Origin of the sequence: Bacillus sp. B25(2016b) (genome assembly GCF_001679765.1) — a bacterium.
Taxonomy (GTDB): domain Bacteria; phylum Bacillota; class Bacilli; order Bacillales; family Bacillaceae_G; genus Bacillus_A; species Bacillus_A thuringiensis_K.
Genome location: NZ_CP016285.1, coordinates 2822459 through 2873869 on the forward strand (window position 1 = coordinate 2822459; position 51411 = coordinate 2873869).

Sequence of the window (51411 nt, forward strand, 5' to 3'; positions counted from 1 at the left end):
TTTCGCTATAGCCTCAATTGAATTTTCCGTTTCATATCCCCCAACATTTACAGAATGATTTGCATTTTTGACAACTTCAATCTGTAAATTCGTTTTATATAACTGATCAATTTGATCTGCATTGTATTGGTGATCTTTATCCCCAATAACTAAAAAACCTTCGTGTCGACTATGTAAGATAGAATCAAAAATTGTATCAAACGTCAGTAAAGGTGTAAGTAGTATCATTTTTGACTGCGCGAATTCTTCTCTCTTCATTAAATCATTTGCAATCGGAATTGTTCCGAGTGACTTCCCTAAAAACATAGTCTCGTTGTATTGCTCATCTTTTAATACTTCATTTATTACAGGATTAATATCATCCATCATTACTTTCGTTACTTCTTCCATTGTTTTATTCATTACTTGTTCGTCATAAGAATAATGAATATGTACTACATCTATTTTATTTTCGAGCATAAGCATCGTCGCATAATAAAATAACGGTTTATCGTAATTGTATCCTGAACCGGAGAACATAAAGCAAATCCTACTAGAACCTTTTTCGATATGTGTGTAACGAATTACTTTATCATCTATATTTATTTCTTTTTTAGTCCCCTTCACCCTTTTCTCCTCCGAATACATTTAATTTTGTAAAACGATATGTTCTGTATGAACTGCTATATCCTTTACTTTCTCTTTTATAAATGCAGGCTGTAAATTATATGCATGTAACTCTTCTACCGGCACCCACTTAAAGAAATACGTTCTACCTTCTTCTTCCAAAATATATTGATCCGCTCCATTTGCAGGTAACTCATGTAGCTCTACTTCATAATAAAAACTAATTTCATGAAACTTTCGCTCAGAAAGTGTAAAGAAATTTTCTACTGACCATATTAATCTTTTCCCTTTCATAGGAACACCTAATTCTTCTGCAAGTTCTCGTTTTAACGTATCTTCACTATTTTCTAGCATTTTCACTCTTCCGCCTGGTACATACCAATAATCTTCCCCTTTGTTTTGAAGAATAAGTATTTTATTATCCTGTTTACAAATTGCTCCAACGCGGTAATTAAAACATGTTTCCTCTACTTTAAACGTAAGATCCATCCGTAATGCCCCTCATATAAATATCGAATTATTACAAAACAATTATGTAATTACTGTACAAATAAGGTTACTAAATTTATTCACTTCATTCAATCATTTTCGAATTTTCTAAACTCTTATTTTTCATCATTACAAGTGTATATACATATGTTACAATCACATTGCACACTAGAAAACATTATGGGGGTACGGATGGAAACGTTATTAATCCAGCAAACTGAGAAATCAAATAAGTTTTGGAAAATCGTTGTGAAAGAAAAGGACTATGTTGTGTTTTACGGAAAAATTGGCACAGTTGGCAGTGTGAAAGCGAAAGAGTTTGAAACAGAAGAAGAATGTATGAAAGAAGCTAATAAACTAGTTGCTTCCAAACGTAAAAAAGGATATACAGCCCCGTTGCCTGGGGAAGATTACATAAAAGAAAAAACGATAACCGAAGAAGAATTTTGGGAACTACTTCATCGTGCAAAAACGAAAGGTGAGGACCAAGAAGAACAAATAGAATGGCTTACTTCTCACCTTGCTAAACGTACAGTACATGAAATTGTAGCATTTGATACGCATATGCATCGTCTTTTGAAAGACTCCTATACCTCCCGTTTATGGGCAGCAGCCTATATTATTATGGGTGGCTGTTCAGATGATACTTTCGATTACTTCCGCGGATGGTTATTATATCAAGGAAAAGAGACATACGAAGCTTGTATTGAAGATCCAGAACGATTAATTCCTGTATTAGAAAACTTGAGTGAGTATGACGTCCCAGAGATTGAAGAACTTTCTTTATATTTCGGTTTCACTGTATATGCAGAAAAAACTGGGGATGAAGATGATACTTACTTTACACTATACCATGTCTTAACAAATGAAGAGTTTGAGGAAGTTGATATCGAGTTAGATTGGGATGAAGACGATGAGGAAGGTTTAAAAAAGATGTTTCCTAAGCTATGGGAGATGTATGGGGAAGAACCGATTGAGTAGTAGATTAATTATTCGTGAAAAAGCGCCTTGTTTCTTTAGTAACAAGGCACATTTTTTGATACTATATTTAAATTATTATCTTCCCACTCTCCCACCACTCCATAAAAGTCTTTAAAGAAGGAGCAACCCACGTTCTACTATCATTTTCATGATTCCATACATATATATCATCTCTTTGCACTTTTCCATTCAAAATGGAATAGCCAAACAAATCACCATTTCCGCCATCAGCAAAAAATAATAAACAGCCAAAAGGCATATATAGACCCTTAAAATCAGCTATATTTCTCATATTCATATTTTCAGTTTTAATTTTTGAAGCAGACCATATAAAGTCCCCGTACTCACCTTCTATACCGTTTGTTTCTTGTAATAATTGATATAAATCATTCGGTAACTCCACATATAAACATTGTTGTATATCAGTAAGTTCCTCCTTCGTAGCCGAATTTTTTAAGCTTAAGTTTGATGAGATACTGTGAATGGTGTCTTTCCACATCACCTTTTCTCCTCCTTATGTGCAATCAAGTATATTCAAAGGACTCCGCTAAATTTATTGATACCATCTTTCTAACAATTCCTTCTCCCTCTCCCCTGAAATACCTGCTTTTAATTCCCATTCTTCCGTACTCTCCATCCACTCATACACATCTGTAACTGTCTCTTCTATTCTTCTAAAAGTAAGCCCTTCATTAACCGCACTTTCGATACAAATAGAAAACCCGCCTCTCCACGGCTTCGTCTCACCATCTAATGGGAAAGTTTCTGGAATCCACAAAGGCATTTCCGTCCAAGGCTGTACTTTGTGCTCCTTCATAAATGCTTCATCTACCCAAACAAATTCAGCATCGCTATTTGTAACCTTTTTACACGTATTTAATAGCTCTTCCATCGTCAAATCATAATTTGGACCTGTTACATTGAATGTACCTACATTTTTATTTTCTGCCATGTTTAGTCCCCAGTTTGCGACGTCTTTTATATCAACTATTTGCACTGGACGGTCTTTTCTTCCTGGAACTAACACTTTACCTCCTTTTGTTACACGTTGAATCCAATATGGAAGTCGATCTGTATAATCAAACATTCCTGAAAGAAGTCCTGCTCTTACGTGTAAAACACACCTCGGCCAATACTTCTCTGCTTCTTTTTCACATAATACTTTCAGCGCACCATAATGCTCATAAGGAGAAACTTCACCATTCTCTACAGCCTTTATTTGCTCTTCCGTTGGTTCAGGTTGTAATATATAGTCTTCTTTTATGTCATGCGGGATCCAATCTTTATATACGGAAAGGCTTGAGATGAATATATAATGTTTTATATTATCTTTTAAGACATCTCCAGTATTCCGAATGTGATGCGGAGAAAACCCACATGTATCCACGACAACATCCCATTTTCGATTTTCTAAACTTGATACATCACCATTTCTGTCACCGATAAGCTGCTCCACTTCAGGAAAAATTTCTTTGTTTGTTCCGCGGTTAAATAATGTAACTTCATGCCCTCTGTTCAAAGCCTCTTCTACAACAGCTCTTCCCAAAAATCGTGTACCACCTAGTATTAAAATTTTCATGGTTCTCCCCCATTCATCATTAAAAATCCTTTCTTTTGTTAAACGATTTTTTGCTCTTAAAAGTTACGGGTGGAATGCAGATTTTCACTATAATCTTAGTTCTATAAAATAAAAAGTAATTATTAGCGCCCATTCTTTACCTTTACACAATCTCCCCATCAATTAACTCAATAATTCTATTACACTTATTCGCTACCTCAATATCATGCGTTACAATAATAATCGTTCGTCCTTCTTCATTCAGTTGTAATAGTAGATCCATAATTTCTTCTCCTGTTTTTCTATCTAAATTCCCTGTCGGTTCATCAGCCAAAATTATTTCTGGTTCGCCTACTAACGCTCTAGCAATTGCGACTCGCTGCTGTTGTCCACCTGAAAGCTCGTCCGGTGTTTTATGCGTATGTTCTTTTAAACCTACTTTTCTAAATAGAACTTCGCCTTATTTTCTCTTTCTCGTTGCTTTAGCTTTCTATATGTGAGTGGTAGTGCTACATTATCTAGTACAGTATGTTCTTTTAACAATGCAAAATATTGAAAGATAAATCCAATCATTTCATTTCTTGTTTTATGAACTTTATTTGCTCTTATTTCAGTTAATGTTTTTTCATTTAACGTATATTCACCCTCATTTGGCAAATCAATTAACCCTATAACATTTAATAGCGTACTTTTCCCCGATCCTGATCGACCCATTATCGCTATAATTTCGCCCTTATTTATCGTTAAGTTTATACCGTTTAATGCGAACGTATTATGGTTCTTGTTACTATACACCTTCTTAATGTCTTTCAATTCAATTAAACTCATTATTCCATCCCACCTATTAATGTTTTCGGTTCGAGTTTTCTAATAGATAAGAAGACAATTACATTCGAGACAATGATGATCAATAATAAGAAAAGAAATACTAAAAATAATATAGGCATGTCCAATTTAAAGTCTAATGCCGATACTGCTTTAAAATCCTTTGACATTTGCAGCAGCTTCCCATACCTCCATGAAAAGTAAGCTATTGACATTCCTAAGCCAGCTATTGCTACAATAATGTTTTCTAAAACAATTTGAATAAACATTCCAAATTTACTTTCGCCAAAAACTATTTTTATACCAAATTCCCTCTTTCTCATTAAAATAGAAACGATGGTTGTTACTGCCATTCCGACTATCGAGAATAGAATGAATAAGATTCCTACTATAAGTTGAGGTATTTCAGAATAGCTGTTAAGAGTAACATCTATATTTATTTCATCACCTAAATTTTTCAAATGAAACGTACCGCCGTTTCCTTTAAGTTGAATTAATTCTTCTAGTTTCTTTACATCTGCATCTTTTCGTAAATGTAAAACTGTACTTTGATGCAGTCTTAAAAACATTCCTTCATAATTTTCATATCTATTAGATGACATAGGCATTATCATTGCGTAATCCAACTTCAAATAAACGTTCGTTGTATTATTATCTACGATAAATTTATTCTCTGGTAAAAAGCCTATAATTGTATATTGATTATTAATTGTATCCCCAACTTGAAAATATTTCTTAAAGTAAGAACCCATTAATACTTTTGTTTTTTCTTCACTATTTTTGGGAAAATCTTCATGCAAGAAACCCTCTTTAGGTTTTAAATGTAAACCTAATAATTTATAGTAATTTTCATCTACAACAATTGTTTGAACAGTAGGTCTTTCATCGTGAAACGTTTTATGTTTCAAATCAGCAATCATACTGTTTTGAAGTGGTCTATTACTTGATTCTATTTCAATTAAACTCTCCTCGTATGTACCATACGAAATCACGTCTTTATTTTGATGAATTGTATTATAAACCGCTTGAATTTGCTCTTTATTAAATTGATTGCTTTGTAACCTATCTGTCATCCTTTCAAAAGTAACTAAATATGTTTTATCCACATTTAATGCTGAGCTGGATTTATCGTTTAAATGGTGTAAATTATAAAATACATTAATTGAACTCGTTATAGTTGCTAATCCAAATGTAATTTGTATTAGCAGAAGTACCGAAAATAGAAATCTCTTTTTTAATGCTATGAACGCACTTTTTATTCTCATCATTTTTACTCCTTTAATGCTTTAGCAGGTTCACTTTTAAGCACATATACAAATGGTATAACAGAGAGGATAAAAGCTATACTAAGTGAAAGAAATACACACATTACAATATGAGTAGGCTGTAAACTAATGCTATAGCTTGTAGACTCTATAATACTTTCACTCAAAGTGCTAAAAATCCATTGTATGCATATCGCACAGGCTGATGCGGTAATTGCACATAAAAATAATTGACTAAATATAAAAATAAAAAGATTTACATTACTTGCTCCCAAAGATTTCCTTAGCGAAAGACTTTTTTTCTTCGTATAAATCCAATAATAACTTACTACTATACTGGTAATTAAAGCTATACAAAAAAGCCTAAATGGAAAACTTAATAACTCTTTCACAGCTTTACTTGAGTTTTTTTCTTTCTCAAAATTCTCTTTTTCACTTATCACTTTGGCATTTATATCTTTATTGTTCTGGTTTATATGCTGTATGAAAGTGTTTATTTCCTTTATAGGGTTTTCGTTAGAACGAACGATCATTTGGAATGTATTTTCATTTTGGATCATTTTTTTCACTTCATCTGGCATATCATTTAAAGCGACGTAAATTTTAATATTATACTCATATCCAGTATTTGCTCCAGCTACACCTTTAACTGTATATTCCTTATTAAATAGTTTTATTGTTTCCGTATCCTTATAAATTTTCTTCCCGACTATTACACTATTTTCTTCATTTTGTTCCATCTGAGAACCTTTTAGCAAAGGTGGAGACCAATTTTTATTAAGGAGACCATTCATTGTTGCTCGGCCGATACCCGGAATAGTAATACGAATATCATTTGTAATAACACTAGCATTTTTAAAATCAGTCTCTACTAACATCTGGAATTGTTTAAAATTTAATTCGCCTATATTAGTAAGTTGAACGGAATAGTAATAATTAAAATAACCATTCTTTCTATCATAAAATTTCTCATCATAATAATCTTTCGTCGACATTGCTATAAGTATCGGCCATATTGTCAATACAAACGCAATAAATAACATAATGAATATTGCTTTGTTTACCACTATTTCTTTTAATACTAGATTCATATATCCTCCTCATTTTAAAAACCGCGAAAAAGGTATTTATCCTTTTTCACGGTTTTTGTTGATTGTTATCTAATTACCATTTCCTTAGAGGTGTAGGCACTATCCCCTTTCATTCCATTCATGACCCGAATAACCAGTAGTAATTGGCCCTCTGGATGAAACTTTAACGTTCACACGATCTGTAATTTTAGCATTATTCTTTTCTGCCTCTTTAGAAGACCCATCATCAAAGCTAGCCCTTACAGTCATCTTGTAAAAATGAGGTTCATTTGTTTGCGCAGTGTAGGCGTGTCCTGTAGCCTTTCCTCCGCTCCCTTCCCATTTCCCATAAGAATCCCAACTAATCGAAGCAAATGAAACGGAAGAAACCATACCTAATAAACAAGCAGTTAGCCCTGTAGTAGCTAAAGTTTTTTGAAGTAAGTTTTTCATATAAACTCAATCTCCCTTGTTTAAAATATTCACTTAAATATTTAAGTATTTTCAGGCCTTGTCCTCATTATACATAAAAAAAATAATCTCATATTAAAAAATCCTAATTTTTACATTTTCCACACAACCCTTACATTGCTCTGAACTTTCCGTCATAAAAGAAAAAGATGGTATGAAACTCCCATTCACACCATCTTTTTGCTTCCGTTATTTATTTGATCCTGTATAAGGAAGAATGTATTTCACAATCAATTCCCATCTATCCCGTGCATTCGGCATAACTTCAGAAGCAATTACTACAACCAAATCCTTCTCTGGAATACAACAAATTATATTCCCACCATCACCCATTGCACAATACGAATAGACACCCTCTTCTTCTCGTAACCACCATAAGTAACCATATTGATTTGAATTCATCGCTATTGATTCTTTTATCCATGATTTTGATAGTATTTGTTTTCCATTATGAATACCTTCATTCAAATACATCTGTCCAAACTTAGCCATATCCCTAACCGTTAACGTTAGTCCCCAGCCGCCCGCCGAAATACCATTTGGATCGTGAACCCATCCTTTCACATCTTTTCCGAATAAGTCATCAAATCCAAATGCTTTCATATTATAATTTGGAATTTCTCTCATGCCGAGTGGCTGAAATAAGTATTCATTCGCAAATTCACGCGCATTTTTTCCTATTGCGTTCGTTATGATCGCTGATAGTATATGAGCTCCTGCAGATGAATATTTAAAAGATCCAATTTCTCCGCCGTTTCCTATCCTATTTAACGTATATTGTATCCAATCTTGTTGTGTACATAGTTCTTCTAACGGTTCCTGCCAGTCTACGAATGGATGTGGAGCTGTCATCGTTAGAAGATGGCTTACTGTTACTTCAGATGAATTAACGTTATATTCCGGGAAAAATTCTATTACTCTTTGATCAACGCTTTTTATATAGCCCTTATCTATACATATCCCAATTAGCGCAGAGATTATCGTTTTTGTGACTGACGCTATGTGAAATGCATCATCTGGACCGTAACCGTTATAATATTTTTCAAAAATAACATTACCTTTCTGCATTACTAACATACCATTCATATTTTCATATTCTTCTTTTATAATCTGATCTAACTTTTCAGCAGTTTTCATTATTCTTTCCCCTTTAACCTGTAATTAAAAAGGTTCGATAGGTACATATATATCAACTATATGTTTATGCTTTGGATGCTGCTTTGGGTCATTTCTATATACTTCAAAAGGATACGAGTCTCTCGGTTTATATCCGCTATTTGGCAGCCACTCACCATATATAAAGTCCCACGCTCCCTTATATTCATCTTGGAATATTTCAAAATGTCCTACTGCATACTTGCCTGAAGGTATTATCATTATTCCAATATCACTCGTTTCTACTGCGGACGCATCCGGAATTGTTATACATAAACTTGTTCTTAAATGATAGTTCTCAGTAAATTCATGATGATCGTGGTAAATGGTTAATACTTTCGTATCCTCAAATACATGATATTTTTTCTTCGCCGCGTAACGAAATAATTTTTCTATCATTTCTGGAAAAGCTATAGCTAACTCTTCATATGTACCTGTATGTCTTATGTATGCGACGTTTATATTATCCGCTGTTACAATTTCAACATTTCCTCGAACCTTCTTACATTCATTGTATTGAGGAATTCCCCTTACGTCTTTGCAATTCTTGCTATTATCGTTTCGATATTGAGATGGACTTATTCCGTAATGACTTTTAAATGTGCGGGAGAAAACTGCTGAATCTGTAAACCCGAAGTGATACGCAATATGTGTAATCGTCATATCTGTGCGATATGTAAGTAGATTTGTTGCCCTTTCTAACTTCAATCGGTTTACATACCGTGATAATGGCTCGTCTACTATCCCCTTGAAAATCCGATGAAAATGAAACTTTGAAAATCCTGCTACATCCGCTAGCTCTTCAATGGATAGTGAACTGTCTATGTTTGATTCTATATAATCTTGAACCTTATGTATGCGTCTTACATACTCATTTCTACTCTGTTTATTCTCCATACTCTTTATCTCCTCACAACAAAAAGAACCATCCCAGAATACTTTTAGGACGGCTTTCTATTCGTAATAGATTCTTCCATATTCTATTGTTAAATCGATATAATTTCACTATATTTTTTAAATTGATGGTAATGTGGCGGTCTCCCGATTTAATTGAAAGAAACAACTATTTTTTTATAGCCCTACGCAAATTAGTAATATTATTGGGATTTAGCTCCCATTGTCTCATAAGTTCTCTTTGTCTTGTTTTTAAGTCTTCAAATGGTTCTTCCACTATGTCGATTTTATTAAATTTCCCTTCGAAAACTAAAGCATTTTTTATCTTTTTATATCCACCAAAACCTAAGTCATCATTTAGTAACCAGACTACTCTCTGTATTTTTGCGAATAAAATACCACCTGTACACATTGGACACGGTTCCAACGTGCTATAAATAGTAAACTTCTCATTTTTTATTTTTGCATCAAACATTGCTTCCCCTGCATTGCGAATAGCGTCTATCTCTGCGTGAGCTGTTATGTCTTTTTGTGGATGCACTCTATTTCTTCCTCTTGCAATGACATTATTATTTCCATCAACAATAACTGCTCCTACTGGATATGTGTTTTCTTTTAATGCCATCTCCAAAAAATATCTATCTCTTTCAAAATGCATATAAATCCCCTTCTTTTGATGAAATTATTTTACAGAAATTGCTTTTGACATCCCACTCACTTCTATCAAATTAACAAAACAAAAAAGGATATCATTATGTCTGCAACAACGGGGCAAGAATGGTGTTTTAATATAAACTTAATTGAATAGAATTTGTGATAAAATCCCATCTTCATTAAGCTAAGAAAAACAAATACTCTAAAACGAGAAATTTTGAGGTATCATAAAAATTTTCAAATTTTTAATTCTTGTTTTGACGTTTCTTTTGTATGCTCCCTATAACTCCAAATACAATCGCTACTGCTAAACATACGATTGAGAAAGTTTGTAATACGTTTGTCGAAAAATAGCCTACCCCTAACACTACTGCTAAAACGATTCCTGCTACTAACATTCTCCGTTGCTGCATATCCATGTAATCATTCCCCTTTTATTTACACATTTTTCAAAAACAAAACTCTACTACCGCCGTTCCCATCATAATTTGTATGTACCGATACACCCTCTACCTCATCATCCCCAGCCTCAATACGAAAACCGATTTCTTGATGAAACTGTATCGACTTTTTATTAGTTGGTGACGTAATTGCTTTTACAACTTTACGATTATTTGCACGAGCGACATCAAAGAAATAAGAATACAATGTCGATGCGATTCCTCTTCTTCTATACTTCGGATTTACACCGATAAAATGAACGTATGCTTCATCTTTATATGTTTGTGAAAAAAATCCACATAAGAAACCTAACGTTTCTCCTTCTTCTTCAATGATAAAACTCGTTTCTTGAAAGTGAACGAAAAACAATTTTGGCAACATGGCAGCCATGTCTCTCCCGCCCCACCAATCATTTAAAACAGAATGAATCTTTACATAATCTTCCCCTTGGATGTTTCTTACTCGCATATGTTTCTCCCTCTCACTCACTTCATTTTTTCATAAATTTTAATGACTGTTTCTACTAATAGGATGAATACCCATATCCCGCAAAATACAAGAACTGACTGAAATATAGAACCTAGCATAACAATACTTATTAAACCTAATTCTGATCCTGAAATGGACATTTCATCAAACCCCAGGTTATGTATAAATGGACCAGTTGAAAAAGCCATTAAAATAGATCCTATTAAATAAATCACACTCATTATTTTTAATATTTTTATAGAAAGATACGAAGTTTGTTCTTGCTCCACTTGTGATAATTCGATTTCTCCGTTCTCAATTCCTTTTTGTAAACAGTCTTCACATAGAAATTATTCCTTAATTTTTTTACCACCGTGCATCGTACCTGTTATTTCTTTACATCTTGAACATTTTCGATTTATCATGTTGTTACCACTCCAATCTATTAAGATTATACTTATATAATTCTATTTTTACCTTAATATCCCTTTTATGTATTTTATAGAGAAAGGTCGTGTTTTATGATTTCAAAACTCACGTTTGGCTCGAAAAAACGTACCGTTCATTATGTATTAAGACCTAGTTGTTATGCGAGTATTTTCCATTCATCTTCTTCAAAGATTGCTGTTATCCAAAAAGGAGACCGTTACTTTCTACCTGGTGGCGGTATGGAAGGTAATGAAACAAAAGAAGAATGTTTGCACCGTGAACTACTAGAGGAATTAGGATGGGCAATTAAAATTGATCAGTATGTCGGTAATGCGGCTCGATATTTTTATGCAGAAAAGGAAGATATATATTATTTAAACGATGGATTTTTTTATATTGCGAATATGGTGCAGAAACAAACTGAAAACTGTGAGGAGGATCATGTTCTAAGGTGGATGTCTCCATTGCATGCTATAAAGCTTCTCATACACGATCATCAAAAATGGGCCGTTGAACAAGCGCTTTTATTACAAATACAAAAATGATCTCCTTCTATATGAAAGAGATCATTTTTACTGTTAACTTACTTTTTTCAAATTGAGAGCAGGCTTTTTCATTCCGCCTTTTTTTACAACATATAAACCGATAAAGATAATAAGCCCGCCAACGAGTTGCATCATATTAACTTGCTCCCCAATTGTCACTGCCGCAAAGATAACTGCGAATAAAGGTACAAGATACATATAAACCATTACTTTTGTTGAGCCTATTTGACTAATACCGACATACCATATTGCTAGTCCGAAGATGGTCGCGAAGATGATTGAATATGCTAGTGATCCCCAGCTTGGCGTATCTACTGGCCATGTTAATGAATTTACGTTGAATAAACAGTATATAACTAGCGGTACAATTCCAATTAAAGTAGACCATGATGTGACTCTCATTGCGGAGTATTTTGTGATAAGAGGTTGCGCTAATATTGGATACCATCCCCACGCAATTGCTGCGACTAATCCAATTACATTTCCGAGCCACGCATACTCATATGTAGCTCCTCCTGTATGTCCTGTTAATAAAACGAATGCTGCACCAATAAACGCTACTATTGAACCAATTTGTACTTTCATCGAAAAACGTTCTTGTTTGTGTAATACTGCTAATATCCCTGTAAAAATAGGTGACATCGCAATTAATAATGAGGCGTTCGTTGCTGAAGTATATTTCACAGATAGCATAAACATCGTTTGATACATTGCCGTACCAACGATGCCGACTGCTACTAATCGTAACCAATCTTTTCTTTCAATACGTAATGAACGTTCCATCATAAACGTAATAAGTAATAATACCGGAGATGCTACTAAAAATCGTAAACTATTAAATTGAATGGATGACATAAATGCCACGCCATACTTTCCAATTGTATAATTTGCTCCCCATACTAATGCAACTGATACTAGGAGCCATTCCATTTGCCATCGTTTCATCCGAATCTCCCCTTCCATATTTAGCATAGTAAAATTGGCTGAATATAACACCGTCCAATTGGCTGTTTTTTTACCCAGCCAATTTGTTATACTGAATATATATAAGAGATTCGGAGGCGTTTGTATGGAATGGAAGCTAGATAACGACAGTAAAATCCCCATTTATCAGCAAGTTGTTGACTTTATTGAAAAACGTATTACATATGGAGAACTTCCTCCAGGTAGCTTCCTCCCTTCCGAACGGAAATTAGCTACACAGTTAAATGTAAACCGTAGTACGGTAACGACTGCTTATAATGAATTACGTGCTATGGGAATTGTAGAAAGTACGACTGGTAAAGGAACACGCGTGAGTACACATATGTGGGGTGTTTCTCCGACATTAACGCCGAACTGGAGGAATTTCGTGGAAGGCGGTACGTTCTTACCAAACTTGCCGTTACTTCGCCATATTCGGGCAGAAGTACAACAAAATGAAAACATCATTGATTTCGCAAATGGAGAGCTCGGTTGTAATCTCTATCCTCACGATCAACTACAAACGATTTTACGAGAACAACCGTTAACGCACTCATTAAGTTACGATCATCCGCAAGGCTATCTCCCGCTAAGACAAGCGGTCGTAAAATATATGAAAGAATATTTAAAAGTTGAGGCGACTGAACAATCCATTATGATTACATCCGGCGCCCAGCAAGCACTTCACCTTATCGTACAATGCTTATTAAATCCCGGTGATGCAGTCGCTTTTGAAAGTCCTTCACACTGTTATTCCTTACCGTTATTCCAATCAGCAGGTATTCGTATTTTCCCGTTACCTGTCGATGAACATGGTATTAATCCGGATGATGTACAGGAATTATATAGAAAGCACCGCATTAAAATGATTTTTTTAAATCCAAATTTCCAAAACCCTACGGGCGCAATGCTTCATCCAAACCGTAGAAAAAAACTGTTATCACTTTGCGCAGATTTACGAATTGCGATCGTTGAAGATGATCCATCTAGTTTGCTGACACTAGAAAAGAAACAACCTTGTCCTACTTTAAAATCAATAGATGAAAATGGGACAGTCATTTATGTACATTCCTTATCTAAAATGATTGCACCAGGTTTACGAGTCGGCTGGCTTGTCGCCCCGCAGTCTGTAGTAGAAAGGTTATCCGACGCAAGACACCAAATGGAATTAGGTATGAGTATTTTCCCGCAGTGGCTTATGCAGCAATTTTTCGAAACTGTGCCATTTCACTCTCATATCGTACCGTTACGAAAACAATTAGCGGAAAAAAGAGACGTTATCGTTCGCGCCTTAAATGAGCAACTTCACGACAAAATCTCTTTTTCAAACCCGACCGGCGGTATATACATATGGGGAAAATTAAACGAACCGATAAACGAAAAACAACTCATTATGCAAAGTTTAAAACAAGAAATCGCCTTTATGCCGGGTAGTATTTTCGGCGCGAAAGATGGTTATATTCGTTTATCTTATGGAAAAGTGAATATTAATCAAATTGAGGAAGGGATTTCTCGTTTACGTGAGGCTATTTTGCTTTGTGAAAAATAATGTGAGATAAAGCCTTCTCGTTTGACAAAAGAAAAATCTACCATTATTATCAACACGAACCTAGTTACCCCGCATTAACGGGCAATAAAACTCCCAGCTCAAAATTTAGCTGTAACAAAGAAGTTAGGTGGGAGATTAACTGCCCGTAAATGCCCGATTGGTTCAACTAATAATCAGTGAAGGGTGAATCCCCCCACTGATTAAAGTTTCACTTTATAGGAGTGGTAAAAATGAAAATTTACGTTGATGCAGATGCTTGCCCTGTAAAAGATGTAATTATTTATGAGGCTACGAATGCAGAAATCCCTGTAACCCTCGTTACTAGCTTTTCTCATTATTCTAATGCTCAGCAGCCTAAAGGTGTGGAAACAATTTATGTTGATTCTGGAGCAGATGCTGCAGATTACCGAATTATGCAGTTAGCAAAAAAAGAAGATTTAATCGTAACGCAAGATTACGGTCTTGCTTCGCTCGCTTTAGCAAAAGGCTGTATCGTACTACACCATAAAGGCTATAAGTATACGAATGATAACATTGAACAATTGTTACAAACACGATATTTAAGTGCAATGGTTCGAAAAAGTGGTAAGCGTACAAAGGGACCGAAACCATTTACAGCAGAAGATAAAGAGAAATTTAGAGCGCTCTTTAAAAGTATGATCGCCCATTAAAGATGAACCTTCTTTTCGAAAGGAAAACTTCGCAAAACAAAGAAGAGAATATCCAAATGAACATTCTCTTCTTGAGGTTTACCCGTTTAAAATGAAGGTAAATTATCTAAGTTATTTTCCTTTATTCCATCAGGTTCACTACGTATAATATCTCTGCCATACTTATGAAATACATCCACATGAGCTAACTTCCCTGATTTTGCTTCACTAAGAGCAGTCATATAATCTAACTCTCTCCCGCTACTTGTTTTAAACGCTATTAAATCACCATCATCATTTTTACGAACAGCAACAATTTGTTCTGCTCCTGAATTGACTTCATTGTCTACTTCAAATTGAGCTTGCTCTTCTCCTTGATGTAAGTAATCATTATAAACTTTTTCAAAGTCTTTATTGTCCATAACATTCACCTCCAGCACATTTTTTAGTATGGCTGGGAGGTAGTGGTTTTATGTACTTTTCTCTTAGAAAAACGTATTTTAATACCTACGCAAACCCTTCAAAGTCTCCAATATATCATCTGTAAAAGCTGTACTACCCTCTGTCTCTAAAGCTCTGAAATATAAACTTCTTAAGAAAGCTCTAATATTTTGTACTAAAATATCATACTGAGGATGCGGGATGTCTTCAACGATTGCTATACTATGTAACCAGTTGCTCCACTCTTCTTCTGTTAAAAGATTTTGATTACGTAACGACATAATTGGCGTTACTAATCTCTCATCCTCAAAGTGTATGTAAACATAGTCATTTAGGCGAACTTTCTGACGAACAGCAGCCAATATTGCATATGAAAATTCACGATTTTGTATTGTACGAGCTAACGCATCGAGTGCATCAGCAGCATGTGCAGTAGAGTGTGCCCATCCTTTTCCTTCTACGTAACCCCTTACATCCTCTTCTAAATAGACATATTCCAGCACTTGTTCTGCTACACTGTACAGTTGTTCTTCGGATAACAACGGTTCTCTTTCATGAACAGATAAAATAAGTGGTGGAATTAATACGGAGAATGCACGTTTAAATACAGAGTCTGTTCCCTTTTCACCAATTTTATAAAATAAATAATCAGGACTAATTGCTTGTAACATTAATCCTCTTAACTCTTTTTGTCTAAATACATCATTTGTAATCCATGTGTGAAGCGTACTATAAATTAAATCATCACGTAATTCAGCATCAGTTGATCCGATATAATCTAGCATCCATTGCGCATATGGATATGCATCTACGTCTTCTGGTACAGCATAATTGTTATTTTTAATTTGTAGTAGTTCTTCTTTTAGTTCTAGTACTTCATTCATTATATTTCTTGTCCCCTTTTTGCGTTTTTTATTGTCTTATCCCCTTTTATTTGCTTCATAAAATTAATTTAATTATAACAATAAACAAAAGGCTATACATATATTTCTGATTATGTATTACGCTCTTTCATGAAATATAACTTCTGGATTTCCTAAATCATTATTCTTAAATATAACATTCGTACACTCTTTTGGATTATGCTCATCTATATACATCTTACAGGCAGCATGATATCTGTTTAAAAACATCTTCTCTGCTTCTTCATAACTTCCAAAAGCTTCAGTTTCCCGCTTAGCACCACGTTTTCTCGCAATCTCAAAATTTGTATCTACAAAGATTTTGTAATCAAATAAATGCGCAACGTCTTTTTTCAATAGAAACGTTCCATCTACTATTAATATCATATTTTGCGTGGCCAATAGCGGCTCATTATGTACAGGCATATCCGTTATTAAGTTATGAGAAATCGTTTCATATTGTAAATTCCCGTTAGGTCCTAAAGGCATTAATAATCTTTCTTTGAAAGCTGTATAATCGTGTGCATCTTCATAATACCCCCTTGCAGATTCTTTTCCTTTTGCATAGCGAATCACTCTTGGATTATGAAAATCATCAATGCTGGCGCGTGTTACTGGTAATCCTCGTTTTTTTATTTCTTCCGCTAGTTCGTTTGCAAATGTTGTTTTTCCTGATGCTGTAATACCACTTACTCCAACTCTTGTTGGATAGGTTAAGTTTAGCTTTAAAATATAATCTGCAATTTTTTTGATTTGTTGTTTTCGGTTCATGATATCTCCCTTTACATTTAGTTTACATAATATTATTACAAGTAATAATACATGTCGCTATTTGTCGGTAAGTCGATATCCTTTCTCGAATCGCTGATATCTCGAAAAAATCATTGATATATTTTAAGTTATGATAGATATATTTGAAAAATCGTTGATATATTATTAGCTTACTTTCCCTTAAACCCTCGATATAAAGCAGTCCGTAATTCTTGTTTGTATTCTTCAATTTCTGGCATTTCGAGTTCTTCTGCTAGTCTGATAGCTAATTCAATATCATACGGTACTCGTACAAGTTGAATAGAAAAGCTCGCTGCTTCTTTTTCATTGTAAGTTCCTTCAAATATTAAATAGGAAGCTTGTGTTATTTCAAGTGGGTTTCCTACGCTACCGGCATTACATAACGTTTTCCCTCTGAAATTTTGAACGAATGCTTGGTGAACGTCACCGTAACAAACGACATCTGGTTTTCTTTCCCCTTCTATATTTTCCGTCAGATCACTATTTTCGAACATACTAATACGTTCTTCTCTTGAAGCGTGTGGTTGAATTCTTTCATATAAACTTCTCGGTGAAGCGTGGAACATACGAATCAATTTGCCACTCATAAAAAATTCGATTGAAAATGGTAAGCTTCTTAAATAATCATTTTGTTCTTCCGATAATTGTTTTTGATGCCATTTTAACGCTTCAAATTCAGTCGTTTTTGTAATAAAATCATCCCAGTTACCCATTACAACTACTTCACATTCTTTACGAATGATTTCAATTACTTCGCTAGAATGAGGGCCTTTTCCGACTAAATCTCCAAGACAAATAATGCGTTCAATTCCTCTTAATTTAATATCTTTCAGTACAGAATCTAATGCCGGAATATTGCCGTGAATATCTGAAATTACTGCTATTTTATCCATATGAATCCCTCCATTACTTATAGTTTATTATATCCTCATGTTGTGATTGATACCATTTTGGAATATAGGATGAAAAATGATTATGATCTTCTAAAATTCTGTTCAATCTTTCTTTCATATCATCTACTAAATGGGGCATGCTTCTGTTTGTCCATACGATATCCGCTGGGAATGTCATTGCTGCATATAAGGAGTACAGTTTCCAAAAATGAAGTGACGGTTCTCCCCCGCAATAACCATGAACTTGTCCAACTGCAAATGGTTTACTTATTCTTGTAGTAAAAATCGCTACGTTATAGAAATCGTGTATTGGATCGCCAAAATCATATCCACCAAAATCGATAACGATAAACTCCTTATTATGAATCATACTATTTGCTGGATGGAAATCATCGTGTAAAAAGGTGATTGGACGATTTTTCAATAAATACTTATGATTTTCTACAAAGGTTAATATGGGCTTCAAATCGAGAAATTTCACCTCGTAACCTTCTAATGCTTCTATATATCTTTCATACTTATTCCATCGAACCGTTTCCCATTTATTACTTACGCTTTCTTTTTCAATTGAATGAATCCTCTTTAATACTTCCCCTGCTTTTCTTCCTGCATAATACTGTTCTTCCACCGATAGCTTCCCTAAACCTTCTTCACCATTTACACCTTGGACCCATTCAAATACTTGAACACATTTATTTAATTCCTCAAGTTTTATGAAATGAATTAACTTCGGCGTTGGAATATGTAATAACTCTAATTGTTTCATATACGTATATTCTTCTTGTTTACGTTCAAAATGAACAGCATCACATACTTTTACAAAATAGGTTTCTTGATTCTTTAATTCAATTTTATACTTCTCTTCATGTGAAAAACCTTTTGAAATAGCTGTACACGTTGCAATACGAGGCCATTCTAGTATTCTCTCTATCTCTCTAAGCATTTCTTCCACAACGTTCACCTCTATTAATATATGTACAAACTACCTAGCACTTCATGTTCTCGTTTATTTCCACCTTTAAACTCTACTGCAAATGGATTTTCGCCATTCTTATTCAAATGTTCTAGTACTAGCCCTTCTCCAATCGGTTCACAAAACTGCACATGAATATCTCCAAATACTACACTTTGACACTCGGCATTCCATTTTTCATTTTTCACAACTGAGCTTGTAGATAGCTCCATTACTTCTTTCCATTTCCGTACTGTTTCTCGAACATTTTTTACTGCGTAATGAATCGTTTCAATTTGTTGCACTTTGTTTTTATGTTCAGTAATCGTCCCACTGTTACGTAAATCGTTTCTTCTTTCTTCGTCCGTTTCATTCCACTGTATAAAGAAAGGTAATTTCGGTCCGTTCTCTTCTTGCTTAACGAATAACATTTTCCATTCTAAAAGTCGGCCATCTTTTCTCATACGTTTCCCTTCAAATGGCCCTATCGTATGTAAGCCGTACTTATTAAAGTTAACTGCTAGCTCCTCAATTGCATCTGTTCGGATCGCGATTTGTAGCATTCCTTCTCCATTTTGTAGTTTCACCACTGTTTCTTGTACTAATGGATTTTCTGCTTCTTTCGCTTTTTCTTCATGTTGAACTGCTAAAAATTCTATATATGATAAATCAAAATAACTTAAACTATTCCAAGTACCCCAATTCTTATGCTCTCCGCCTAATACAGTATGAAATCCAAGTTCCTGCATTTGTTTTGCCTCTTCCTCCGGTGTACCATGAACTGCGTGAACGAGATGATCAAATCGTAACATGTCTTTCTCCCCTTTCTCTCCATCCTTTTATTGTATATTTTATTTTTCTTTCATTCAATTCAAAAACTTTAAAACCTAGTTGATTTATACGATTAATATGTATTATAATGAAACAAATTTAATTATTGCTGATTGGAAAAACCAAAGGCACTTTTCTCATACGGGAAAAGTGTCTTTTTCATTTATTATTACAGGGGGATTATTTATGCAGAAATTAATTGTCTTTGCTATTATTGGATTTTTCGCTCAATTGATCGATGGAGCACTTGGAATGGCGTATGGAGTAACGTCTTCCTCTTTATTATTAATGTTTGGTATTGCACCAGCTGTTGCATCTGCATCAGTTCATTTAGCTGAAGTCGTTACAACTGCAGCTTCCGGCGCATCTCATATCAAATTTGGAAACGTTGATAAATATACAGTTTCCAGGCTTACATTACCTGGGGCAATCGGCGCATTTGTTGGGGCATGTTTTTTAAGTAATTTGCCCGGAGATGTAATCAAACCATACATTTCCGTATTTTTATTTACTTTAGGGGTTTATATTTTATTACGATTCATCATTCAAAAACAAATTGTCACTTCAAATAAGCGTATGTCTGCAAAACAACTTGTGCCGCTTGGTTTATTCGCTGGATTCGTTGATTCAACTGGTGGCGGTGGTTGGGGGCCCATTACGACACCTGTTCTTCTAGCAAGAGGAAATGAAGCTAGAAAAGTTATTGGATCTGTAGATACGAGTGAATTTCCTGTTTCACTCGCTGCAACAATCGGCTTTTTCATTTCACTTGGCTGGGAACAAGTAAGCTGGGTTTGGGTATTTGCCTTAATGCTCGGCGGTATTGTCGCAGCTCCAATTGCTGCATGGTTAGTCCGCATCGTTCCACCCCATTTACTTGGCGTATTAGTTGGTGGTCTTATTATCTTTACAAATATTCGTACACTGCTTACTACATTTAAAGTGGATCCAACTGTTATTTCACTTTCTTACGTTGCAGTTGGTCTTGTCGTTATTATTTCTATTTTCATTGCTGTTCGAAATCATTCCAATCGTCCTAACGCATCAACGGCTGAGTATCCAAATGATCAGAAGCAAATGCTACCATAACTATAAAAAAATACCGCTCAATTTAGAGCGGTATTTTTTATTTTTCTATTTTCCAATTAATCATCGTTTCTGTAGCATTTACTCTCTTCATATGTAACTTTTCTAAAACACGCATCGAACTATAGTTATCTAGGAGTGTCTCTGCAATTATTGTTTCTACCTCTCCTGTTTTGAAAGCCCAATCGATTAGTTCTCTTACAGCTTCTGTTGCATAGCCCTGATTCCAATATTTCTCAATAAATCCATAACCGATTTCTACTGTTTGATTCTCATTTGGTTTCCCCTTAAACCCAATATCACCTAAAACGATATCATCTTCTTTCCGAAGAACATACCACGCCCCCCATGATAATAAATCCGCATCTTGTTTTATATTCCCTACATGCCCCACAATATGCGGACCGCTATTATATCCTTGCTCGTTAGCGACTTGAATCCTCTCTTCTGTACACGGCACTATATAGAGCCTTTCTGTTTCTAATTTCATTTTGATTTCCCCTTTTTGCTTAAACGTTACTCAAATTATAACAAATAATATGACCTTATCATGAATGTCGAATTATATTTTTCTGAATTTTCTTTTAATTTAAAGGATTTTTCAATATTTTTTGCGAAACATTTGTATAACAATTTTTTCTTTGCTTATTGCTACATAATAGTTGGTTCGGGTGGAGTTTTGCAAGCGTTTCCTATACAATAACCGATATTTTTTGATTTTTTCCTACAAAATATCTTGCAATATATTCAGAAAGTCATTACAATTGCCATATATTAAAAATCTTAGCAATATATAAATCCTCATCAATCCGATGAGGTAGAGGTTGCGACTTTTAATAGTAAAACGGACGAGACACAGAGAATGTCAGCTGACTCCGTTTGAAAGGAAAAGTTGCCGAAGTTTATATTTCTTCTCTGGAAATATGAGCTGGGGCTGTCTCCGAAAGGAACAGAACTGTCACGTTTACAAAATTACCGTGTAAACGTGGGGTGCTATCTTAACGGAAGGGTATGATGGGGTGGTTATTTGTGAAACGTTCCGCCAAATTCCTTTGGCGGTTTTTTGTATTTTTCTCCCCCGCTCCTTCCTAACCTACAAGAAAAGGAGTGTTGAACATGAATAGCGCAACAAATCAATCTACCTCTAAAACGCAAACTACACAAGGAAAAGGTGAATTAAGACGCGGTCTAAAATCAAGGCACCTTACGATGATTTCTCTCGGTGGTACAATTGGTACCGGACTATTTCTTGCCAGCGGTGGTGTCATCCATACAGCTGGACCTGGTGGCGCATTAATTGCATACGCCGCAATTGGAATTATGGTTTATTTTTTAATGACAAGCTTAGCTGAACTTGCAGCTTACATGCCTGTTACTGGATCTTTTAGCACGTATGCAACAAAATTTGTTGATCCATCACTTGGCTTTGCACTTGGATGGAACTATTGGTATAACTGGGCAATTACAATTGCGGCAGAACTAGCGGCCGTAACATTAATTATGAAATTTTGGTTCCCGGATACCCCTTCTCTTATTTGGAGCGGATTATGTTTAGCTATTATTTTCCTTTTAAACTACTTATCTGTTAAAGGGTTTGGTGAATCTGAATATTGGTTCGCACTTATTAAAGTAGTTACTATTATTATCTTTTTAATTGTTGGTTTCATGATGATTTTCGGAATTATGGGCGGCGAAACGGTTGGATTCAAAAACTTCACTGTTGCAGATGCACCATTTAACGGCGGTATCATGGCAATTATCGGTGTATTTATGGCAGCTGGTTTCTCTTTCCAAGGAACTGAATTATTAGGAGTAGCTGCTGGTGAAACATCTGATCCAGAACGTAATATTCCGAAAGCAATTCGTTCGATCTTTTGGCGTATTCTTTTATTCTATATCCTTGCGATTCTCGTTATCGGTTTATTAATTCCTTATACAACTGAAAGCCTTGCAGCAAGTGATGTAACAGTAAGTCCATTTACACTTATTTTTGAAAAAGCGGGCGTTGCCTTTGCTGCTTCTGTTATGAACGCTGTTATTTTAACTGCTGTACTATCTGCTGGTAACTCTGGTATGTATGCATCAACTCGTATGCTTTGGGATTTAGCTCGCCAAGGAAAAGCACCAAAATTCTTAGGCAAATTAGATAGCCGCGGTGTACCTGTTAACGCGTTAATCGTAACGTCAATTGTTGGTAGTATTGCTTTCATTGCTTCTTTATTCGGTGACGGTGTTGTATACATTTGGTTATTAAACGCATCTGGAATGTCTGGCTTTATCGCATGGGTTGGAATCGCAATTAGTCATTACCGTTTCCGTAAAGCATATATCGCACAAGGAAAAGATTTAAATGACTTACCATATAGAGCAAAATGGTTCCCATTTGGTCCAATCTTCGCATTTACACTTTGTATCATCGTAATTTTAGGACAAAACTACGGGGCATTTATGGGTGAATCAATCGATTGGAATGGCGTACTCGTTTCTTACATCGGTTTACCACTCTTCTTAGTACTATGGTTAGGATATAAATTTACGAAAAAAACAAAAGTGATTCCACTTGATAAATGTGAACTAAAATAAAGTGAAACGAGCAAACAAATTTGTTTGCTCGTTTTTTGTTGCAAACCTCTTTGCTTCCCTATTGCTCCTGTTTTTGCAATAATAAAGGAAATATAAATAAAGGTTGGGATACTATGAACATTCGTATTACTGATGAAGCAAAAGCAGCTATACATAGATTAGAACGTGAAGACAAAAAGATCATTCGCATTAGAGGGACAATGACAAACTCTTGTAGTATTTTCGTTGATGTCGATTTAATTTGGGATACATATAACGCAGATGATGTTGTATATGAAGATGCAGAGCTTATCGTACAAATGGATTCATTCACGAAAGACTACACTGGTGATACAGTGAAGCTTGATTATAAGACGACTGGTTTTAGTATTACGACTCCGAGTGAGACGTTAGTTTATGGATTGTCGATTAAAAAATAAAAATTGTTTTCATTTGACCACCGAGGTGAAAAAATGGATAATTATGTTCCGTTAAAATTTTTATTTAGCGAAGAATTAGCAGAAAAAATAGCTGATTCTATTTGTAAATACGATCCGAATTTCTCTAAAAAAAACTTTGTAACCTCTGTAACATGTAAAGTTGAAGGTTTAGAGTTAAAACAACGTATTGAAGTAATAGCAGATGAATTACAAAATGCTTTACAAAAAGATTTTAATGCAGCAATACATATATTACTGAAAACATTAGGACCAGAAAATACAACAGAAGTAGGCATGTTTACAAATGGATATATGTACATGCCTCTTGCAAAATACGTTGAAAAATATGGACTTAACAACTTTGAAACCTCATTCAACGCCATGTATGAAATAACGAAAAGAAATACTGCTGAATATGCCATTCGGCCTTTTCTTGAAACATACCATGAAGACACACTAAATATATTACAACAGTGGATTCATGACGAAAACAGCCACATTAGAAGATTAGTTTCTGAAGGTACAAGACCAAGGCTTCCTTGGGCTAAAAAAATAGGAGCTCTGAAAGGTGACTTTAAGTACAATTTACAGCTTCTTGAACCATTAATGAATGATACTTCTAAATATGTCCAAAAATCAGTAGCCAATCATATTAACGATATTACGAAAGAAGATAAAGAACTCGTTTTTCAATGGTTACAGCAATTACGTGATAAACAGCATCCTATTAATCCTTGGATTATAAAACATGGGTTAAGAACAGTTATTAAAAATGGTACTTTACCAAAAGATTTTTATTTTTGAGTATATTAAACAAAAACGCTATCCTTTCCTATGATTCTAGAAAAAGAATAGCGTTTTTTTACTCGTCCAGTATTTAGTAGGTATAACTTTTTATATTTCAAAAGACTTTTCTCTCTAAAAATATTTTTCATACAAATTTTCACATTCTAAAAAATCTATAAATTTCTTATAATGTGTCACTGTTCTTTCTAAAGCAATCATTAAAACAAAAATAAAATAAATTGCTTGGATTCCATTCATATAATTAAAGAGTGATTCAAATATATATACAATACTTGCAATCATAGAACAAAACCATAAATAAAACTTCATTTTCAACTTTTTAATTTTTTGCTTAGTTGTCTTACAATACTGACCATGAACTCTTATAAACAAATAAATTGCTGTATGTAAAATAATAATTGAAAATTGAAAACTTCGATTATCCTCCGAACTAAATTCAGAAAAATCTATTTCTAATGAATGTAATACTATCCAAATAGAAAATAAAGATAGCAGAAATACATATAAAAAACCAATTAATAATTCAAAAATAAAGAGCCAAGGTTTATTTATGATTGAGTAAAATGGATTTAGATATTTTATGGTTAATAAAAATTTTCTCACTAAATCAGTAATAATAATTGATGTATTAGTTATATTCATATAGAAAAGTAATGTTATTGGAACTAATAACATTATAGTGATGCCCCAAACAGTAATCTTAATGCCTGATAAAAAGAAAACAGCTCCATAAATTATAACTGAAAAAATAAAAGTTGATATTGGAACAAACATTAAAAATGTAAAAGTTCTTATTAAGATTAAATCCCCTAAAAAATCTTTTATTATGGAAACGTGTATTTTTTCCTCCTTGTATTTTTTCACAGTATCAACTATTTCTTTCTCAGATAAAAGAAAACACTTCAATCTATTAAACATAAAAAAACCCCTTTATATTAAAAAGATTAAAATATATACCAAACTGTTATTAAAATTTCATAAAAATAATTGTAAATTTTGTATAAGCATTTTTTTCACTTTCAACTGTAATTAAGGCGTGATGTGCCTCTATAATGGCTTTGACAAGTGCCAATCCAATTCCGGTCGATCCGTGCTTTTTAGAACTACTTGATTTATAGAATCGTTCAAAAATATGAGGTAATTCTTCAGCTGAAATTCCCTCTCCAAAGTCTTGGATTACTAGTTCTGTATAGATTGGAGAATTTTTGGCCTGAATCATTATTTTACCACCGGGTTTAGAATGTTCGATTGCATTCTTCAACAGGTTTAACAAAGCTTCCTGCATCCATAATTTGTCGTGAATAACGACTATTTCTCTTGGTGCATTCCAATCAATCAAAATATTTTTATCACTTATCATGCTTTGCAAGCGATTTAGTACTTCCTCAGTCGTATCTACTAAATTCCCTGGCTCTTTATCAAACGAAATCGCTTTTGCATCAATTTTTGCTACTTTTAACAAATTCTGAATTAAGACATTCATTCTAGAAATCTGAATATCATTATTTTGTAGTAATTGAGCTTGTTGCTCTCGGGATAGTTTCTCATTTAACAACATTTCATTATAGATAGAAATAGTTGAAAGCGGCGTTTTTAACTGATGAGATATATCCTGCAACATTTCTCCTAAAAACCGTTTCTCTTCAAGCAAATCATGCATATTTTTTCTAATGATATCCCTCATTGAACGAAATGAAATCGCCAGTTTCGCGAAATCCCCCTCTTTATTTTCATTGATGACAACCGAGTAATCTCCCTCGATTATCTTTTTTGCAGCTCTAGTAAGCTGGCTAATCTTATTGAAAATAATTTTTTGTTGCATGTAGTTTGCAACAAAAAGTAAAAATCCAAAAGCAATCAATCCCCACATCATAAATTGATTGTGATTAATAATTAGATTATTTAAGTGAGGAAAAAATTTTGAATCCAAGTCTTCATATAATCCATATTGCTTTAGGATCTCTGTCCCTTTTTCCTGATATTTACTTGAGTGAGACGAATGACTCGATAAGACTTTCATAATTTCCGCTTCATTTTCTGGATTCTGCTCTACCAACCTAGCTGTAATTTCCCCCCATGTTGCAATAGAGTCTCTTTTCAAATGATCATAAAATAATTGTTGAATAATAAATTGGTAAATCACAAATATAGATAAAAGGACGGCTAGTATCGTCATATAGCTTTTTAACTCGGTATTTTTCATTATCTTGCTCACCCAATCACGTCCTTGCTCCAACGATAACCATATCCTCTTTCGGTAACGATAAACTGTGGTTTTTGAGGATTGTCTTCAACTTTAGCTCTTAAACGCTTTATGTATACAGATAACGTGTTTTCATCAAAAAAAACATTTTCTCCTTCTGTTATTTGTTGTAGGAGTTCATCTCTTTTTAATGCTTTGTGAGAATTCTTCATGAAATTCAATAGCAGCTTGTATTCTAAATTCGTCAATGTAATACTTTCACAATTTTTATAAACCTTGACTAGGTTCGTATCGATTCTTATATTCTCAGATCTTAAAATTTGAGATGGCGTTTCTAGCGACGCTTGTTTACGCAATTGTACTTTCACTCTGGCCATGAGTTCCCTAACCCGAAAAGGTTTGGTTATATAATCATCACCGCCTATATCCAGCCCCATTACCACATTTGCTTCTTCATCTAGTGCAGTTAAGAAAATAATAATCGAATTCTCGTTTTTCTTTTTAAAATACAAACATAAGTCATAACCATTACCATCTGGTAGGCCGATATCAAGGATGGACAAATCAAATGTATTGTGAACAAACTGGTGTTTAGCTTCTTTTACACTGGACGCTCTAATCACCTCATAACCTTCATTTCTCAATGAAAATTCGATGGCTATGCCAAGAGCTTCATCATCTTCAACTAGTAATATTTTTTTATTCAAGTATGTCCTCTCCTTTTTTCCCCTAGCTTATATTCCAATTACAATAGCCTGGCTATAATCTAGCCAGGCTTATAATATTATTGTTCTCTGATATTATCAATAATATTATCTTGTTGAATTTTTTTCAATGGATTTAAGACTGATAAATAACTAATTATTAAAGCTGAAACAAACGTAATGATACAAGCCTCATAGGGAATTGTCCATGTCATTTTCAACATATTAGATATAGCTAAATATATAATATAAGACAATATACAGCTAAAAAAGATTCCTTGTAAACTTCCAGAAAAACCGTAAATCAAAGCTTCATAGGTAATCATTTTTTTCAAATCCTTTTGTGACATACCAATGGATTTCAACGCGGCCAATTCTTTTCGTCTAGTCATGATACTTATAGTTATAGTATTGAGGATATTAACGCTACTAATTAAAGAAATGACTGTGATGAAACCATATGCAAGCACTTGTAAAGTAAGTTTTTCTTCTTTTTTTGTTTTATTTTCTTGATAATTATTTACGATTGTAATGGAATATCTTTTTCCAATCGTGTTTTCTATTTCCTTTACTGTCGCGGAAGATTGAGTTACATCCTTTAATTTAGTTTCAAAGCTATTCTCCTTTTTTTCGTATACTTTAGATATATTTTCAAGTGATTTCAATTGATGCAAAACTTGTTCACTCTCAGCTAAATGATCTGGATTATTATCCTCTATCTTAATTGTAATATCCGATTTAACAGATAACTTATCAAAAGATTTAGATGCAAATGCAACACTCATTAAATACGAGAAAGTAATAAATAACACACTACTTATAATAATTGATAAGATTGTAATGGTATAGCGATTTTTATTTCGCTTAACATTTTTCATAGCCATGCTCAAAGGAATAGATAAAGGTTTTTTCACCATGGAATTCTTTTGTTTTTTGATTTGTTCCTTTTTAATTGACAACCTGCTACTAATTGCCAACAAAGGGGAGATTTTCCCTGCAAAATAAGCTGGGTACAAACTTGACGCTATTACAGAAAGCAAGGTAATAATCGAACTGATTAGTAAAATATTCCAATCGACATGGAATATCGAGACCGCTTTACTATTTTCCATTAAAAGTGAAAAAGTGAACTGCAGAGAGGCAAGTGCTATTAGGCTACATATAATTCCAATTGGTATAGCGATGACAGCCAGAAAAGTAGCTTCTCTCAGAACGATTTGTCTAATTTGCTTTCGTGTTGCACCAATGCTTCTCAACAAGCCAAACTGCCTCGTTCGTTCTACGACACTGATTTGAAAAGCGTTGTAAATCACAACAATTGTCGCTATCACAACAATGCTGATTGTAATAATTAGCGTAGCCATAATCGAATTATTGTAACCTGGTTTCTCTAATTGAATTAATTCATTACTTATATTAATATTATTCTCTCCGGAAATGGTCTTGAGTCCCTCTAAAACCTCATTAAAGTTTGCTTTTGAGCTAATTCCAACTAATATTTTCCCTTCACGAGCGCTAAACTTACTCTTATAGGTTAGTAACCGTCCCACCTTATTCTCCTGTGTATATGTACTATCACTTAGAAAACCAACCAATTTGTATTTTTTTTCATTTAATTCGAATGAATCACCTATTTGAATATTTTCTTTTATATAAGGTAATACCCAGGGATCAACAGCAACTTCTTGATCATTAGATGGCAATCTGCCCTTAATAATACTGTATTTTAAAAATTCCAAGGCGTTATCATCAGCAAAATTCATTTGTACAGCAGCCTCTCCAACTTGGACTGTTTCTCCCTGTGACATTAAACCAAATGATTCAATTTGCGAGTTATATTTAATTTTTTTCAATATCGATTCATCGTAATTTAATACAACGGCATGAAAAGAATACCCTTGCCTCTTTTTCGTATTCTCGATTTGAGAAATCTGAGTACCGTTCATAAATAGGCCGATTGTAGAAATTAACGATACAGAGAGTACGATTCCAATCAAAGTTAAAATTGTTCGTTTCTTATTTCCCTTTAAGTATCTCCTGCTTAATTGTTTATAATTACCAATCAAGATTAGTTTCCTCCCGTCTTAAGGCTTATTCGTATCTAGCCACTGATCAGAAATGATTTGGCCATCTTCAATTGTAATAATACGATCAGAAGTTGATGCAATTTTTAAATCGTGAGTAATCAATACAATAGTTTGATTATATTTTTTTGCTGTCAATCTTAATAAATCCATGACTTCTTTTGTATTTTGAGTATCAAGATTTCCTGTAGGTTCATCAGCTAAGATTAAATGTGGGCGATTTATAAGTGCCCTCCCAATCGAAACCCGTTGTTGCTGACCTCCTGATAATTCAGATGGTAAATGATTTCGTCTTTCATGAAGTCCCAGAATTTCAATAATTTCGTCCATATAAGGATTATCTACAGGTTCATTATCTAGTAAAGTGGGCAAAGCTATATTCTCTTGCACATTCAATACAGGAATTAAATTAAAGAACTGAAATATAAAACCAACTTTTCTTCTTCTAAATATCGAAAGTTCATTATCTGAATAATTATAAATATTGTTCTCTCCAATAAATACTTGTCCTGAACTCGGACGGTCCAACCCTCCCAAAATATGCAACAATGTACTTTTACCTGAGCCAGAAGCTCCTACGATTGAAACAAATTCCCCCTGATGTATTGTAAGGTTTATTCCCTTCAAAGCATCTACCCTACTATTGCCTTCACCATAACTTTTGACGACATCCTCTATTCTTACGATTTCCACTCATATCACCTTATTTTCATTTTAATTTAGTCTTGTACCTCTACAAAGTTTATTTTATTCTGATTATTCGAAGAGAGCTTATCAATCTGTTGTAAAACTTTGTCTACTTCTTGTTTGTTTTTATAATCAAAATTACGTTTTTGAAATTGAATCAATTTCATTATTGACTCTGATTCAGAAAGTGTATTATATTCTTGGTCGTTTAGAATAACAAGGTTCATTGGAACATACCCAATCCAAATTTGCTGTTTAACATACTGAGCAGGTACTATCTTATCGTTCAAATTCAACTGGTTATTTTCAAAATTATCAACCGTAGAATTATCACCCGCATAAGAAAATAATAGATTCTGATCACTAGATACTTTATTTTTATCTTTCACCCTCTCAGAAATAATAGATGCTGAATTTGGATCTTTTCTAGCTCTTAGAAGTCCCTTATTAAATAATTTTACCGCGGTAGAACTATTAATAACTGCATATTCTGTAGTGTTGATTTCAAATTCTTCATTTGTATCATTTTGTTTCTTATCTTCTTCTGATAATGGAATCCTTTTTGTTGTTGTGACGTACTTTATCTTATAGTCTATTGATTGTTTAGTGTCATCTTTAAACTCTTGTTTAACTTTTTCTACGTCAGTTGCAGTACCACTAACTAGAATCCCATCGACTGGTTGTCCTGGACCTTGCACATAACGTTTTACTCCTAATCCTATTCCTATAAAAATAGCAATAACAACCGTATAACTGATAATTTTTTTCATTAGAATACTCCTTTAGTAAATGATTTATATCTGGATTATAGATGAGTTTTTTTCATAAGTTAATGACTTCTATCTAACTATGTGACTTCTAATCTTACAATTTTGTAAGATTAGTATTCCCCATGCTCAACAAGCTAAATTTATATAATAATAATAATCTTATACATTATTATTCTCTTTTTTATTGGAACGGGTCGAATCACAGGCAATAACCCGACCTATAATGATTAATGTTACAGATAATAACTTAAGGCCCGTCTTATATATAATCTAAATCTTTAAAATAAACAAAGGATATTACTCCTAATACAGCACCAACTATCCCTAGCATCAAACCCTTATACTTTTGTATAAACATCTTATTCCTCTTTTCGCACAAACAAATTATCCATATATAAAAATACTAAGTTATGGAATGTTTTCAAAGAATTAAAGCGTTTTTATATTCAGTTTATATGTCTACTTCTTTTCTTATCCCATAGTTAAGTAAATCCAAAGGGATACAAAAACGTCACTTCTTTTATAAACAGTACGACTTTATTGTTACTTAATAGTAGTGAGAAATATCACATATCTCATAAAAGGGCTGGGCGGAAATTTAAGTTTACTAAATACCTTTTCTAAAGTTTGAGTGCACCCTTTTTCTGTACACTCCATCCAATCTTTCATTAAACAACTACCTTCTCCCATAATTTCAAAGGATTTCCACTCGGTTATCCCGAATATATAAATTACCATTCTCACAAGGAGCGAATCTATATGAATCTATTCGAACACGAAACGTAAAACTGCCTCTCTTTCATAAGAGGTCCTCCCTTTTTCTTTTCTCATCATATCATTCATTTACGAAATAGGAGGAAATAATTATGAAACGTAATCCATTATTTTTAACTTTATTAAAAAGTGCAAATACAAACTTTAGCGGCTGGGATTTTTCTTTCATTTCAGAAACGGGTCGAATGAAGAGCGAGCCTTTATCGTGGTCGTACGGCAGCACTGCTTTTCAGCTTATGCAATGTGCAGAATCAATGCTCGATATGGGTACTGGCGGCGGAGAGTTTTTATCTATGTTACAACCGTTCCCGTCAACTATATTCGCTACTGAGGGCTACACTCCAAACGTGTCAATTGCTCAAAACAAATTAGAGCCTTTAGGAGTTACTGTTTTAGAAGTAACTGATGATACTGCATTACCATTTCAAGATGGGCAGTTTGATTTAATTATAAATCAACATGAATCGTATGCTGCTTCTGAGGTAAACAGAATCCTTTCTCCAAGTGGCGTTTTTCTTACACAACAAGTTGGCGGTCTTGATTGCGCGGAACTTAATGAGCAGTTTGGCTCAACACTAAATAGCGACTTTGCAAGTTGGTCTCTCGAAACAGCATGCAGTGAGTTAAAGCAAAATGGATTTACTATTTTAGAAGCAAGGGAAGAATTCCCTTTCCAACGCTTTTATGATATTGGCGCTATCGTCTATTATTTAAAAGCGATTCCGTGGCAAATTCCTGATTTTACTGTCGAAAGATATTATGAGGATTTATATCGCATACATGAGAGCATCTTGCAAAAAGGATATTTTGATGTGAAGCAACATCGATTTATGATTAAGGCGATTCGCAGCTAGCAAAAAGGAGGTGGCATAGCCACCTCCTTTTTGCTCCGTTTACGTATGTTCTCTACTCTTTCATCATAAGAAAAGTTATATCATACATATTACAATTATGACCAATGAGTTGTATTTCTGAAACATATAATCACCTCGCATATATAATGAGAGCAAAAACGTGATTTTTCACTTTCCTCTTCTATTGAGAAACAAGTTGTTTTTCATATCGCTTGTTCGTATCATCTTCTGTCAAATATGCAGTTGTGTAATTAATAATATTCCGGTTATCGTACGTGAATATATGTTTTAACTTATTTTCTTCTGTTAATACTGTCGGTAAGTATTTTGGTAAGTTGCTAACTACACCTCTATTATCACCATCTAATATCCAATCAATTTCTTTCCATTCTAATAATCCTTCAGCCGTACGAAATGGTGTATTCATCTGCATTTCATCTGGCAAATCAGCAACGAACACATACATTCCTTCATTAGCCTGGGGCTCATCTTTACCTTTAAAAACAACAGTCCCTTTATACGTTACACTTGAAAGTTCTATGCCCGTTTCCTCAAATGTTTCTCTAATTATTCCTTCGTATGGCGTTTCATTATCTTCTATTTTTCCTCCGACACCATTCCACATCCCCATATTCGGCTTTTTATTTCTATTTAATAGCAGTATTTTATCGCTTTTTCTAATAAAGCAAATTGTGTACTTGTACATACAATCATTTCCTTTCATTTTCCACATGAGTTATTTGGCTTATTTTCAAGTAAAAACACTCGCCTTACAATTCCTTACTACATAATATATAGTACAACTTTCATGCGTAAACACTTTACGTCAAACGAGAGAATCCTTTTTAGAAAGGAGAATTTAAAATCGATACTATAAGCAATGAATTTTTAAACCAATATTACAACAGCCTTGTGTGGTTAAACGATACACACTGGCTCGGGGTTCCAATCTGTAAACTTCCCTCTGATCTCTTTTTGTATCAAGAAATCATTTATGAATTAAAGCCCGATTTAATTATTGAATGCGGGACTTTTCATGGTGGTAGTGCACTGTATTTAGCTTCTATGTTAGATTTAATTGGAAAAGGTCACGTACTTACTATCGATATAACTCCGCAGCCAAATCGGCCATCACATAATCGGATTACGTATTTAACAGCCTCTTCTGTTTCTGTGCAGGCCGTTCAAACAATAGTAAGTATGCGCAAACCTGATGATGTGATTTTAGTTATTTTAGATTCTGATCATAGTAAAGAACATGTATCCAAAGAACTCTTACTATATAAATCTATCGTCACTACTGGCAGTTATATAATTGTAGAAGATACCTCCATTAATGGAAATCCACTTCTTCCTGATTGGGGTCCTGGCCCGATGGAAGCTGTAGATGAGTTTTTAACAAAAAATAATAACTTCATAATCGACGACTCTAAACATAAATTTTTCATATCATTTAATCCAAAAGGGTTTTTAAAGAAAATAAAGTGAAACTTTAATCAGTGAGGGATTCATCCCCCACTGATTATCAGCCCTCACCAATCGGGCTTTTACGGACAGTTGATCCCCCACCTAACTTCTTTGCTTTCCCTGAACTTTGAGGTGGGGGTCTTACTGCCCATTAATGCGGGATAAAGTGAAACTTTAATAAGTGGGGTTTTGCTCCTCCCCCACTTATTCTATCATTTTCATTTTTGAAAAAGGATAATATACGAATTCCACCTTGCCAATTATGTTATCTTCTTCAATATATCCTAAGCCATTGCGACTATCTCTACTTACTTCGCGGTTATCTCCCATTACAAATAACTTATTTGGTGGAATTTTTGTCTTTTGAAAGTTATAAAACACTTGTGTGTTGTTAAATAAATCTTTGTTCGTATATGGTTCTTCTTGCTTTTTATCGTTCACATATACCTTTCCATTCGTTATGTTAATTACATCACCCGGAAGCCCTATTACACGTTTCACATAATATTTCGATTCATCCTCTTCTTTTATAATGACAATTTCTCCGTGTTGTAAATTAGAAAGACGTACTGCTGCTTTATTTACAAATACGTAGTCTGCTTCATATAAAGTCGGCTGCATCGATTCCCCTTCCACCTTACATAAAGTAAAAGAATGGTAGCCTATGACTATCACCAATATAAATAGTATGTACTTTCCCCAGCCTCTCTTAATCTCCTTTTTCATATCCATTCCCACCTTATAAAGCGCTTTTTAACTCAAAAAATATATCACTGCACAATAAGTTTCCATGCAGTGATACTATTTTTACTGTGCCTTGTTCGGTTGTTCTACTGGAATTGAATTTGCATTTGATCTATTTGTTTTTAATTCAAAATACGCATCCAAAATCTCTTTACCAATGGCAGAATTAATTCCTGATTTATCATCATTCACCCATGGCACAACAACTGAAAAGGCTATTTCCGGATCAGCATCATATGGCGCATAACCGGCAAGAGTTAAATTATAACATTTTTTTCTGTTGTTGTTCTCATCTCTTCCAATATCACTTTCTCCACCATATACTGTCTCAGCTGTTCCTGTTTTTCCCGCTGGTTTATATGGTAAACCTTTAAACGTTCCAGTACCTGTTCCGTCAGCTTCTTGAAAAACCCTTCTAAATCCTTCTTTTACATGATTAATGTACGAAGTGTCCATATCCACTCGATTTAATACAACTGGTTCAATCGACCGAACGACTTTTCCTACATCCTCTGGTCTATTCGGTTGTTCTCTAACTTCTTGTACAATTTGTGGTTTCATTCGGTAACCGCCATTTGCAATGGTTGAAATATATTGCGCAAGCTGAAGCGGCGTATATGTATCATACTGTCCAATCGCGTAATCAAGTAAAAATCCGGGTATGTTATCAGTTCTACCTACTTGACCAATTGATTCATTTGGCAGGTCAATACCAGTCGACACACCTAGGCCAAATTGTCTAAAATAGTAGCGCATTTTATTAAATGTTTCTTGTTTAATGTCTAATGGATTGTTTGGGACATAATTAATGCCTGCCATTTTTAAAGCCGTATTAAACATATAAACGTTCGATGACACTTGCAAAGCTCTTAAATCATCAATATCCCCAAATTCTTTCCACGATTTCTTCGGCTTAGAACTTCCTTTAAAATACATTGGTGCATCAAAGAAATGTGTATACGGCTTAATCGCTTCTGTTTGATATCCAGTTAATAAAGTAGCACCTTTTACAGTTGACCCTAACTCATAAGAACTTGTCATCGTTCCTAGTGCATAATCTTCTATTTGCATACCGCCATCTTTATTTACAATTTTCTTTCCTGCCATTGATAAAATTTGACCGTTTTTCGGATTCATCATTACTACGAACGCACGATCCATCATCGGCTCTGCAGCATGAAAAGCTCGTAAATTCTTTTCAAGGCTTCCCTCTACTCTTTTCTGTAAATCCATATCGACTGTTAACATCAAGTTATTTCCACTTTTTCCTTCAGTCACTTTTTCAGTTCGAACAATCTTCCCTGCTTTATCCATAATATTTTTAGACTGTTCTTTCGTTCCATGTAGTGCATCTTCGTATTGTTTTTCGATGTAACTTTTACCAATACGGTCGTTTCGATTATAATCACGAACTAAATAATAATCTAATTGTTCTCTTGGCAACCCTTCATTTTCATTAGAAACGCTACCGAGTATAGAGCGCAGTATTTTATCATTTGGGTATTCACGTTCCCAATCTACTGTTGTATCTACCCCCGGTAAACTTGCCAACCTTTCACTAACGACAGCATATTCATTTTGACTTACATCTTTTTTAACGATTTGCGGCGTCATTTTATATCCCGCATTCATTTTGCTTTTAATTACTAATACTTCTATATCTTCCTTTGAAAGCTCATTTAATTCTTCTTGTGTAATTCTTTCCCGGCGCAGTTCTTCTACTTTTTTATCTAACTCTTTTCCTTCTATTTCTTGCTTTCTAAATTTACTCTCATCTTCTTTCGTTACTTTCGCTGCTGCCCGCTTTTCATTTAACTGCATCCAAAAATCTTTCTTATCTGTCTCTGTTAACTTATCCATGTCCTCTTGCGACATTTCAATTAGCTTAGCTAAATCTTTTGCTACCTGTAAAACTTCTTTCGAGTCTACTCCTCTCATTTTCGTATATGTAACGGTTCGCAATGGTTTATTATTTACAATAACGTGACCTTGCCGATCAAACATTTTCCCTCTAGGAACGGGAGTGCTTACCGTTACATCTTCCTTTTTGTTTACTTCATTTCTATACGTTTCTCCATCAATGATTTGTACTTTACCTAATTGAATTATAATAGCTGAAAATAAAAGAAAGACAATAAAAAATAGTACATTTAACCGAAATGGAATATGAGTCTTTTTCTTTTTCGATTGTTTTTTCTGCTCCTTTTTCTGTCTCATTTCGCTCCCTCGCTTCATTCTATTAACATTTCTACGCAAAATCATTATGTATCAAATTTATTTATATGATATATATAGAATTTTATATTAATTACAAAAGAAATAAAAGATTTAATTTTCAGTTTTTTATTTCACTATCCTATTTATTACCATTCCCTTAATGCACAATAACATGAATATTATTCTAAAAGAAAAATGGGACAAATTGATTTTTATACCATTAATTCACATTTCTTTGTATACTAAAGAAATAGATTCATAAAAGACATTACTTAAGGAGAGAACGAAAATGACAGATTCGTTTATCATACATACTAATACGCCACATTGTTTAAACTTTATGATTTACATTCAAAATATTTATCTCAATCAAAAAGGAAAAAAAGAAAATTTTCGTTTTCCTTACATAACAAAAACATTACATTTCTCCACTGACTTTAAAACAAACTTCAAAGAATTATGGCTGACTCTTCGTAAGCAAACTGCTAACGACAGATATGATTTACAAATTTTTCACGAGGAGAATCATATATTTTACGAGAAGCTTTTTGACACTCAATTATGTAATGAGGAATCTTTTAAAGAATTACTGTGTAGTTTTAAAGTATGGTGGACTAGCATAGTAGGTCAGCATTCATTAGAATGGTCTGTAAGTGAGTATAGTACGCAACTTTATAATGATTTAGTTTTATACTTAAAACAAAACCAAATAAAACCTTTACAACAGGTACACATTAGCTTACTTTATGACGATTGTGTATTCGCTAAAGAAAATATTACTTCTTACTCTGCCATTTTACCTACCAAACTCTTTTTTATAAATTATAAAGATGTTGTTACTACGTTATCAAAATGTTTTCATATCGCTTTAAACAGCGATTACTCAAATAAAAAAGTGAGGTAGATACCTCACTTTTTTAGATAACTTATTTCACTGAAGATACCCCTTTAACAAACTCACCAATCTTATTTTGAAAAACAAAATCAAAGTTATATTCTTGCCCTGTTAACTCTTCATTTACTAAAATTGTTGTTGCCCCTATTTCCCTCTTTGCGATTTGCGGGAATGAAGCGACGGGTTGTACTTTTAATGACGTTCCCATAACGATAAATACATCTGTTTCATATAAACGTGTTATCGCATTTTGATATTGCGGTAATGTATCTCCGTATAAAACTACGTCTGGATTTAAAATGAAATTACACTTCTCACAACGCGGTACTTCATGATCAATCATATACTGTAAATCATAGCCTGATTTACATTTTGGACAATGTGCTGTTTGAAGTGTTCCATGTAAATCAATAACATGGTTACTGCCACCTAATTGATGTAAACCGTCAATATTTTGCGTTAAAATCGTAATATCTTTCCCTTGTTCTTCTAGCTCAGCTAAAAAACGATGTCCACGATTTGGTTTATATTGATGGAACGTATTAATTTGAAAGATTTCTTTATAATGCTTCCAAAATTCTTTCGGACTTTGGTTATAGTACCCTCTTGATAAATACATCTCCACATTCGCATCAGCATACAATCCATTTGCTGAACGGAAATCTGGGATACCACTTTCCGTACTTGCACCAGCGCCTGTTAATACTGTAATTTTCTTCGCTTTTTCTAAAATTGAACGTACTTCTTCAAATTGTTGCACAAAAATCACCTCTATGTATTTTCCTATTCTTATTATACCAGTTGTTTACAGGAGGTGTTGTACAATTCATTTTACTTAATGCGTTGCGCCCCCAATCTCTACAATATCTACTTCAACTGTCATCGTTACTTCAATTGCCAATTCTATTCCCTTACTAATAGTAGAAAGTGACATACTCGGTTGCCCTGGATAATTACTCGATTGTTCTGGTAAAAACGGAATATGAATGAATCCGCCTTTTATTTTCTTATCATGTTTCTCTAGTTCATGCATAAGTCCATAGAATAAGTGATTACAAACGAATGTGCCTGCCGTCTGTGAAACAGATGACGGTATGCCCTCTTCGCAAAGTTTTTTTACAATTGCTTTCATCGGAAGTGCAGACCAATAGGCAGCTGGTCCTTCTTCTACAACCGGTACATCTACCGGCTGATTTCCTTCATTGTCAGCAATTCTTGCATCATCAATATTAATTGCAACACGTTCTATCGTAATATCTGGTCTGCCCCCAGCTTGTCCAATGCATATAATAATTTCCGGCGCTAGTTCTTCTATATACTCTTTTAATACGCTTATTGATTTATGAAATACAGTTGGTACTTGTTTGCTTATTACCTTGTATTCTCCAATTGTTTTTTCATGCAAACCTTTTGCTACTTCCCAAGCTGGATTGATATTTTCTCCGCCAAATGGATCAAACCCTGTTAATAATACTGTTTTCATAGTTTTATCCTCCTAATTAAAAACGATATACAAGGCCGTACATAATAAACATATTTATGATAAAAATTGAAAGAGCAATTGGTACTTGTGCTTTAATAACTGCATTTTTATCCTTTAGTTCTAAAAGCATTGCTGGTACGATATTAAAATTTGCTGCCATTGGAGTAAGCAGTGTTCCGCAATATCCAGCAAACATACCAAGCGCTGCCATAATCGCTGGGTTTCCGCCGTGCATTTGAACTATTAAAGGTAAGCCAATTCCGCCGGTAATAACAGCAAACGCTGCGAATGCATTTCCCATTACGACTGTAAATAGCATCATGCCTAAACAGTACGCCATAACAGCAACGAACGGATACTCTGTCGGTAACACTTGTCCGACTAAGTCTGAAACAACTTGTCCAACGCCAGACTTCGCGAATATACCACCAAGTGCTGCTAACATTTGTGGTAAAATGACAGCCCAGCCGACAGCTTGTAATAGTCTGCTTCCTTCTTGTACAGGCGTTGTTATTTTTGATTTTGTAATACGCATTGCCGCGACGAATGCGAGTAATGCACCAAGCGCTAATGCAACTAATGTTACTTTATCTGGATCAACAAGAGAGACATTTCCCCATTTAATTTTCCCTAACGTTAACGTACCGATAATTGTAAAAATAGGAATTAAAAGTGCAGGCATAAAAATTTTATTTTTTAATTTCTCAGCATGTTTCACACGTTCTTGTACTGGTACTTCTTTTTCCTGAGACTTTGTTACTTTATTTAGTGAAGCTAAAACGACCATAGTAAGCACTATACAACCAACGTAAAACGAAGGAATTATATTTCCGAATAAAAATGTAACTGCAAACAATGCCCAAAATAAACTAGAACCGAATCTGTTTGGATGTTCACGATCGAATGCGATACGAACAGCGATAAAGGCAACGATTATCCCTAATACATAATAGATTGTATCCATTGTGATGATGTTCATATTAGATTACCTCCTTCTCTTCTTTTCCTTCTGCCTTCATTGTTTTCTCTATATATTTATCAAACCTTCTAAATCTAATCCAGCTTACAATAAGTGCAGATATTGCTGTCGGAATGCCCCAAAGTGCCATATCCCATACACCGACATGCATACCTACTGAATCGAAGAATCCTTTCATTAATAAAATAGCACCAGTTGCGATGAAAATATCTTCTCCGAAAAACCAAGCTGTATTTTCCGCAGCAGCTGCGTTTGCTTTAATCTTTTCTCTTAATTTTTCAGGGAGTTTACCGTATTTACCTTGTGCGGCTCCTTCTGCCATCGGTGCAACGAGCGGTCTTACTGTTTGTGCATGACCACCAATATTCAGTCCAAGTGCTGCTGAGGATTCTCTTATCGTAAAATATGACATTAATACTCTTCCAGTTGTTGCTCCTTTTGATTTCGTTATAAGTGCTTCTGCTCTTTCTTTTAAACCGTAACGCTCTAAAATTCCGATTACCGGTAATGTTAATATAATTGGCATAGACATATATCTATTTTCTATGAAAAATTTACCGAACATACTGATCACATCATAAAAACTTAATCCTGAAACCATACCAGTAACAATACCTGCAACCATAACTACTAAAAGTGTATTTAATCTAAATAAAAAGCCCACTGCAACAAGTAATATCCCGATTAATTTCACCAATTCCAACACTTCCCCTCATTTTTTACTTCAGTGCACAAATAGAAATGCCGTTAAGTTTGAATGTTCTGTATATTCTTTCTGCAAATTGCACTGCTTTTTCCCCATCACCATGTAAACAAATCGTTTGCGCCTGAACTACTACTTTCTTTCCATTGACCGAATTTACATGGCCTTCTTTCACCATTTGAAGTACTTGCTTTATCGCTTCGTCTTCATCTTTTATAAGCGCATTTTCTTCTGTACGGCTCGTTAATGTACCATCTTGCTTATATGTACGATCCGCAAAAGCCTCTTGTACGAGAGTTACTTTGTATTTTTTTGCAGCCTGTATAAATGCCTCACTATTTGCTAATCCGTAAAGTAATAGATTTGGATTACTATGATAAATTACCTTCGCAATTGCATCTGCAATTTCCGGATTAGTCGCCGCCATATTATATAGAGCACCGTGCGGTTTTACATGATGCATCTTCCCGCCAGCTGCTTTCAAAAAAGCGTCTAATGCACCGATTTGATACAATACATAGTCGTATACTTCACTTGCTGAAACATTCATGTTTCTTCTACCAAATCCAATTAAATCAGGAAATCCAGGATGCGCCCCTATTGCTACGTTATGCTCCAAAGCTTTTTCAACAGTTTGACGCATAACAGACGGATCACCCGCATGAAAACCGCAAGCAACGTTTATAGAGGAAACGAACGGAAGAATTTCATCATCATTCCCCATTTTATAAGCGCCAAAACTTTCTCCTAAATCACAATTCAAATCAATTGTAGTCATGATATTTCCCTCCTGCTCTCAGCTTCGTAAAGCGATGAATTTCTTTAATAGATTCATATTTACTTCTTGTTCTATGTACAATTGTTCCGCTTCTTCAAGCGTAATTTTCTCAAAAGAAACATAGTCCCCCGGCTTTAGCTGGGCAAGAAGAGGTAAATCTACTGAAATGATATTTCCAATTCTCGGATAGCCACCTGTCGTTTGTCTATCTGCCATTAATATAATCGGCTGTCCACCATTTGGAACTTGAATGGTTCCAAATGTAACAGGACTCGATAAAATCTCTTTTTCTTCAATCCTATTTAATACTTCTCCCTCAACTCTATAGCCCATACGGTCAGCATGATTAGATACCTTATACTCTTTCGTAAAAAATGCCTTTCTACTTTCTTCTGTAAATTGATTATATTCAAAGTCAGCTATGACACGAAGCTTAGGATGTTTCTTATACTTTGGTAGTACGCTGTTGCTAATTGCCCATTTCGTTTTTATTCGCTCATCTTTTTGTAAGTCTTGAATGAAACAATTCGCCATTTCTGGTTGTGCACCAATTTGGAAGTAGTCACCCTTTTTCAACATTCTTCCTTCTATACCGCCAATCGTAGCACGTATGTACGTACTTTTACTTCCCATAGTGCGATCAATATGGATGCCACCCGCAAAAGTCACATACGCTCTGCAACCACTTTTCACCTTTCCAAAACAAAGCATACTACCTTCTTCCGCTAAAATGGGACGCCATAACGGGATACGTTCTCCATTCAATAACGGTTCCATGTCTGCTCCGCCAATCGCAAGTAAAGTCGGTTTCTTTATTAACAATTTAGGTCCCATAATCGTAATTTCGAGTCCGGCTTCATTCTCTTCATTACCAACTAACATATTGATCATCCGAAGCGCACTTTGATCCATTGCCCCGCCAACGGGTACACCGTATTGTTGATAATGTGATCGCCCTAAATCTTGGACTGTTGTAAACATTCCCGCATGCAAAACTTCTACATCCATTCTTTAGCCCCCTCAAGTGATACGTACTCTTCCTTCGTTATTGGGATAAATCGTAAATACATACCACTTTGAATATATGTTGGTATTTCTTCTTCTGGATTAAATAATGAAATAGGAGTTCTGCCGATAATATTCCATCCTCCTGGTGTTTCAAGTGGATATATACCTGTTTGATTCCCGCCAATACCCACTGAACCAGGAGAAATTTGTAACCGTGGTGTTTCTTTTCTAGGTGTTTCTAATTCTTTTGATAGTCCTCCTAGATAGGGGAACCCTGGTGTAAAACCTAGCATATATACAAAATATGTAGTTTCACTATGTATTCGAATCACATCTTCTACTTGTAAACCTTTATAATGTGCGACATCTTCTAAATCAGGTCCATATTCTCCCCCGTAACAAACTGGTATAGAAATATGTTTCACATCCTGTTTTACTTCTTCTTTATTAGAATCATACAGCTCCTTTATATACTGGCGAACATAATCATATGGTCTTTCACTTCTTTCACTTCTCTTCCATACTTTATATACATTGTAGTAAACAGCTAATGAAGTAAACGATGGAACGCACTCAATCATTCCTGCAAACGGATGTTGCTGCAGTGCTTGAAATAACCGCTGTACTTTCTCATATATATCCATCTTAATTTCTTCACCAAATGTAACAATAATTGCTTGATCCCCTAACGCAGAAAATTTCATCCTACTCCCTCTTTCTATGCCAAAAAGCCGAGTTCTTTCGAAATGCGATGTGCTGTTTCTTTCACCTTAGCGATAAAATATGAAATGTTACTTTCGCTGTACTCAATTGCTAATCCTGAAATACTAATGCCTGCTACAACCGTTCCATCACTTGCGAAAATGGGCGCTGCTATTGCGGCTGTATGATTTTCTAACTCAGAATAACTAATTGTATAGCCTTCCTTTTTTGCCATTTGCAACACTTCTAACAATTGTTTCTTATCCACGATTGTTCCATCTGCAAACTGTTTTAAATCCACTTCCTCTATGTATCTCCGTTTCTCTTCCTCAGAGAAATACGATAGTAAAATTCTTGGACATGCACCAGTATAAAGCGGTGCTCTTCTTCCAACCGCCGTATACACGCGTACCGGCTGAACACCTTCCATCTTTTCAACGTAAATTGCGTCATTACCATCTTGAATTATTAAATTAACTGCCTGTCCTAAACTATCTCTAAGTTCTTTCATATAAGGAATTGCTATATTTCTTACTGATAATCGTTGTGAAACAAGTTGACCGAACCGTAAAAATACGACCCCTAAACGATATTTCCCCTTTTCGTTTTTTTGTAAAAACGCCATCTCTTCTAACGAGCCAATTAAACGATAAACAGATGTTTTCGGCATATTGGTAAGCTGAACCATCTCAGTTAAACTTAGCTCTTCATGCTCATAAAACAACTCTAAAATATCCATTGTCTTAACTGCCGTTTTATTTATACTCATTCTATCTCCCTTTCGTTCCGAATTACGGAACTTAAATTCCGTTTTTCGAAACAAACATATAATTTAAAATTATAAAATATTCTTTCATTTCAATCAATAGATTTTAAGCAAATAAAAAAGTATGGAAGAATATCTCTCCCATACTTCACTACACTTTATAACGCTCTTACTTGTTTCAACGGCCAGAAAACAGCTTGTCCTTTTCCGACAATTTCATCTTCTGAAATAAAGCCAAACATGCGACCATCCTTAGAAACTTCACGATTATCCCCTAAAACAAATACTTGGCCTTCTGGCACTTTCGTTTTTCCTGTGATTTGTTCTAACGTAAAGTCTGGAGTTAATACACGGCCTACTGCTTTTTCTTTAAACTGTTTTAAATATGGTTCTTCCATCGCTTTGCCGTTTACATATAAAACATCATTTTTATACTCAACTGTATCGCCTGGCAAACCAATTACTCGTTTTACTAAATCGTATCCTTCTTTTCCGTGGAAGACGATAATATCAAAGCGATCTAATCCACTTATACTATAACCAATCTTATTCACGAGCACTCGTTCGTTATTTTTTAAAGTGGGCATCATTGATTCACCTTGCACTAAAGAAGGTGTAAATAAAACACCGCGAATAATAGCAATTAATACAAGGGTAAAACCTATCGTTTTAGCCCAAGAGAATAATTCTTTCTTCGTATTTTCCTTCATCGTTTCTCCTCTTTCTTAAGCACTTATTTTATGATTTTAACTAATTCTTGTACTAAATTAGGGTCTATTTCAGAAAAACATGATTTTCCTTCTCTTACCGCTGTACCGACATGAGCTTGCGAAATTCCAGTTTCATCTAGCAATCGCTTTATATTTTCTTTCGTCACGCCAGCTCCAGCTACAAGCTGAATTTGACCATCACTTACCTTTTGCATTTCTGTAAGCACCGGAATATTCTCTACTATATTTCCTTGTCCACCTGAAGTTAAAACGTGAGTCACTTTATGAAACTTCTTTAAAGTGTTCATCGCTTCTACTGGATTTTCTATATCATCTATCGCACGGTGGTACGTTACATTTATTCCATCTACAACAGATAGTAAATCCGCTAATTTCTCTTCATCCACTTCATTTCGTTCGCTTAATACGCCTAATACTACACCAGCTGCTCCTAACTTCTGTGCAACTATAATATCTTCTTTCATCATTTCAATTTCTTCTTCCGTATATGTAAAAGACTTCGCATGCGGACGAATCATAACATGAATTGGTATACTTACCGCTTCTACCGCTTTTTTTATAAAAGCATAACTCGGTGTTAAACCACCTTCTGTATAAGATGAAATTAATTCAATCCGCTTCCCGCCAGCGCTTTCAATTCGTTTTACATCTTCTAAACATGTTGCAATAACCTCTAGCATGAGATGACCTCTTTTCGTGCTTTTTTCTTATTATAACATTAGTAAAAATAAGAAGCCTAGCTTTCTCCTTTAAAACTTAAAAAAGAAGAATGAAAAGAAAGATTTTTTTATTGGCAACAATTATTGGTAACATCCTATTATTCATGTACACTCCTACCATAATGAAAAAAACCCGTCATTTTGACGGACTTTTCTAATTTCAAGCTTTTCTTTCCTCAGTTTTCATATCAATGCCTAATTGATCTTCCAATAACTTTACACCTTTCTTTGTAAGATGGACAGCTCGGTTCTTATCCGTTTTGGTAATCCATCCCTGTTCAAAAAGCAGTTTTGCAATTGCAGACCCTAACCAACCGGAAATATGGTAACGCCGTTCACTCCAATCAAGGCAAGGTTTTGCAAATACCCTCCTTTTTGTATCTGCCTCATCAACATTTATTCCAAAATTCAGAAACCATTTCTTACCTTGTTCCGTTACAATGTATTCTCCATCCTCTAAAATTATAAATTGCCTATCTAGTAATTTTTCAGTTATCTCTACACCGAGTTTGCCTGCAAGATGATCATAACAAGTTCGAGCATAACGAATTTGTTTTAGTTGACCTGATTGTTTTAAAGAGCGAACTTGAACTGTTGGTGCGATTGTCCCTAACTTTTCAAGCACTTCTGCAACTTCTTGATTAGCAAGTCGATAGTAACGATGTCTACCATGTTGTTCAACTGTAAGTAAATTCCCTTCTACTAATTTAGAAAGATGAGAACTAATTGTTGGATGTGACACTTTTGCCATATAAGCCAATTCACTAGCGGGTAGTGCCTGATTATTCATTAGACAATCTAATATGATTGCTCTTGTAGGTTCAGCAATTAGTTTAGCTATATATGAGATATTCGGATATACATTCATATTTCGATGATACCCTAACTATTAAATTGATACAATTATTTTAAGTTTAATAGTAAAGGAGAATTTATTATGAATGCAATTGATCTTAGTATATTAAATTTGAAAGAAACGAGAAGGCGCTCAGAAAAATTATGGAATTCTCTTCCTAATAATTTTCTTAATTGGAAGCCTGATCCTGAGGCTATGTCTTTTGGTGAGATGATTCGTCATGTATGGAGTTCAACTTTTTACTACCATATGATTATAAAAAACAACGGTTCAATAAACGACATACGTATCACGTATGATGACGAGCCGATTACTTGTGTAAAAAAAGAAATTGAATTGGCACAATCATACTTTACTGACTTCATAGAATATGTTCAATCAATAAGCATAGCCGAGCTAGATTCAAGACTTATTGATAGAAGCGATGTTGGCTATCAACGATATTTAGGCGATATGCTATTACGAATTGCCTATCATGATGCGGTCCATGCAGGTCAATTTTTACAATATTTACGAATGGTAAACTTAGAAAGACCATTAATTTGGGATTAAATACGAAAAATGTTTATACAGCCTCCAAACTGGCATTACAATAAGAATTTTTCAACAAGAAACAATCACAAACCATGATAATCATTTATATTAAAAACCTACATCTCAACTAAGTACTTCATACACATAAAAAGCACGGGTTTGATTACTAATCAAACCCGTGCTTTCAAAACAACTATAATATCCACAAACAATAAAATGTAAAATTTAAAAACTACGACCGAAACGCCGCATCCGCCAACATAGACAATGTTGCATCATCCATCGGTGGATTGTGTAATCCTGCTCTGACATTTAAATAGTAACGATGGAGCGGATTTTTTTCTGATAAACTTTTTGCTCCTACGATGCGCATCGATTTATCCACTATAGATATCGCCGCATTTGTTACGGCGTATTTCACGGCTGCTAATTCTGCTTGCAGTGATAGTTTATCTTCTGCCTCATCGTACTTTTTCGCAATTTGATATAAAAAGACACGAGCCTGCATAAGCTCAAGTTCTAATTCTCCAATTAATTTTCTAACATTTGGCAATAAACTAATAGAATGGTTTAAACTGTTTGGCTTGTATGATTCCGCAAATTGAACTGCATAATTTCTTGCTGATTGTGCAATTCCTAAATAACATGCTGGTATATGTAGCAACCAGCCAACACCCTTTTGTTTTACTTTCCCGCCTTTTATATCTGTAAAAAAGCGACTTTCTATCTCTACATTTTGTAAGACAAGGTCGTGGCTAGCAGTCCCTCGCATTGCAACGCTATCCCACGTTTCTTCAATAGATACACCGAGTGTATTTCTTGGAATAACAAACTCACCAACTTCTTCTTGGCCTTCCATACTTGCTGAAATAATAAAATAATCAAGTACTGGCGCCATCGTTGTAAAAGTTTTTCTTCCATTTATAACCCACTTCTCGCCTTGTTGAACCGCTATTGTTTCTGGTTTGCCGCCACGCGTCGGACTCCCTGTTTTCGGTTCTGTTGCTGCCCTGTTAAAGAGCGCACCATTACGTACTTCTTCGCAAAACCATTTGAACATCTCATCATTCCAAGAGCGATTTTCCGCTAGCTCTTTCACAATGCCAAGATGCCAGCCAATCGATAATGCAGTAGCTCCGCAGCCTTCCGCGATTTTCTCTTGAAATAAAACAAAGTCATATAAAGAAATCGCACTACCACCAAATTCCTTCGGTAATGTTAATTTCGTATATCCGATATCTTTCAAATCATTTATATTTTCATACGGAAATGATCCTAATTCACTTAGCTGATGCTCCCTTTCCATGAACTTCGGAATCAATTTATTTATTTGTGCAATAATGAAAGATTGTTCTTCTGTTTCAACAAATGAGAGTGCCATACTATAATCTCCTTTATGTTCGATTCATCAACCGCTCACTTTTTCATTATGATTATATGAAGCTACCTCTCTATTGTTTCACTATTCCGATAAAAATACAATGTTTTTGACTAATAAGAAAAGTTCCTATTTAAGGATAGGTTCTTTTCTTATGTTAATCTCCCTTCAATGCCTTTAATGGCAAAGAGGTTACATATCCAATATACGAGAATAATTCTTTAAAGAAGAATGGAATTTCTGTGTCTAACGTTTTATATGCTGATGTCGGCGTTGGTGAAGCATACGCTTCAATATTAATATGTTTTGCAATTCTCATTGCGCGTTTCATATGAAGTGGATCACTTACAATCGTGTATGTGCGTATTCCGTTCTCTATTCCAACTTGCTTCGCATTTTTTAAATTTTCTTCAGTGAAAAGGGATTTAGTTTCAATTAAAATATCTTCCTCTTTTACACCTTGTTTCATTGCATATACTCTTGCAGTACGTGCTTCCTCAAGTTCTGCCTCGAACTTTGTACCACCTGTAAAAATAATCTTTTTAATATTTCCGTTCTTATATAAAGAAATCGCATGATTAATTCTTTCTTTAAATACAGGAGATGGTTTTCCGTTCCACGAAGCTGCTCCTAGTACGATACCAGCATCCGTTTTCACGTCATCATTTGCTTTAAAACGATAACTCCAAATATCGTAAGCTGCATAACTTACATATAAAATAGCAGAACAAATCATTAGTAAAAATACTTGAAAGATTCGTCTTTTCTTACTCTTCTTATTCTCTTTCATTTGTAATTGCCTCCGTACATCATCCATACTTCTATAAAAAACATTTATATCAAATCGTTTTGTTTGAGTTTATTTAAAAGAAGGAACTTTACTTGTTATTTATATATAAAAGGGTTTTCATTTAAAATTGAGGATTATCAATTCATTTTCATTTGCGGTTTTCATTACATTTTTTAAATTCATAAGTTTATTACCATACAACTACATTGTAACGAATTTTTTCTCAGAAGGGAACGATGAAACAAAAGGAATTAAAATAAAGTAGCATTTTGTAAGAAAAAAGGTATATTTTTCATATATCACGAACAATATACCTTTCAAAACACGAATTATAACTTTTCTTTATATAACTCTAATTTTTCTAATAATTGTTCTTTTACGCCTGGCCATTCACTCGAGATAATACTGTACACCACCGCATCTCTCACATAACCATTCGGTAATTTTCTTTCATTTCGAAGCACACCCTCTTTTACTGCTCCTAACCTTTCAATTGCTCGTTGTGCTTTTTCATTTCTTGCATCCGTCTTAATTTGTACCCTAAGCATATGCAGTTTTTCAAAAGCATACTGGAGAAGCATATACTTACACTCTGTATTTATACTCGTACGTTGCACACTCGGATGATACCACGTTTGCCCTAACTCAACTGTCTTATCTTCTACTGAAATATTATATAAACGTGTACTTCCTACAATCTTATTCGTCTGTTGATCTACGACTACGAAAGGTATTTGAGTACCTCTTCCGTAACCCTTTATCGCTTTTTGAACGTATTGTTGCATATCTTGCACACTATCCGTTTTAGAGATTAAATACGCCCAAATATCCCGATTTCCTTCTACAATCGAAAACAAAGTTTCGACATCAGTATTATCCATTAACCGCAACTTTGCTCTTTCGTGAATAAATTCCATTTGTAAGCCCCCTTTGTTGTTACTATATCATAAGAATTAAAAACGTATTATAAGAATAAAAAAATATAATAAAAAATTCTTTTCAAATATATTCTTCTCGTATTATACGGTAGGAAGACTCATCAGTAACCCTTAAAAAAGAAGCTTTTCATAATTTCCAATAAATCCTATATAATGATAAACGGGAGGGGATAAAAAATGTTAGATCAAATTACTTGGGGAACGCCAGGCAGCTTATTATGCTTAGGGTTCTTTTTTGCGGGACTAGGAATCTTCTTAAGAAGCGTTACGTCATATACGAAAAATAAATAAAAATATCCCGTTTTTAAACAAAAGAAGCCCTCTTTTTACAGACTGGTCATCTCCCTGTCAAGTAGACAGTAATAAAAAGAGTATTATGCCACGGCCTTTTCCCGATATTCTATCGGGGAAAGGCCGTGAAGTTTTTCTTGGAATCTTTCTGTATTATAAAATTGAATATATTCTTGAATTGCTCGGTAGGCCATTTCATATGTTTTTGGACACACTAAATACAACTTCTCTGTTTTTAAATGTGAGAAGAATGATTCGATACACGCATTATCAAAACAGTTTCCACGTCTAGAATGACTACCGACAAATCCTAATTTCTCTAACTGTTTTGCGTAGGATTTAGATATATATTGAAACCCTTGATCTGAATGGAAAAGGGGCTTAGTAGTTAATGACTTCCCTTCTAATTGACGTAATGTAGTTAAAACCAAATCTAAATCATTTCTTGAAGATAGCTTCCAGGCAACAATTTCATTGTTGTATAAATCTAACACAGCTGACAAATAGGCAAATTGTTCTCCGATTCGTACATAAGTAATATCTGTTACGAATTTTTGATTTTGCTTTTCAGCTTGAAACTCTCGATTCAAATGATTTTTAAATACCACAGATGTTTTTCTTCCATAAAACGGACGTT

At 34.4% G+C, this 51411-nt stretch carries 55 protein-coding genes, 4 pseudogenes and 1 riboswitch (1 of these 60 running past the window's edge); of the genes and pseudogenes, 12 read left to right on the forward strand and 47 right to left on the reverse strand.

Annotation, left to right across the window (positions count from 1 at the left end; translation table 11 throughout):
• A protein-coding gene (locus BAQ53_RS14415; protein ID WP_208905596.1) for an alpha/beta family hydrolase crosses the window boundary here: on the reverse strand, positions 1-627 show its 5' portion. 39 nt of this gene lie to the left of the window's left edge; 627 of the gene's 666 nt are visible here — the first part of the coding sequence; the start codon lies at positions 625-627; its stop codon lies beyond the left edge, outside the window.
• Positions 628-1095, reverse strand: a complete 468-nt coding sequence (locus tag BAQ53_RS14420) for an NUDIX hydrolase (RefSeq protein WP_000366248.1) — start codon at positions 1093-1095, stop codon at positions 628-630.
• Positions 1096-1287: 192 nt separating this feature from the next.
• Here BAQ53_RS14420 and BAQ53_RS14425 point away from each other — a divergent pair, with 192 nt between their 5' ends.
• The gene (locus BAQ53_RS14425; RefSeq protein WP_208905598.1) at positions 1288-2076 is read left to right on the forward strand and encodes a DUF4240 domain-containing protein; all 789 of its coding nucleotides are present in this window, start codon (positions 1288-1290) and stop codon (positions 2074-2076) included.
• A 67-nt stretch (positions 2077-2143) separates the two neighbouring features.
• Here the strand turns inward: BAQ53_RS14425 and BAQ53_RS14430 are convergent, their stop codons facing one another.
• The 12 genes and pseudogenes from BAQ53_RS14430 to BAQ53_RS14485 form a co-directional block, all read right to left on the reverse strand.
• Positions 2144-2575, reverse strand: a complete 432-nt coding sequence (locus BAQ53_RS14430; protein WP_208906954.1) for an SMI1/KNR4 family protein — start codon at positions 2573-2575, stop codon at positions 2144-2146.
• A 54-nt stretch (positions 2576-2629) separates the two neighbouring features.
• On the reverse strand, positions 2630-3655 hold the full coding sequence (locus BAQ53_RS14435) for an SDR family oxidoreductase (protein WP_208905606.1): 1026 nt from the start codon (positions 3653-3655) through the stop codon (positions 2630-2632).
• A gap of 142 nt (positions 3656-3797) precedes the next feature.
• A pseudogene (locus BAQ53_RS14440) lies at positions 3798-4462 on the reverse strand (ABC transporter ATP-binding protein).
• Positions 4462-5727: an ABC transporter permease gene (locus BAQ53_RS14445; RefSeq protein WP_208905607.1), complete on the reverse strand. Its 1266-nt coding sequence runs from the start codon at positions 5725-5727 to the stop codon at positions 4462-4464. The pseudogene BAQ53_RS14440 and the gene BAQ53_RS14445 overlap by 1 nt, the downstream one beginning before the upstream one ends.
• 2 nt (positions 5728-5729) lie before the next feature.
• Positions 5730-6815, reverse strand: a complete 1086-nt coding sequence (locus BAQ53_RS14450) for an FtsX-like permease family protein (RefSeq protein ID WP_106081947.1) — start codon at positions 6813-6815, stop codon at positions 5730-5732.
• Positions 6816-6880: 65 nt separating this feature from the next.
• Positions 6881-7247, reverse strand: a pseudogene (locus tag BAQ53_RS14455) (hypothetical protein).
• A gap of 207 nt (positions 7248-7454) precedes the next feature.
• Positions 7455-8402, reverse strand: coding sequence for a serine hydrolase domain-containing protein (locus BAQ53_RS14460; RefSeq protein WP_208905610.1), 948 nt, complete (start codon positions 8400-8402; stop codon positions 7455-7457).
• Positions 8403-8426: 24 nt separating this feature from the next.
• Positions 8427-9317 carry an AraC family transcriptional regulator gene (locus tag BAQ53_RS14465; protein ID WP_208905612.1) on the reverse strand — a complete coding sequence of 297 codons (891 nt, stop codon included), beginning with the start codon at positions 9315-9317 and terminating at the stop codon, positions 8427-8429.
• A gap of 166 nt (positions 9318-9483) precedes the next feature.
• Complete coding sequence (locus BAQ53_RS14470; protein ID WP_208905614.1) at positions 9484-9972, reverse strand: nucleoside deaminase; 489 nt, start codon at positions 9970-9972, stop codon at positions 9484-9486.
• Between the two features lie 241 nt (positions 9973-10213).
• Positions 10214-10387 (reverse strand): hypothetical protein, encoded by a 174-nt coding sequence (locus tag BAQ53_RS14475; RefSeq protein WP_000367555.1) that lies wholly within the window; start codon positions 10385-10387, stop codon positions 10214-10216.
• Positions 10388-10406: 19 nt separating this feature from the next.
• Positions 10407-10877 (reverse strand): GNAT family N-acetyltransferase, encoded by a 471-nt coding sequence (locus BAQ53_RS14480; protein WP_001266057.1) that lies wholly within the window; start codon positions 10875-10877, stop codon positions 10407-10409.
• Between the two features lie 17 nt (positions 10878-10894).
• Complete coding sequence (locus BAQ53_RS14485) at positions 10895-11197, reverse strand: DUF3980 domain-containing protein (protein ID WP_080545888.1); 303 nt, start codon at positions 11195-11197, stop codon at positions 10895-10897.
• A 201-nt stretch (positions 11198-11398) separates the two neighbouring features.
• Here BAQ53_RS14485 and BAQ53_RS14490 point away from each other — a divergent pair, with 201 nt between their 5' ends.
• Positions 11399-11851, forward strand: coding sequence for an NUDIX hydrolase (locus BAQ53_RS14490; protein WP_208905616.1), 453 nt, complete (start codon positions 11399-11401; stop codon positions 11849-11851).
• A gap of 33 nt (positions 11852-11884) precedes the next feature.
• Here BAQ53_RS14490 and BAQ53_RS14495 read toward each other — a convergent pair whose 3' ends face one another.
• Positions 11885-12796: a DMT family transporter gene (locus BAQ53_RS14495; protein ID WP_151522189.1), complete on the reverse strand. Its 912-nt coding sequence runs from the start codon at positions 12794-12796 to the stop codon at positions 11885-11887.
• A gap of 124 nt (positions 12797-12920) precedes the next feature.
• Here BAQ53_RS14495 and pdxR point away from each other — a divergent pair, with 124 nt between their 5' ends.
• Together pdxR and BAQ53_RS14505 are read left to right on the forward strand one after the other, a co-directional pair.
• Positions 12921-14363, forward strand: a complete 1443-nt coding sequence (pdxR, locus tag BAQ53_RS14500; RefSeq protein ID WP_208905618.1) for a MocR-like pyridoxine biosynthesis transcription factor PdxR — start codon at positions 12921-12923, stop codon at positions 14361-14363.
• Between the two features lie 230 nt (positions 14364-14593).
• The gene (locus BAQ53_RS14505; RefSeq protein WP_000708787.1) at positions 14594-15034 is read left to right on the forward strand and encodes a YaiI/YqxD family protein; all 441 of its coding nucleotides are present in this window, start codon (positions 14594-14596) and stop codon (positions 15032-15034) included.
• 86 nt (positions 15035-15120) lie between these two features.
• On the opposite strand, the gene BAQ53_RS14510 is transcribed toward BAQ53_RS14505, so the two are convergent.
• From BAQ53_RS14510 to BAQ53_RS14535, 6 genes are all read right to left on the reverse strand, one after another.
• Positions 15121-15435, reverse strand: a complete 315-nt coding sequence (locus tag BAQ53_RS14510; RefSeq protein WP_000368864.1) for a DUF3892 domain-containing protein — start codon at positions 15433-15435, stop codon at positions 15121-15123.
• Positions 15436-15513: 78 nt separating this feature from the next.
• Positions 15514-16338 (reverse strand): DUF2785 domain-containing protein, encoded by an 825-nt coding sequence (locus BAQ53_RS14515; RefSeq protein WP_208905620.1) that lies wholly within the window; start codon positions 16336-16338, stop codon positions 15514-15516.
• A 117-nt stretch (positions 16339-16455) separates the two neighbouring features.
• On the reverse strand, positions 16456-17127 hold the full coding sequence (locus BAQ53_RS14520) for a nucleoside/nucleotide kinase family protein (protein ID WP_089149490.1): 672 nt from the start codon (positions 17125-17127) through the stop codon (positions 16456-16458).
• 170 nt (positions 17128-17297) lie between these two features.
• On the reverse strand, positions 17298-18041 hold the full coding sequence (locus BAQ53_RS14525) for a metallophosphoesterase family protein (protein ID WP_000357618.1): 744 nt from the start codon (positions 18039-18041) through the stop codon (positions 17298-17300).
• A 13-nt stretch (positions 18042-18054) separates the two neighbouring features.
• The gene (locus tag BAQ53_RS14530; protein WP_208905622.1) at positions 18055-18993 is read right to left on the reverse strand and encodes an aminoglycoside phosphotransferase family protein; all 939 of its coding nucleotides are present in this window, start codon (positions 18991-18993) and stop codon (positions 18055-18057) included.
• 14 nt (positions 18994-19007) lie between these two features.
• On the reverse strand, positions 19008-19805 hold the full coding sequence (locus tag BAQ53_RS14535) for a VOC family protein (protein ID WP_208905634.1): 798 nt from the start codon (positions 19803-19805) through the stop codon (positions 19008-19010).
• Positions 19806-20010: 205 nt separating this feature from the next.
• Between BAQ53_RS14535 and BAQ53_RS14540 the strand changes: the two genes are divergently transcribed.
• Positions 20011-20913: a sulfite exporter TauE/SafE family protein gene (locus BAQ53_RS14540; protein WP_001170721.1), complete on the forward strand. Its 903-nt coding sequence runs from the start codon at positions 20011-20013 to the stop codon at positions 20911-20913.
• A 37-nt stretch (positions 20914-20950) separates the two neighbouring features.
• Here the strand turns inward: BAQ53_RS14540 and BAQ53_RS14545 are convergent, their stop codons facing one another.
• Positions 20951-21400, reverse strand: coding sequence for a GNAT family N-acetyltransferase (locus BAQ53_RS14545; RefSeq protein ID WP_000764603.1), 450 nt, complete (start codon positions 21398-21400; stop codon positions 20951-20953).
• Between the two features lie 320 nt (positions 21401-21720).
• A riboswitch (Lysine riboswitch) is annotated at positions 21721-21914 on the forward strand.
• A gap of 112 nt (positions 21915-22026) precedes the next feature.
• Here BAQ53_RS14545 and BAQ53_RS14550 point away from each other — a divergent pair.
• The 3 genes from BAQ53_RS14550 (at position 22027) to BAQ53_RS14560 (ending at position 24716) form a co-directional block, all read left to right on the forward strand.
• On the forward strand, positions 22027-23493 hold the full coding sequence (locus tag BAQ53_RS14550; RefSeq protein WP_001083381.1) for an amino acid permease: 1467 nt from the start codon (positions 22027-22029) through the stop codon (positions 23491-23493).
• A gap of 113 nt (positions 23494-23606) precedes the next feature.
• Complete coding sequence (locus BAQ53_RS14555; RefSeq protein ID WP_046946025.1) at positions 23607-23912, forward strand: iron-sulfur cluster biosynthesis family protein; 306 nt, start codon at positions 23607-23609, stop codon at positions 23910-23912.
• Between the two features lie 33 nt (positions 23913-23945).
• Positions 23946-24716 carry a DNA alkylation repair protein gene (locus BAQ53_RS14560; RefSeq protein WP_089149493.1) on the forward strand — a complete coding sequence of 257 codons (771 nt, stop codon included), beginning with the start codon at positions 23946-23948 and terminating at the stop codon, positions 24714-24716.
• Between the two features lie 114 nt (positions 24717-24830).
• Here the strand turns inward: BAQ53_RS14560 and BAQ53_RS14565 are convergent, their stop codons facing one another.
• From BAQ53_RS14565 to BAQ53_RS26485, 7 genes and pseudogenes are all read right to left on the reverse strand, one after another.
• A complete protein-coding gene (locus BAQ53_RS14565) occupies positions 24831-25637 on the reverse strand; it encodes a hypothetical protein (RefSeq protein WP_000483292.1) in 807 nt (268 codons plus the stop codon).
• Between the two features lie 49 nt (positions 25638-25686).
• On the reverse strand, positions 25687-26922 hold the full coding sequence (locus BAQ53_RS14570; protein WP_000798888.1) for a HAMP domain-containing sensor histidine kinase: 1236 nt from the start codon (positions 26920-26922) through the stop codon (positions 25687-25689).
• An 8-nt stretch (positions 26923-26930) separates the two neighbouring features.
• The gene (locus BAQ53_RS14575) at positions 26931-27629 is read right to left on the reverse strand and encodes a response regulator transcription factor (RefSeq protein ID WP_001035094.1); all 699 of its coding nucleotides are present in this window, start codon (positions 27627-27629) and stop codon (positions 26931-26933) included.
• Positions 27630-27706: 77 nt separating this feature from the next.
• Positions 27707-29692, reverse strand: a complete 1986-nt coding sequence (locus BAQ53_RS14580; RefSeq protein WP_000580037.1) for an ABC transporter permease — start codon at positions 29690-29692, stop codon at positions 27707-27709.
• Positions 29693-29710: 18 nt separating this feature from the next.
• Positions 29711-30403, reverse strand: a complete 693-nt coding sequence (locus BAQ53_RS14585; protein ID WP_208905636.1) for an ABC transporter ATP-binding protein — start codon at positions 30401-30403, stop codon at positions 29711-29713.
• A gap of 26 nt (positions 30404-30429) precedes the next feature.
• Positions 30430-31167, reverse strand: coding sequence for a lipoprotein BA_5634 family protein (locus tag BAQ53_RS14590; protein WP_000720909.1), 738 nt, complete (start codon positions 31165-31167; stop codon positions 30430-30432).
• A gap of 159 nt (positions 31168-31326) precedes the next feature.
• Positions 31327-31525 (reverse strand): annotated as a pseudogene (locus BAQ53_RS26485) (hypothetical protein).
• A gap of 508 nt (positions 31526-32033) precedes the next feature.
• Here BAQ53_RS26485 and BAQ53_RS14595 point away from each other — a divergent pair.
• Positions 32034-32795 (forward strand): class I SAM-dependent methyltransferase, encoded by a 762-nt coding sequence (locus BAQ53_RS14595; RefSeq protein ID WP_000828139.1) that lies wholly within the window; start codon positions 32034-32036, stop codon positions 32793-32795.
• A gap of 181 nt (positions 32796-32976) precedes the next feature.
• On the opposite strand, the gene BAQ53_RS14600 is transcribed toward BAQ53_RS14595, so the two are convergent.
• On the reverse strand, positions 32977-33501 hold the full coding sequence (locus tag BAQ53_RS14600; RefSeq protein WP_000280185.1) for an NUDIX hydrolase: 525 nt from the start codon (positions 33499-33501) through the stop codon (positions 32977-32979).
• 158 nt (positions 33502-33659) lie between these two features.
• Between BAQ53_RS14600 and BAQ53_RS14605 the strand changes: the two genes are divergently transcribed.
• Positions 33660-34283: a cephalosporin hydroxylase family protein gene (locus tag BAQ53_RS14605; protein WP_277996463.1), complete on the forward strand. Its 624-nt coding sequence runs from the start codon at positions 33660-33662 to the stop codon at positions 34281-34283.
• A gap of 183 nt (positions 34284-34466) precedes the next feature.
• Here the strand turns inward: BAQ53_RS14605 and lepB (BAQ53_RS14610) are convergent, their stop codons facing one another.
• A complete protein-coding gene (gene lepB, locus BAQ53_RS14610) occupies positions 34467-34988 on the reverse strand; it encodes a signal peptidase I (protein ID WP_002164083.1) in 522 nt (173 codons plus the stop codon).
• Between the two features lie 81 nt (positions 34989-35069).
• On the reverse strand, positions 35070-37223 hold the full coding sequence (locus tag BAQ53_RS14615; protein WP_001249187.1) for a peptidoglycan D,D-transpeptidase FtsI family protein: 2154 nt from the start codon (positions 37221-37223) through the stop codon (positions 35070-35072).
• 289 nt (positions 37224-37512) lie between these two features.
• On the opposite strand from BAQ53_RS14615, the gene BAQ53_RS14620 reads away from it, so the two are divergent.
• Positions 37513-38127, forward strand: coding sequence for a hypothetical protein (locus BAQ53_RS14620; RefSeq protein WP_000132268.1), 615 nt, complete (start codon positions 37513-37515; stop codon positions 38125-38127).
• 22 nt (positions 38128-38149) lie between these two features.
• On the opposite strand, the gene BAQ53_RS14625 is transcribed toward BAQ53_RS14620, so the two are convergent.
• The 11 genes from BAQ53_RS14625 to BAQ53_RS14675 all read right to left on the reverse strand — a co-directional run bounded on the left by BAQ53_RS14625 (position 38150) and on the right by BAQ53_RS14675 (position 46855).
• Positions 38150-38887: an NAD-dependent protein deacylase gene (locus BAQ53_RS14625; RefSeq protein ID WP_208905638.1), complete on the reverse strand. Its 738-nt coding sequence runs from the start codon at positions 38885-38887 to the stop codon at positions 38150-38152.
• A gap of 66 nt (positions 38888-38953) precedes the next feature.
• Positions 38954-39601: a pyroglutamyl-peptidase I gene (pcp, locus tag BAQ53_RS14630; protein WP_000859714.1), complete on the reverse strand. Its 648-nt coding sequence runs from the start codon at positions 39599-39601 to the stop codon at positions 38954-38956.
• A gap of 16 nt (positions 39602-39617) precedes the next feature.
• The gene (locus BAQ53_RS14635) at positions 39618-40580 is read right to left on the reverse strand and encodes a DUF979 domain-containing protein (protein WP_001021649.1); all 963 of its coding nucleotides are present in this window, start codon (positions 40578-40580) and stop codon (positions 39618-39620) included.
• A 1-nt stretch (position 40581) separates the two neighbouring features.
• Positions 40582-41277: a DUF969 domain-containing protein gene (locus BAQ53_RS14640; RefSeq protein ID WP_000239810.1), complete on the reverse strand. Its 696-nt coding sequence runs from the start codon at positions 41275-41277 to the stop codon at positions 40582-40584.
• A 22-nt stretch (positions 41278-41299) separates the two neighbouring features.
• The gene (gene pxpA / locus BAQ53_RS14645; protein ID WP_061884339.1) at positions 41300-42061 is read right to left on the reverse strand and encodes a 5-oxoprolinase subunit PxpA; all 762 of its coding nucleotides are present in this window, start codon (positions 42059-42061) and stop codon (positions 41300-41302) included.
• Positions 42062-42079: 18 nt separating this feature from the next.
• Positions 42080-43069 carry a 5-oxoprolinase subunit C family protein gene (locus tag BAQ53_RS14650; protein WP_000382224.1) on the reverse strand — a complete coding sequence of 330 codons (990 nt, stop codon included), beginning with the start codon at positions 43067-43069 and terminating at the stop codon, positions 42080-42082.
• On the reverse strand, positions 43060-43773 hold the full coding sequence (pxpB, locus tag BAQ53_RS14655; RefSeq protein ID WP_089149498.1) for a 5-oxoprolinase subunit PxpB: 714 nt from the start codon (positions 43771-43773) through the stop codon (positions 43060-43062). Before pxpB ends, BAQ53_RS14650 begins: the two co-directional genes overlap by 10 nt.
• A gap of 14 nt (positions 43774-43787) precedes the next feature.
• Positions 43788-44540 carry an IclR family transcriptional regulator gene (locus BAQ53_RS14660; protein WP_000026351.1) on the reverse strand — a complete coding sequence of 251 codons (753 nt, stop codon included), beginning with the start codon at positions 44538-44540 and terminating at the stop codon, positions 43788-43790.
• 155 nt (positions 44541-44695) lie between these two features.
• Complete coding sequence (gene lepB, locus BAQ53_RS14665; RefSeq protein WP_000662502.1) at positions 44696-45247, reverse strand: signal peptidase I; 552 nt, start codon at positions 45245-45247, stop codon at positions 44696-44698.
• Between the two features lie 23 nt (positions 45248-45270).
• Positions 45271-45948 (reverse strand): copper homeostasis protein CutC, encoded by a 678-nt coding sequence (locus BAQ53_RS14670; protein ID WP_000895114.1) that lies wholly within the window; start codon positions 45946-45948, stop codon positions 45271-45273.
• 199 nt (positions 45949-46147) lie between these two features.
• Positions 46148-46855 carry an ArsR/SmtB family transcription factor gene (locus BAQ53_RS14675; protein WP_001103802.1) on the reverse strand — a complete coding sequence of 236 codons (708 nt, stop codon included), beginning with the start codon at positions 46853-46855 and terminating at the stop codon, positions 46148-46150.
• Between the two features lie 69 nt (positions 46856-46924).
• Here BAQ53_RS14675 and BAQ53_RS14680 point away from each other — a divergent pair, with 69 nt between their 5' ends.
• Positions 46925-47395 (forward strand): DinB family protein, encoded by a 471-nt coding sequence (locus tag BAQ53_RS14680; protein ID WP_000991285.1) that lies wholly within the window; start codon positions 46925-46927, stop codon positions 47393-47395.
• Positions 47396-47609: 214 nt separating this feature from the next.
• Here the strand turns inward: BAQ53_RS14680 and BAQ53_RS14685 are convergent, their stop codons facing one another.
• The 4 genes and pseudogenes from BAQ53_RS14685 to BAQ53_RS14700 all read right to left on the reverse strand — a co-directional run.
• Positions 47610-48758 carry an acyl-CoA dehydrogenase family protein gene (locus BAQ53_RS14685; protein ID WP_001218340.1) on the reverse strand — a complete coding sequence of 383 codons (1149 nt, stop codon included), beginning with the start codon at positions 48756-48758 and terminating at the stop codon, positions 47610-47612.
• A gap of 154 nt (positions 48759-48912) precedes the next feature.
• The gene (locus BAQ53_RS14690; protein ID WP_000662216.1) at positions 48913-49545 is read right to left on the reverse strand and encodes a YdcF family protein; all 633 of its coding nucleotides are present in this window, start codon (positions 49543-49545) and stop codon (positions 48913-48915) included.
• 329 nt (positions 49546-49874) lie between these two features.
• Positions 49875-50462 carry a GNAT family N-acetyltransferase gene (locus tag BAQ53_RS14695; RefSeq protein ID WP_000394343.1) on the reverse strand — a complete coding sequence of 196 codons (588 nt, stop codon included), beginning with the start codon at positions 50460-50462 and terminating at the stop codon, positions 49875-49877.
• 395 nt (positions 50463-50857) lie between these two features.
• Positions 50858-51411 (reverse strand): annotated as a pseudogene (locus tag BAQ53_RS14700) (IS3-like element ISBth8 family transposase); the annotation flags it as partial.

What these genes read in the sequence shown, in the direction of transcription:
- BAQ53_RS14470 (WP_208905614.1), bottom strand. Translation starts at nt 9,972, where the DNA reads ATGCATTTTGAAAGAGATAGATATTTTTTGGAGATGGCATTAAAAGAA.
- BAQ53_RS14525 (WP_000357618.1), bottom strand. Translation starts at nt 18,041, where the DNA reads ATGGATAAAATAGCAGTAATTTCAGATATTCACGGCAATATTCCGGCA.
- BAQ53_RS14650 (WP_000382224.1), bottom strand. Translation starts at nt 43,069, where the DNA reads ATGGATGTAGAAGTTTTGCATGCGGGAATGTTTACAACAGTCCAAGAT.
- BAQ53_RS14420 (WP_000366248.1), bottom strand. Translation starts at nt 1,095, where the DNA reads ATGGATCTTACGTTTAAAGTAGAGGAAACATGTTTTAATTACCGCGTT.
- BAQ53_RS14510 (WP_000368864.1), bottom strand. Translation starts at nt 15,435, where the DNA reads ATGGACAATAAAGACTTTGAAAAAGTTTATAATGATTACTTACATCAA.
- BAQ53_RS14445 (WP_208905607.1), bottom strand. Translation starts at nt 5,727, where the DNA reads ATGATGAGAATAAAAAGTGCGTTCATAGCATTAAAAAAGAGATTTCTA.
- BAQ53_RS14570 (WP_000798888.1), bottom strand. Translation starts at nt 26,922, where the DNA reads ATGAAAAATACCGAGTTAAAAAGCTATATGACGATACTAGCCGTCCTT.
- pcp (WP_000859714.1), bottom strand. Translation starts at nt 39,601, where the DNA reads ATGAAAACAGTATTATTAACAGGGTTTGATCCATTTGGCGGAGAAAAT.
- BAQ53_RS14465 (WP_208905612.1), bottom strand. Translation starts at nt 9,317, where the DNA reads ATGGAGAATAAACAGAGTAGAAATGAGTATGTAAGACGCATACATAAG.
- BAQ53_RS14555 (WP_046946025.1), top strand. Translation starts at nt 23,607, where the DNA reads ATGAACATTCGTATTACTGATGAAGCAAAAGCAGCTATACATAGATTA.
- BAQ53_RS14480 (WP_001266057.1), bottom strand. Translation starts at nt 10,877, where the DNA reads ATGCGAGTAAGAAACATCCAAGGGGAAGATTATGTAAAGATTCATTCT.
- pdxR (WP_208905618.1), top strand. Translation starts at nt 12,921, where the DNA reads ATGGAATGGAAGCTAGATAACGACAGTAAAATCCCCATTTATCAGCAA.
- BAQ53_RS14565 (WP_000483292.1), bottom strand. Translation starts at nt 25,637, where the DNA reads ATGTTTAATAGATTGAAGTGTTTTCTTTTATCTGAGAAAGAAATAGTT.
- BAQ53_RS14615 (WP_001249187.1), bottom strand. Translation starts at nt 37,223, where the DNA reads ATGAGACAGAAAAAGGAGCAGAAAAAACAATCGAAAAAGAAAAAGACT.
- BAQ53_RS14620 (WP_000132268.1), top strand. Translation starts at nt 37,513, where the DNA reads ATGACAGATTCGTTTATCATACATACTAATACGCCACATTGTTTAAAC.
- BAQ53_RS14505 (WP_000708787.1), top strand. Translation starts at nt 14,594, where the DNA reads ATGAAAATTTACGTTGATGCAGATGCTTGCCCTGTAAAAGATGTAATT.
- BAQ53_RS14435 (WP_208905606.1), bottom strand. Translation starts at nt 3,655, where the DNA reads ATGAAAATTTTAATACTAGGTGGTACACGATTTTTGGGAAGAGCTGTT.
- BAQ53_RS14460 (WP_208905610.1), bottom strand. Translation starts at nt 8,402, where the DNA reads ATGAAAACTGCTGAAAAGTTAGATCAGATTATAAAAGAAGAATATGAA.
- pxpB (WP_089149498.1), bottom strand. Translation starts at nt 43,773, where the DNA reads ATGAAATTTTCTGCGTTAGGGGATCAAGCAATTATTGTTACATTTGGT.
- BAQ53_RS14690 (WP_000662216.1), bottom strand. Translation starts at nt 49,545, where the DNA reads ATGAAAGAGAATAAGAAGAGTAAGAAAAGACGAATCTTTCAAGTATTT.
- BAQ53_RS14475 (WP_000367555.1), bottom strand. Translation starts at nt 10,387, where the DNA reads ATGGATATGCAGCAACGGAGAATGTTAGTAGCAGGAATCGTTTTAGCA.
- BAQ53_RS14490 (WP_208905616.1), top strand. Translation starts at nt 11,399, where the DNA reads ATGATTTCAAAACTCACGTTTGGCTCGAAAAAACGTACCGTTCATTAT.
- lepB (WP_002164083.1), bottom strand. Translation starts at nt 34,988, where the DNA reads ATGAAAAAGGAGATTAAGAGAGGCTGGGGAAAGTACATACTATTTATA.
- BAQ53_RS14635 (WP_001021649.1), bottom strand. Translation starts at nt 40,580, where the DNA reads ATGAACATCATCACAATGGATACAATCTATTATGTATTAGGGATAATC.
- BAQ53_RS14535 (WP_208905634.1), bottom strand. Translation starts at nt 19,805, where the DNA reads ATGTTACGATTTGATCATCTCGTTCACGCAGTTCATGGTACACCGGAG.
- BAQ53_RS14520 (WP_089149490.1), bottom strand. Translation starts at nt 17,127, where the DNA reads ATGAACCGAAAACAACAAATCAAAAAAATTGCAGATTATATTTTAAAG.
- BAQ53_RS14550 (WP_001083381.1), top strand. Translation starts at nt 22,027, where the DNA reads ATGAATAGCGCAACAAATCAATCTACCTCTAAAACGCAAACTACACAA.
- BAQ53_RS14675 (WP_001103802.1), bottom strand. Translation starts at nt 46,855, where the DNA reads ATGAATGTATATCCGAATATCTCATATATAGCTAAACTAATTGCTGAA.
- BAQ53_RS14600 (WP_000280185.1), bottom strand. Translation starts at nt 33,501, where the DNA reads ATGTACAAGTACACAATTTGCTTTATTAGAAAAAGCGATAAAATACTG.
- BAQ53_RS14515 (WP_208905620.1), bottom strand. Translation starts at nt 16,338, where the DNA reads ATGAATGAAGTACTAGAACTAAAAGAAGAACTACTACAAATTAAAAAT.
- lepB (WP_000662502.1), bottom strand. Translation starts at nt 45,247, where the DNA reads ATGAAGGAAAATACGAAGAAAGAATTATTCTCTTGGGCTAAAACGATA.
- BAQ53_RS14685 (WP_001218340.1), bottom strand. Translation starts at nt 48,758, where the DNA reads ATGGCACTCTCATTTGTTGAAACAGAAGAACAATCTTTCATTATTGCA.
- BAQ53_RS14695 (WP_000394343.1), bottom strand. Translation starts at nt 50,462, where the DNA reads ATGGAATTTATTCACGAAAGAGCAAAGTTGCGGTTAATGGATAATACT.
- BAQ53_RS14540 (WP_001170721.1), top strand. Translation starts at nt 20,011, where the DNA reads ATGCAGAAATTAATTGTCTTTGCTATTATTGGATTTTTCGCTCAATTG.
- BAQ53_RS14590 (WP_000720909.1), bottom strand. Translation starts at nt 31,167, where the DNA reads ATGAAAAAAATTATCAGTTATACGGTTGTTATTGCTATTTTTATAGGA.
- BAQ53_RS14495 (WP_151522189.1), bottom strand. Translation starts at nt 12,796, where the DNA reads ATGAAACGATGGCAAATGGAATGGCTCCTAGTATCAGTTGCATTAGTA.
- BAQ53_RS14670 (WP_000895114.1), bottom strand. Translation starts at nt 45,948, where the DNA reads ATGCTAGAGGTTATTGCAACATGTTTAGAAGATGTAAAACGAATTGAA.
- BAQ53_RS14450 (WP_106081947.1), bottom strand. Translation starts at nt 6,815, where the DNA reads ATGAATCTAGTATTAAAAGAAATAGTGGTAAACAAAGCAATATTCATT.
- BAQ53_RS14660 (WP_000026351.1), bottom strand. Translation starts at nt 44,540, where the DNA reads ATGAGTATAAATAAAACGGCAGTTAAGACAATGGATATTTTAGAGTTG.
- BAQ53_RS14680 (WP_000991285.1), top strand. Translation starts at nt 46,925, where the DNA reads ATGAATGCAATTGATCTTAGTATATTAAATTTGAAAGAAACGAGAAGG.
- BAQ53_RS14560 (WP_089149493.1), top strand. Translation starts at nt 23,946, where the DNA reads ATGGATAATTATGTTCCGTTAAAATTTTTATTTAGCGAAGAATTAGCA.
- pxpA (WP_061884339.1), bottom strand. Translation starts at nt 42,061, where the DNA reads ATGACTACAATTGATTTGAATTGTGATTTAGGAGAAAGTTTTGGCGCT.
- BAQ53_RS14595 (WP_000828139.1), top strand. Translation starts at nt 32,034, where the DNA reads ATGAAACGTAATCCATTATTTTTAACTTTATTAAAAAGTGCAAATACA.
- BAQ53_RS14545 (WP_000764603.1), bottom strand. Translation starts at nt 21,400, where the DNA reads ATGAAATTAGAAACAGAAAGGCTCTATATAGTGCCGTGTACAGAAGAG.
- BAQ53_RS14425 (WP_208905598.1), top strand. Translation starts at nt 1,288, where the DNA reads ATGGAAACGTTATTAATCCAGCAAACTGAGAAATCAAATAAGTTTTGG.
- BAQ53_RS14430 (WP_208906954.1), bottom strand. Translation starts at nt 2,575, where the DNA reads ATGTGGAAAGACACCATTCACAGTATCTCATCAAACTTAAGCTTAAAA.